Origin of the sequence: Hymenobacter guriensis (assembly GCF_015773195.1) — a bacterium.
In the GTDB taxonomy this organism is placed as follows: Bacteria; Bacteroidota; Bacteroidia; order Cytophagales; family Hymenobacteraceae; genus Hymenobacter; species Hymenobacter guriensis.
The window spans coordinates 114,426-172,096 of record NZ_JADWYK010000009.1 but is presented as its reverse complement, the minus strand read 5'-3'; the positions used below and the strand labels follow the sequence as shown (position 1 = coordinate 172,096).

The following is a 57,671-nucleotide window of genomic DNA, read 5'->3' as shown; positions in this document are numbered from 1 at the left end:
CAGCCGCGCCGCTTTTATGGTGTTGCCATCCAGATCCAGCGCCACCGCCGCCGACACCAGCGCGAAGGCGTAGCTGGCCCGCTCGCGCACTTTGTAGTAACTCACGTGCTTAGTGAAAGGCCCGTCGGGCACATCAACCGCCGTAATCAGCTCGCCTGGTTCTAGGGTCGTGTCCTTTTCGGGCGTGTCGCCGGGCAGGCGGTGCAAGTCTGCGAAAGGAATACGCCGGTCGCCTTTGGGGCCGCTCACCAGCACGGTAGCATCCAGGGCTACTAGGGCCACGCTCATATCAGAGGGGTGCACCGCGATACATTTGTCGGAGAAGCCAAAGATGGCGTGCATGCGGTTGATGCCTTCCAGAGCACCGCAGCCGGTGCCAGGCTCGCGCTTGTTGCAGGGCAGGGCCGTGTCGTAAAAATACGGGCAACGGGTGCGCTGGAGCATGTTGCCGCCGGTGGTAGCCATGTTGCGCAGCTGAGCTGAAGCACCGGCATTGATGGCCTGGGCCAGCAGCGGCTGCCGCTCGCGCACCTGCCGGTCATCGGCCACGGCCGAGTTCAGGGCCAGGGCACCAATACGCAGGCCGCCGTTTTCGTGCTCGATTTTGGCCAGCGGCAGGCGGTTGATGTCGACCAGCTTTTGCGGGGCCATCACGCCACGCTTCATTAAATCGACGAGGTTGGTGCCGCCGGCAATGAACTTGGCGTTGGCGTCCCTGGCCACGGCCTCGATGGCGGCCTGCTGCTTGCTGGGGCGGATATACTGGAACTGATTCATACTTTTTGCCCGCCGTTTTTCACTTCCTGAATGGCCGCCACAATGTTGGTGTAGGCCCCGCAGCGGCAGATATTCCCGCTCATGTACTCCCGGATTTCAGCCTCCGAACCGGCGTGGCCTTCGCGCACGCAGGCCACAGCGCTCATAATCTGGCCGGGGGTGCAGTAGCCGCACTGGAAGCCGTCGTGCTTTACAAACGCAGCCTGCATGGGGTGCAGCTTGTCGCCGTCGGCCAGCCCTTCGATAGTCGTTATTTTCTTGCCCTCGTGCATCACCGCAAAGCTCAGGCAGGAGTTCACGCGCTGGCCGTCCACGTGCACGGTGCAGGCGCCGCACTGGCCATAGTCGCAGCCTTTTTTGGTGCCGGTGAGATGCAATTGCTCACGCAGCAGGTCGAGCAGCGTGGTGCGGGGCTCCACATCCAGCTTAAACTTCTTGCCATTGATTTCAAGCTTGAGCGGGACTTTCTCAAAGGCGGAGGCTACTCGCTCATCGAGGTTTTGGGCGGCGGCTTCAACTACGGGGCCCGGCACCAATGCCAGAGCCGTGAGCAGCGACGACTGCTTCAGGAAGTTGCGGCGCGCCTCGTCGTGATTGGCCGGCAGGTCGGGTTCGGTATTCATAGTAAGCAGGAAGCTAAAGAGTCAAGCAGCTGGCGGAGGACCTGCGCTTTGGGCATACGCAGTAGCAGGCCTGCCTGTTGACCGAAAAGCAAGGATATAAAATGCATAAAATACTATTTATTGCAGCCTCGGATACGTGATACGCCCATTCTTAAAGGCACACAAGCCAACGCCCCCGGTTTCAGGTGAAACCAGGGGCGTTGGCTTGTGCGGCCGGTGCTGTTACTTAAGCAACACCGGCATTACAGTTTGTGAGCTGTCTATTCGGCCAGCGCGATGAAACGCTGCTGCAGGCCGGTAGGCGCGGTTTTCTCCCATTGCTCAAGGCGGGCCAGCTGCACAGGGGAGAGGCCGTCGTGAAACTGCTTCTGCAGGGCCGTCAGTGACTCTCCCTTAGGCGTCTCCAGGGCCCGGCGCAGGATCTGTGCCTGGTGAGGCTGCAGCTGAAGCGCATTAGACAGGCTGCGAACCAGATCTGCTGGTGTTACATCAGCGGTGGCCGATGCTGTAGTTTTAGCAGGGGCTTCCTGGGCAAAAGCGGAGTAACTAGTGCAGAAGAGAGAAAAACCCAGCAGCAAGCGGAAAACGGAAGATTTCATAGATGTGTAATGAAAGTGGAAGAGCGTGTTGGTGAAGTGTGCCTGGTGTAAATATGCTTATTGTTTGGTCAGCAGCCACATTCTATAGCTCAACTCAGCTTTTCTGGCGACCAATACCTTAACCAGCCCGATGAATATTGAGTGTGAAGTATATTTAACGCTTTAAGACTGGTGAAAGTATGCGACCCGCTGAGTACGTAAGCAAAACGCCTTTCCGGTTATGGAAAGGCGTTTTGCTTGGTGCTTAATTAGAGAAAAACTACTGCCGTTGAGGAGCTGAGGCGTTTAGCATGGCCAGATCTGTTTGTGGAGTAATGGCCACCACATTGGGCAGATCGGCGGGAATATGCACCAGGCGCTTGTTGCCGTTGGCTGTCATATGCCTGGCCGGAGCCGTAACGGCTACGCCACGCTGGCTGGCGTAGTTCATTACCTTACTGATGGCCACCAGCAGCGTCTGAATTTCCTGCGGATCATTTACCCAGGTGTCATCCGAGGAGTCGTTGGGCGTGCCGTGGTCGTCGCGGTACTTGCTGTGGCTGGGAACGGCCGTAGCCAGGTCCAGGCTCACGATGTTGGCGCGTTGGGTGGTAGCAAAGTACAGGCCCTGCAGCATCCAGCCCAACGAGCCGGTTCCTTCGTCGCCCAGCACTTTCACCATCAGCACCCGCGCCTCGGGCGAGGTAGAAGCAACCTGCCGTACGGGGGCGACCTGTGCTTCTTCACCCGGTACAAATGAGGCAGAACCTACAACACGGTTTTTGAAGGCGGGCATGAGGCGGTTGCCCCGGCCCAATACCGCTACCAGTGTGCCCTGGCCCTTAGTTACGGAAGTCTGCTCGGCAGCGGAGTTCGTGTTTTTGGTGGCCTGCGCCCAGGGCATCAGGCTATGAGCATCGGCAGAGGGCTGTACTGCCGTGTAGGCCGCCCCGGTTCGCGTAGCCTGTGGTTTAGGGGCCTGGTAGCTGAAGTCATGAATGACAGACTTGATTCCTGGCATACGGCTGGCTTTGGCCTGAAACTCCGGGTCATCGGACGTAGCAAGCGCCAATCCGACTTCTGGTAGAGTGCCGGTGATAGTGCCATTAGCCAGCCAAGCCTGTTCAAGCAAGTCAGCAGGAAGCTTGTCGGTGCTGGAAAGCAGCAGATACTGATGCTGCAATCGGGTAACGGGTTCCAGGCTTGGGGCCTGCGCGACCTGGGTGACGGAGCGACTTTGCGTCGTCGCATTAGTTAAGGAGTCTTCGGATGAGCAGCCGCCCAACAGCATCAGTCCAAAGCCCAGTATCGAAAAATTGCGAAAGCAGAAAGCAACGGTAGGCATAGCGGTGGGGGTTAAGTTCAATACTAAATAATACTAAAATATTTCAATAAAAAAGTAAAGTCCAATAAAAGATAAAATTATGTACATTATATAGTAGGCTGCTTATAAACGGATAATTTGCTGAAAATGAATATCCTGCTCTTTCCATTTTACCGGCGCCTGCTAGCTGTGCAATCGATTACGGCAATAAGCAGATAGTGCTGCAAAATGCTATTACATCCCAGACTGCGCTTGTTGGGTACTAATTCCAGGTTTATCCGGAGCATACTATCATCAAGCGAAACCCGGCAAACGAAAGGCGAGCAGGCCTGATGCCGGCTAATACCGCCTTATCGGCTGGCAGATAACATACAAACGGCCCGCTTCCAGGGTTGGAAGCGGGCCGTTTGCTTGGTAAATGACTGCTTATTGCGCCTGCGTGACAGCGCGGAAGGCATTTACACGGCCATAGCCGTAGTACGGGTCACGACCAGGTTTGCCGAGGTCGTCGGCGGAGGCCCGCAGCGTAGCGCGAACCTGAGCCGGATCCATCTGCCCGCCATTTTTTCCTACGATAAGCGCGGCCACGCCAGCCGCGTGGGGGCCTGCCATGCTGGTGCCCGCCGACCACGTATAGCGGCCCAGGCTAGTGCAGCTGAACACCATGTCAAAAGCATAGGTGTACTGCCGAACACCAGCCACCGTGCTGATATCCGAGCCAGGGTAAGCGGCGTCACCGCCGGGCGCAGCGAAGGTCACATCCGAGATGCCATAGTTGGTGTAGGAAGCTACGCCGTCGAGGTTGGTGCCGAAGGGATTCATGGCCCAGCCGGTAGGCGCAGTAGCAGAAATAGAAATAACGTTGGTAGCACCCGATGGGATGTGTACTAAATCCTGGTCGCGCTGGCCATTATTGGCGTCATTGCCGGAAGAGGCAATAACGGTGGCGCCATGCTGAGTGGCGTAGGTAGTAGCCTTGCTAATAGCGACCAGCAGCTCCTGAATTTCCTTGGTTTCGTTTACCCACTTGTCGTCCGTGGTATCGTCGGGCGTGCCGTTGTCGTCGCGGAATTTGCTGTTGCGAGGAATGGCGGCGCCCAAGCTCATGTTAATCACATCAGCCTTTTGTTCCACGGCGTAGTAAATGCCCTGAATCATCCAGGAAAACGACCCGCTGCCGGCGTCGCGCAGCACTTTCACCAGCAGCAGCTTGGCGTCGGGAGCTACTCCGATAACGCCGAGGCTGTTGTCGGCGGCGGCAATGGTGCCCGCCGTGTGCGAGCCGTGGCTAAAGGAAGTAAGGCCGAACTGAGCTGGCTCGCCGGGCACAAAGGAGCGGCTGCCCACGATGTTAGGCTGCAGGTCGGGGTGGGTGAGGTCGAAGCCACCGTCGAGCACAGCTACCAGGGCGCCGGCCCCGCGGGCCCCGGCGTTCCAGGCTTCGGGAGCCTGAATGGCGGTGTGGCCCCACTGCAAGGGAAAGTACCGCTCGTTGTCGCCGGCGCTGGCGGGGTTGGTGTTTTCAGCTTCAGCTACGGCTTCCAGATTACGGTCGGAAGCGGGGTTGAAGCCCTGAAAGCTGAAATCGTGGATGACGGAGCGCACCCCGCTGATGCGGCCGGCTTTGGCGGCAAAGTTGGGGTCGGTGGAAGTAGCCAGGGCCAGACCGGTGCCGGGCAGCTGATCGGTGAGGGTACCGTTGGCCGCCTGCGTCTGGGCAGCCAGGTCGGCAGGCAGGGCGTCAGTACTGGAGATGATGATGTACTGGTTGCCACGGCGCACCACGGAGCCGGCGTCGGCGGCAGCAGCGGCACTGCTCAGGGCCGCCGACTGCGGGGCCGCATCTTTCAACTGGATGTCTTCCTTGCTGCAGCTGGCCAGCAAGCCCAGGCTCAGGCCCAGCACAGAAAGAGAACGGGGGGTAAAAAAGGATGGGTGCATAAAGTGAAGTGGGGTGGGTGGAAAAGTAATCTGTGAGAGGAATGTCCCGGAAAGATGAAATAATTGCAGAATACTAGTCGATAAAGGCGGAAATCTTACACATAATATAAGACAAGCTGGATAAAGTAGTAAAGTTGGTAGTTGGCTGGTAGTTGCCGGAAAAGCACCATTGGAATGGTATTAGTTCAACTACCCGCTGCTTGTCCTCGTACTCCCTGGGTGGTAGCAGGGCCTTGGCATCCGTGGGCATCCGGGTTTTGCTGCCCTCCAAAACCGTCATTCAACCCGGCAGAGCCCCATTCTGCTGACATTTAGCCGGAAGGCCATTGTGCCCGGGTACGCCATAATTATGAACGAACTTCAACGCTTGCTCCTGGCCTACGATACGCACCGCGCGGCAGGGCGTGCCTGCGCGCTGGCCTCGGTGGTGGATGTGGCCGGCTCGGCCTACCGCCGCCCCGGTGCCCGCATGCTCGTCACCGACGAAGGCCAGCTGACGGGCGCCATCAGCGGGGGCTGCCTGGAGGGTGACGCCCGCCAGCGCGCCCGGCGCGTGATTCAGCAGGGCCGCCCCACGGTGGTTACGTATGATTCGACAGACCCCGACGACGACCTGCAGTTTGGGGCCGCGCTGGGCTGCCAGGGCATTGTGCAGATTCTGCTGGAGCCGCTCGGCTTTCAGGACCCCGACAACCCCGTGGCGCTGTTGCGCCGCTGGTCGGCGGAACTGAAAGAGTCGGTTGTGGTGGCTACCGTGTTCAGCACCGCCGGCTCGGGCGCCGATGTAGCCGTGGGCCAGCGCCTACTGCTGCGGCCCGACGGCACCACGCAGGGCACCTTGCCGCCGCAGGCCAGCCTGTACCCGCAGCTGCTGGCCGACGCCCGCGCCGCCCTGGCCGCCGGGCAGCCCGCCACGCATCAGTATACTACGGAGGCCGGCCCGGTGCGCGTGAGCCTGGAGATTCTGCGGCCCCCGGTACGTCTCACAGTGTATGGCGCCGGCAACGACGTGCAGCCCCTGGTGCGGCTGGCGGCCGGGCTGGGCTGGCAGGTGCAGGTGGTGGATGGTCGCCCGGCCCTGGCCCAGGCCGCCCGCTTCCCGGAGGCTGCTGCGGTGCGGGTGCTGCCCCTGGCTCAGGTAGGAGAGGAGCCGCACGACGGCAGCTTTGCCCTGCTCATGACGCACAACTACTACTACGATCTGGCCGTGCTGCGCCACCTGTTGCCTGCCGCTTCGGCCCGCTACATTGGGCTGCTGGGGCCGCGCAAGAAGTATGAGCGGCTGCTGGAAGACCTGCACAAGGAGGTGCCCAACGCGGCCGGGCTGCTGCAGGGCCGCATTCACAGCCCCATTGGCCTGAACCTGGGGGGCGAAACGCCCGAGGAAATTGCCCTGTCCATTGTGGCCGAAATTCAGGCAGTGCTTACGGGTCATCCGGCCGGGTTTCTGCGCGACTCTCCGCACCCCATCCATCCGCCGCTGCGGGCCGCTGCGCCGCTGGTGCCCGAGGGCCGGGTAGAGGCCGGGTGCCGTCTCTGAAAAGTGTATCTTGCTTTCCTCCGGTGCAAATGGCCTTTGGGTTGAACGCGCTGTGGAGGCCAGCTGCTTTTCCCTTTCTCCGCCCGCTTGTATGCCACCCATTGTTCTTCTCGCTGCCGGCGCCTCCTCGCGCCTGGGCAGGCCCAAGCAGCTGTTGCCGTACCAGGGCAAAACCTTGCTGCGCCGGGCCGCCGAAACGGCCGTGGCTGCCGCGGCCGGCGACCTGGTAGTGGTGGTGACGGGAGCACTGCATGAGGAGCTGCTGCCGGAGCTGGCGGGCCTGCCCGTGCAGGCCGTACGCTGCCCCACCTGGGCGGCCGGTATGGGGGCGTCGCTTAAGTTTGGGGTGCTGGCCCTCCAGCGGCTGCAGCCGCGGCTATCCGGCTTCACGGTGATGCTCTGCGACCAGCCCCACGTGACGCCGGGCCTGCTCTGGGAACTGGTGGAGGCCCACGCCCGCACCGACCGTGCCGTAGCCGCCGCCGAGTATGGCCGGGTGCGGGGCGTGCCGGCTTACTTTGCCAATGCCTGCCACTGGCACCTGCGCCGGCTTTCGGACCAGGCCGGGGCCGGGCAGCTCATGCGCGAGCACCCCGAGCTGGTAGTAGGCGTGCCCTTTCCCGAAGGCGCTATTGATGTGGATACGGAGGAGCAGTACGCCACCCTGCTGGCAGGGGAGTAGGAGCCGGACGGAGGGGATAATAGAAGGACTGCCTTTGGACAATATTAACCCATACATACCGGCGCTTAATGCTGCCTCGGCGGCTGAACTATGTGTGGATAAATACACCAGCCCCGGCCCTGACAGTAAGCCCGACAACGCCCCCACCGAATTCCCGTTATCTTGCCCGGCCCCTCAGCGCCAACCTTCGTCTACATGACCACAGCCTCTACTGCTCCGGCCACCGCGCCCGATGCTTCTTTCAGTGACATTCCCAAAGACGACAAGCGCATCACCCGCGGCTGGACGTTCTACGACTGGGCCAACTCGGTGTACCCGCTCGTTATTACTAGCTCCATCTTCCCCATCTACTGGGGCGCGATGGTGAAGGAAATCACCAAGACCGACAGCGGCAAAAGCCCGGTGGAGTTCCTGGGCTTCCAGGTGCCGGGCTCCTCTTTGCTGACGTACGCCATTTCGGCGGCCTTCCTGTTCATTGCCATCATCAGCCCATTCCTTACATCCCTGGCCGATTTCTCGGGGCGCAAGAAGCTGTTCATGCAGATCTTCTGCTACCTCGGGGCCTTTTCCTGCGCCGCGCTGTTCTTCTTCACCCCCGAAACCCTCACACTCAGCACCTTTGTGTTTGTGCTGGCCACCATCGGGTTTTCGGGGTCCATCGTGTTCTACAACTCCTACCTGCCGCTGATTTCCTCGGAGGAACAGTACGATTCGCTGTCGGCGCGGGGCTTCTCCATGGGCTACATCGGCTCGGTACTGCTGCTGGTTATCTGCCTGGGGCTGATTATGGGCCACGACGCGGTAGGCCTCAAAGAAAGCTTTGCTACCCGGCTGGCCTTCCTGCTCACGGGCGTGTGGTGGGCTGGCTTTGCGCAGATTGCCTTTTTTGCCCTGCCTGCCGACCCCGGCCGCCCCGCCGGCGCTACTGCCGAGGGCGGTTGGCTGCTCAACGGCTTCCGCGAGCTGGGCAAGGTATGGGACCAACTCAAGCACCTACCCAACCTCAAGCGCTTCCTGCTGGCCTACTTCACCTACAACATGGGCGTACAAACCGTGATGTACGTGGCCACCATCTTCGGTGACGAAGAACTGAAGCTCGAAAGCTCGGCCCTGATTCTGACCATTCTGCTGCTACAGCTGGTGGGTATCCTGGGGGCGTATCTGTTCTCGAAGCTCTCGGAGCGCATCGGCAATACCCGCGCCCTAAGCTGGTCGGTATTTATCTGGATGCTGATTTGCGTGGCGGGGTACTACGTGCAGGCCGGCTGGAGCTTCTATGCATTGGCTTCTGTTATCGGCCTCACCATGGGGGCCATTCAAAGCCTCTCGCGCAGCACGTACTCCAAGATTATTCCTGAAAACACGCCCAATACGGCGGCCTTCTTCAGCTTTTTCGACGTGACGGAAAAGCTCAGCATCGTAATAGGCACGGCCGTGTTCGGCGTCATTGCCCAGGTAACGGGCTCCATGCGCAACAGCATTTTGTCGCTCATCGTGTTCTTCGTATTGGGGCTGGTGTTCCTGCTCACCCTGCGCGGCAAGAAGCTGCGCGACGAGCCCACGACCGGCGCCGAGGCCATTGGCCCGCCGCCTGCTACGCCCAACGTGGCGCTGCCCACCACCTAAACAAGTCCGGCGACTTTCGCTATTTGCACGAGCATCGGGAAAGCCCGGTGCTCGTCGTTTTTAAAGCCCATTTCTTTCTTTTACCCATCGCGCAATGCACACTTCTTCCTTTCAGCAAAACATCCTGGCGGAGCTAAACCACGAGCTGGCCGGCACCCGCACTATTCTGGAACGGGTACCTTACGAGCATGCTGAGTTTCGCCCGCACCCCAAGAGCATGAGTTTGTGGCAGCTGGCCACGCACGTGGTCAACCTGCTAGCGTTCAAGAGCCTGTTCGTCACGCACGACTCCCGCGACTTCCTCGACCCCAACGCCCCCAAGCCCGGCCCCACGCCCACGAGCAAGGAGGAGTTGCTGGCCCGCTTCGACGAGTACAGCGCCCTGCTACGGGAGCAGCTGCAAGCCACCACCGACGAAAGCCTGACCCACAACTTCCGCCTGCACCGCGGCGAGCAGACCATTTTCGAGCAGTCGAAGGGCGCGGCTATCCGCCTCATGGGCCTCAACCACAGCATCCACCACCGCGGCCAGCTCACCGTGTACCTGCGTCTGCTCGACATCCCCGTGCCCGGCTTCTACGGCCCCTCTGCCGACGAGAAATAACGCTGGTTAGTGTGCTAATGAGGTTGAATGTGGGTAATGTGCTAATACTCTAGCTGTCATTGCGAGGAGGCACGACATTCCGCGCAACAAGCGGCGTCACCCCGTCCTCTGAAGTGCACTAAGACTTCATCAAGTGAAAAGCCCTTTCCGGCGTGTGCGGGAAAGGGCTTTCTGGTAAGAGAACTTGTTGGGTTCTATACAGGACGGATTGCTTCGCGTTGCTCGCGATGACACGCGGCATCAGCACATTCAACCACATTAGCACATTATCTTCCGAACACTTTCTCGCCGGCAATCCACGTCTGCTGTACTTTGGCGGTGCGCAACTCCTCCTTAGGCGCTTTCAGCAGGTCCGTGTCCAGCACTACAAAGTCGGCGGCCATACCGGGGCGGATGCTGCCTTTCTGCCTTTCCTCGAAGGCGGCGTGGGCGGCCCAGGTCGTCATTCCGCGCAGGGCATTGGGGCGGCTCAGGGCGTTTTCGGGCTGGAAGCCGGCGGCGGGGTAGTTTTTGGCATCCTGCCGGGCTACGGCCGAGTGAAAGCCGAACAGCGGGTTGATGTCTTCCACCGGGAAGTCGGAGCCCAGGGCCACCTGGCCATATTGCTTGCGCAGCTCCTCGTAGGCATAGGCCGTTTTCAGCCGCTGCGTGCCCAGCCTTTCCCCAGCCCAGTACATATCGGAGGTGGCGTGCGTAGGCTGCACCGAGGGCACAATGCCGAACTGCCCGAACTTCGACATATCGGCCGGGGTGATGACCTGTGCATGCTCGATGCGCCAGCGCCGGTCTTTCTGTCCTTTCAGCGCTTCTCCGTAAATGCTGAGGATGATGCGGTTGGCCGAGTCGCCGATGGCGTGGGTGTTCATCTGGAACTTGCTGGCCGCAATTTCCTTAGCCAGGGCGCGGTATTCCTTTTCCGTGGAAATCAGAAAACCCGTTTCCTTGGGCCGGTCGGCATACGGTTCTACTAAGCAGGCGCCGCGGGAGCCGAGGGCACCGTCGGCGTATACTTTAAAGGAAGCTACCGTCAGCCGGTCCTGAAACACGGGGCCATTCCGGAAGTAGAAGTCCCTGTTGGCCTTGGTGGGGTTGAGCATGGCGTAGAGGCGCAGCTTGAGCTTGCCCTGCTGCTGCAGGGCGGCCAGTTGGTCGATGTTGGGCTTGTCGAGGCCCGCGTCGGCGAGGCTGGTGAGGCCTACGGCCAGGCAGCGCTGCTGGGCTTCAAGCAGCAGGGTAGCGGCTTCGGCGGCCGTGGGCTCGGGAATCTTCGCCGATACCAGATCCACCGCATTATCCACGAGCAAACCGGTGAGCTGGCCGGTTGCATCTTTCGTGATTACTCCCCCGCTGATCGGCGTACGGGCCGTAATACTCGCCAGATCCAGGGCTTTCTGGTTGACGAGGGCCGCGTGCCCATCCACCCGGATGATAAACACCGGCACGTCCGGGAACAGAGCGTCCAGGGTGTCTTTGGAGGGAAACTGCTTGCCGGGCCAGTCGTTCTGGTCCCAGCCGCGCCCGGTCAGCCACGCGGCCTGCGGATACTGCCGCCGCTGCTCCTGCAGGCGCTGCACCACGGCTCCCCACGACTCCGTGCCTACCAGGTCAGCGTCGCGCAAGCCCAGGGCGTAGCGGTAGAAGTGGCAATGGGCATCGTAGAAACCGGGGTAGACGAACTGGCCCTGGGCATCGACTTCCTGCGCGGCCTGGTATTTGGCGCGCAGCTCCTCGGCGGTGCCTACAGCCAGGAACTTGCCGTCCTTCACCGCAAACGCCTGCGCCTGGCTGAACGCCGAGTCGACGGTGTACACGGTGGCATTGAACACGAGCACATCGGCAGGCAGGCGGTTGCCCGACTGGCAGGCGCTTACGAAAGCGGCCAGGGCGGCCACCATAAGCAGGCGGCGGAACAGAAGAAATAGCATGCCGCTAAAGTACGCAGCCGGCCCCGATGCGTCGTTACCGGGCGGCGCGGCAGGTGCGCAGCCAGTGCAGGGCGGCGGCTTCCTCGGTGAAGCGCTGCAGCTGGTAGGGCGTGCCATTGAGAGCAGCCAGGGGCGGAATGGCATGGTTGGTGAGCACCCCGGCCAGCTGGTGCGGGGCCATCAGAAACGCCAGGTACACGGTGCCGCCGAGCTGGGGGTGCAGCCGGGGTAGAAAGCTTTCCAGCATCCACAGCACCGTGGTAGCATCAGCCGGGGCCTGCCAGCGGGTGGTATCAATCAGCCAGAACCGGCACTGGTGCGCTACGGCGGCTTCCAGCAGCTGCGCGTAGCCGTGGTGCAGCTCAAAGGGCATCACGGACCGCTGCCACTGCCCCAGGAGCACGCGCCGCCGGCCCTGATACGTGATGGTAAGGTAAGGCAGCGAGGCAATGAGGGGCATAGCGCGGGGTAGCGGCGGGGCAATAACGCAACGGGGCGCCAGCTCCCGAAAGAACCAGCGCCCCGCAAGTAGCGTTTTTTCGGTTACTCGAACCGCATGTGCTTCACCGATTCGCCGGAATTCTTCAGCTCCAGCAGCGAGTCGATGCCGATCTGCAGGTGCGTGGTCACATAGTCGGCCGTTACTTTCTTGTCGCTCTCGGCCGTTTTCACGCCTTCGGGCGTCATGGGGTTGTCGCTCACCAGCAGCAGGGCGCCGTGTGGAATTTCATTTACGAAGCCTACAGTGAAGATGGTAGCCGTTTCCATATCCACGGCCATAGCCCGGATCTGGCGCAGGTATTCCTTGAAATTTTCGTCGTGCTCCCACACGCGGCGGTTGGTGGTGTACACCGTGCCGGTCCAGTAATCCTTCTCGTGCTTCTTGATCATGGACGAGACGGCGCGCTGCAGGCGGAAGGAGGGCAGAGCCGGAATTTCGGCGGGCAGGTAGTCGTCGGAAGTACCCTCGCCGCGGATGGCGGCAATGGGCAGAATCAGGTCGCCAAGCTTGGTTTTGTTTTTCAGGCCGCCGCACTTGCCCAGAAACAGCGCCGCCTTGGGCTTCACGGCCGAAATCAGGTCCATAACGGTGGCGGCCATCGGGGAGCCCATGCCAAAGTTGATAATGGTGATGCCGTTGGCCGTAGCCGTTTGCATGGGCTTGTCGAGGCCGCGCACTTCGACCCCAAACTGCTCGGCAAACATGTGCACGTAGTTGATGAAGTTGGTAAGCAGAATATACTGCCCAAACTCCTTTAGCGGTACGCCGGTATAGCGCGGCAGCCAGTTCTCAACAATGTCAGCTTTGGTTTTCATATGGATTGATTTAAGGGGACTTGGTCTGTGGGGACTTGAGGAGTTGAATGACGTTCCTGCAAACAATGGCTTATTGCCTTGTTGAACCGCATCCACGCTGCCAAGTCCTCAAATAAAAAAACCGTCGGAACCCAGGGAAAGGGGTACGACGGTACAGCGCGAAAAGCGGGAGAATGCCCGGGGCCGTACCTTTGGAGGTGATGCAAGCCTTGAACCTGCCGCCTTTCGAATACAAACTTACCCAATCCGGCGAAAACTTGCTAATCTGGGACGTGCTGCGCCGCCGCCACGTGGTGCTCACGCCCGAGGAGTGGGTGCGCCAGCACGTGGTGCACTACCTCATCGGGCATCGGGGCTACCCCAAGGGCCTGCTCAGCCTGGAGCGTGGACACCGCTACAACCAGCGCCAGAAGCGCACCGACCTGGTGGCGCTGGATGCTGCCGGCAAACCCCTGCTACTGGTTGAGTGTAAGGCGCCCACGGTGCCCATCACGGCGGCGGTAGCCCATCAGGCCGCCACCTACAACCAGACCATCGGGGCGCCGTTGCTGCTGCTTACCAACGGGTTGCAGCACTTCTGCTGGCGGGTCGACTTTGAACAGCGCACGAACACGCAACTGGCCGAAATACCGGAGTACACCAACCTGATGCAATAAAATGTTGCAATAAATCCATAAAAAGGTACTTTACGGCTGTTGTGCCTCCTCTGAGCCGGTGCTGCCTGAGGCCGTTCGTGCTATGTCCGTATCTGATTCCGTTCCCACCAACGCCTTTTTTGATCAGCACCCCGATGCCGTGTTCACGTTGAACACGGCCGGGGAGTTGATACGGGCCAACGCGCGCTTTGCCGAGCTGCTGGGCTATACGCCGGCGCAGTTCGTGGGCACCAGCCTGTTTCAGTACCTGCTGCCCTCCGAAACCGTACGGGCACGGCAGTGCTTTCAGCAGGCCCTGCGGGGCGAAATTCTTACCCACGATGTAAGCGTCCGAACGAAGGAACAGGGCATTCGGTCGTTGCTGTGCACGGTATTTCCGCTGGTAGAAGGCCAGGAAGTGCGGGGCGTGCATGGCATTATGAAAGACCTGGCCGCCGCCGAGCGGGCCGAAAAGCACCTGCGCCAGCGGGAGCAGCAGCTGTCGGTCATCTTCAACACCATGACGGACGTAGTATTTGTGCTGGATGTAGAGGGAGAAGGCCGCTACCGGTTTTCCTTTGCCAACAATGCCTTCGCCGTCACCACCGGCATTCCGCTGGCGCAGCTGATCGGCCGCCTTGCCCAAGACGTTATTCCGGAGCCGCTGCGCACCATGGAGCTGGCTCGCTACGCCGAGGCCGTTGCCACCCGGCAGCGCCAGACCTGGCAGGAAACCTCCGACTTCCCGTCGGGCCGAATAACGGGCGAGGTGACCCTGACGCCGGTCGTAAACGAAGATGGCACGTGCACCCAGCTGGTAGGCATCGTCCACGACCTCACTGCCCAGAAACAAATAGCCGAGGCGCTGCAGATCAGCAATGAGCGGTACGAGTACGTGTTCCGGGCCACCAACGACGCCATCTACGACTGGAATATCCCCGGCAACACGCTGTATTGGGGCCAGAGCTTTGAGGCTTTGTTTGGTCACGTGCTGGAGGAGAACGTATCGAACCTGGACTTATGGGCCGAGTTCATTCACCCCGAAGACGCGGCCCGGACGGTGAACAGCCTGCTGCAGGCCGTGGAGTCGGCGGACGTGCGCTACTGGCAGAGCGAATACCGCTTCCGGCGCGCCGATGGCTCCTGGGCGACCATTTTCGACCGGGGCTACGTGCTGCGCGATGCCGCTGGCCGGCCCCTGCGCATGATCGGGGCCATGCAGGACATATCGGAGCGCAAGGAGGCTGAGGAGCGCCAGCTGCAGATGTCGCGGGAAGTATTCAAGCAGAACGCCGATCTGCAGCAGTTTGCCTACATCGTGTCGCACAACCTGCGCGGGCCGCTGGCCAATGCCCTGGGCTTCGCCGATCTGCTGCAGCGCACGTCCAAAGACACGGAAGTGTTCGACACATCCCTGAAAAACCTGCACGCCAGCATCCGCCAGCTCGATGCCGTGCTGATGGAGGTGAATACGGTGCTGTCGATTCGTGACCAGCAGGAAGTGCCGCGCCTGGAGCTGGTGCACCTGGCCGGCGTGTGCCAGCGGGTAGCGCAAAGCCTGGAGGAACCGCTGCACGAGTGTGCGGGCACAATAGTGTGCCACATCCCCGAAGACCTGCGCGTGAGCGGCAACCGCGCCTACTTCCACAGTATCTTCTACAACCTGTTTGCCAACGCCATCAAGTACCGCGCCGAGGGCCGCCCGCTGGTGGTAGAAGTAGAGGGCAACGCCAGTCCGGAAACCGGCACGACCATCACCATTTCCGACAATGGCTCCGGCTTCGATACGGTGAAAGCGGGCCAGGAAGTGTTTCAGCTTTACAAGCGTTTTCACGCCGTCGGGCCAGGGCGCGGAATCGGGTTATTTCTGGTCAAATCACACGTGGAATCCATGGGCGGAACGGTTGCGGTAGAAAGTCAGGTAAATGTGGGAACCCGCTTTATATTGCATTTCAGCTAAGTCACCCATGAAAACCTTCCTTATCGACGACGATGATCTGGGCAATTACCTGACGGAAACCCTGTTGCGCCTGGAAGGCTTCTCGGATGATATCCGCACGTTTCAGGCGGCTGAAGAGGCGCTACAGGCCCTGTTAACGCAGCTCAATGAGAAAATTCCCCAAATTATATTCCTCGACCTGAACATGCCGGTAATGAATGGCTGGCAGTTTATGGAGGCGCTGGCCCCCTACGAAACCCGGCTGCACGGTCGCTGTCGCATCTACATTCTTACCTCGTCGTTGGCTCTCACCGACATGGAAAAAGCCAAAACCTACAGCCTGGTTGCCGGCCTCATTCACAAGCCTATCGACGTAGAAGAAATCCGGGCCATCCGCTCGCAGTTGGAGGAGGAACGAGCTCAGTAGCGTCCTTAATCAGGCTTCGGGTACAGCCGGTTCTGGACCAGCCCATTCACATAAAACTGCACGCAGGCTTTCAGCTCATTCCCGTACTGGCGCAGCTTCCTGGGGTCGGGCGCGGGAAGGGGGCGGGCCGGCAGCTGGTGCGTACGGTAGGGGTAGAGACGCACCTGGTCGTCGGCGGTCAGCTCGGTCACGTAATCGGTATGCACGAGGTAATAGGAGCCACCGCTCAGGAAGATGGCGCGGCCCGTGGTAGTGCTGTCGAATGCCGAGTAGCCGAAGGGCAACAGCTGGCGCGGGGCCGCTACGCCCAGCAAGTCCAGCACCGTGGCCGGCACATCGGCCTGCTGGGTGATGCGGTGCAGATTGGCAGCCGGTAGCGGCGCGCCGGGCCGGAACAGCAGCAGCGGGGTTTTGTAAGAACCCAGCACGTTGCGGTATCCTGGCCGGTTAGTTTGGGAGGTATGGTCGGCCAGCAATATGAACAGCGTATTCCGGTACCAGGGCTGCCGGGCAGCGGTCCGGAAAAACTGCCGCAAGGCAAAATCGGAGTAGGCCACGGCCCGATGAATGGGCAGGGTGCCCTTGGGAAAGCGGCCGGCGTATTGGGCGGGTACCGTAAACGGCTCGTGAGCCGAGAGGGTGAACAGCGTGCTGAAAAATGGCTCAGGCTGCTGGCTAAGCTGGCGGCTGAAATACTGCAGGTACGGCTCGTCGAAAATGCCCCAGTGCCCGTCGTAGTCGGGGCTGGTGCGGCCACCGGGGTATTCATTCAGGCCGTAGTAGCGCTGCATGCCCGCTACGCCCGCAAAGGTGTTGAAGCCCATCGACCCGTTTTCGGCCCCGTGAAACACGGAGGTCGTGTAGCCCTGCCGCCCCAGGATTTCGCCCAACCCGTGCAGCTCGTCGGTTTGGAAGTTGGAGGTGATGAACGGCCCTTCCAGCAACGAGGGCAGCCCCGTCAGCACGGCCGGCAGCGCCTCAATGGAGCGGCGCCCGTTGGCGTAATGCTCCCGGAACAGCAAGCCGCCGTGCGTGGCCAGCGAATCGAAGAAAGGGGTGTAGCCGCGCCCGCCGTTTTCGGCGCCGGTGTACTCCGAGGCAAAGCTTTCCAGTAACAGCACCACCACGTTGTCGCGCCGGGCCGGGCGCGGTACGGGCGGGGCCGGATGCGCTGCCAGCGCCTGGTGCAGCGCCGTATCAGAGCTGAAGTAGGTTTTTGGCTCGATAGTATCGTAGCCCAGGCTTTTGAGGAAGGTGAAGGTGCTGTTCAAAGCCAGGTGGCCCAGCACGGCAGGCTGCTGCACGAAGGCGGCCCCGGTGCGCAGGGGTTTCAGCTGAAACCCGCCCCGGATGCCCAGCACTGCCAGTCCACCTACCAATGCCGCCTCCAGTAGCCAGCGCCGCCGGGCTTTGCGGTCAGGCATGGTCCGGGCCTCCGGTTGAGGCTGAGGCAGGGGGTAGAAAAACCACAGCGCGGCCAGCAACAGCCCAAACGGCACAAACAAATACCAATAGTTGCCGATCAGCTGGCCTGCCTGCCGCTGTACATCGGCCCCAATGGTAGTTAGCTCATTGGTGGTGCGCCGCCCGATGAAGCCGAAATACTCCCAGTCGGCGAGGTTGAGCACAAGCCCCAGCGCGTTCAGCAGCAGGTAGAGCGCACGCAGAAGCAGCTGCCAGCGCCGGGCCCGGCTGGGTACCAGACTCAGCACCACCCACGGCAGGTTCAGCAGGAGCAGGGCCGACACGTCGAACCGGAAGCCGTGCCAGAAGGCCAGCAGCGTCTGCGCCCCGGAAGCCTCCTGAAAAACCGCGTAGTTGACGGCGTAAAACCCCAGGCGCAGCAGGGCATACACCCCCAGCAGCAGGGCAAAGCGGCGTAGCAGCAGGCGCAGAAATTCCGAGGGCATCAGCAAAGGCAAAGCTTATTCAGTGGGCCGGAAGCGGATTTGCTGGCCGTCGGGCAGGTCCTTGATCTGGCGGTAGAATGCCGTCAGCCACGCCAGCCGCTCGGCCGCGGGCCTGGCCATCAGCTGCGTTTTTTCGGTGGCCGTGCGGATACACACCGGCGGGCTCACGCTCAGCAGCTGCCCGGGCGCCAGCACGCCTCCGGCCCGCTGAAAGTCACGCAGCGGCTCCAGGCCCAGGGCCTCTAGCGGAAACTTCTCAGCCCCAAACAGAAAGTGCTTGAAGTCGACTTCCAGATCGGCCAGCTCGCCGGTTTCGGTGTCTAGGAACAGCACAGCATCCCCGCGCAGCAGAAACTGGTTGCCTACGCAGTCCTGGGCAAAGGGCACGTCGGTTTCCATTACGGTGTCGTAGGTGCGCCAGAAGGCATTTTCGCCCTGCCACGCTTCGGCCAGCGTGTGCCAGGCCGGCGCTACCACGCACCCACGCACATGCAGCCCCCCGAAGTAGGCTACCACGCCGTTCTGCTCGCGCAAAAACGCTTGCAGGTAGGTGGGAAGTTGCGCAAAGCTTACCAGATCCGTCAGCTCGCCGCCGGTGTAGAGAATACCCTTCATGTAAGGAATCAGGAATCAAGAACGAGGAATGAACAACCAGCGTGCCCGGCTGGGGCAGCGGGTAGCTGGTTGAAGTAAAATTGAGCGTCCCAGCGGCGCAAGGGCCGCCAGAACGCTCAATCAATTCAGCAGTCAGAATTTATGCTGCAGGATTAAACCGCTGCTTCTTCCATCACCGACTCAACCGACTCCAGGGGCAGACCCCAGGCTTCGGCTACGCCTTTGTATACCACTTTACCGTGCACCACGTTCAGGCCGAGGCGCAGGGCCTCGTCGCGGCGGCAGGCTTCCTGCCAGCCCAGGTTGGCCAGCTTCACGGCATAGGGCAGCGTGGCGTTGGTCAGCGCCAGAGTAGAGGTATAGGGCACCGCGCCGGGCATGTTGGCCACGCAGTAGTGCACGATATCGTCGATGATAAAGGTCGGGTTTTCGTGGGTAGTAGGCTTGCAGGTTTCGATGCAGCCGCCTTGGTCCACGGCCACGTCCACCAGCACAGTGCCGGGGCGCATGGTTTTGAGCATGTCGCGGGTGATAAGGTGCGGAGCCTTGGCACCCGGAATTAGCACGGCGCCTACCACGAGGTCGGTGGTTTTGATGGCTTCGCGGATGTTGTACTCATTGGAGTACTGCGTCACCACGTTCTTGGGCATGAAGTCGTCCAGCTCCCGCAGGCGGTTCAGGTTCACGTCCATGATGGTTACCTGCGCCCCCAGGCCAGCAGCCACTTTGGCGGCTTGCGTGCCTACGATACCACCGCCCAGCACCAGCACGTGGGCGGGCTTCACGCCGGGCACGCCGCCCAGCAGAATGCCGCGGCCTTTCAGGGGTTTCTCTAAATACTTGGCACCTTCCTGCGGAGCCATGCGGCCGGCCACTTCGCTCATCGGAATGAGCAGCGGCAGAGCGCGGGTGGGCAGCTCCACGGTTTCGTAAGCCAGGCACACGGCTTTGCGCTCAATCATGGCGTGGGTCAACTCTTCGCCCGAGGCAAAGTGAAAATACGTGAACAGCAGCTGGTTTTCCTTGATGAGCGGGTACTCTTCGGCAATGGGCTCCTTTACCTTCACAATCATTTCGGCCTTGCCGTACACGTCGGCAATGCCGGGCAGAATAGTGGCGCCGGCCTGCTGATACTCGGCGTCGGAAAAGCCGCTGCCTTCGCCGGCCGTAGCCTGCACGAATACCTCGTGGCCATGCTTGCGGAATTCCGCTACGCCCGCCGGGGTAAGGCCCACGCGGTTTTCATTGTTTTTGATTTCCTTCGGTACGCCGATGATCATCGCAGAAAGGTAAGAGAAAGTGGGTGGAGAAATGCGCCCCGTAGAGCACAGCAAAGATAGGGGATGATGGGTTGACACGTGACAAGTAACACGTGACAGGTAGCACGGGTCATTGCGAGCGGAGCGAAGCAATCCGTCCTGTACAACGTGACAAGCCCTGCAATGTAAAAAGCCCTTACCCGTGCGCAACGAGTAAGGGCTTTCTGGTAAAAAGATGGGGCTGATGCTGAAAGGGACGGATTGCTTCGCTCTGCTCGCAATGACCCGTGTTATCTGTCACGTATTACCTCATCCACAAGTCATCTACTTAAATGGTACGGCCGCGTCACCTTCTTTCAGCATGTTGGCGGCTTGCAGGCTTTTTACCACGTTGGCTTTCAGCGTGAGGCGGGCATCGCCGTTCAGGTCGTTGGAACTTAGCACGACTTCATCCGTCATGGCACCCAGCTTGCGCTGGGAATAAATCAGCTCTATCACCGCGCTCTGGTCGGGCTTGATAGGTGCGGGTACACTCTTGAGCCCCACGCAGTAGCACCCCGACGACAGCGCGCCCAGCACCAGGTCCGACTTGCCGGTGTTGCGCACCGTGAAGCGGGCGGTGGGCTGCTGGCCGGCTTCCATTTTGCCAAAATCATGCACAGGACGGTCCAGTACCAAACGTGGCGACTGGGCCAGCTGGGCCGGCGTCAGGTTCTTTTTTAGTTCGTCGCGCGTGAGCACCGTGCCCTTGATGGTGAGCACCTTGCTGGCCTCGGCGGCGTTGCTGGTTACGGTAATGGTTTTGTTGAACACCCCGGGCCGGCCGGCGCTGCTGTACACCGCTTTTATCACCCCCGACTTGCCGGGCAGCACGGGCGTTTTGGTCCAGTCGGGCGTGGTGCAGCCGCAGCTGGCCTGCACGTGCGCTACCACAATGGGCTGATTGCCTGTGTTTTTGAACCGAAATTCGTAGGTGGCCATGGTGCCCTCGGGCACGTTGCCAAAGTCGTGGAGGTCTTTGTCGAAGGAAAGCACGCCCTGGGCGCGGGCTCCCACGGCCAGCAGCAACGCCAGCACCAGCAGGTAAGTAGATTTCAGCATAACTCGGCAGGAAAAAGGCCGGCCGCACCAGTCGGGCCGGCCCCTGCCCAAAGATAGCCAAAATCCAGCCTTGTGCGTACAGACGCGCCGGGGACCTGCCCTGTGGCAGGCTGAGGCCAAATCCGTACTTTTGCCTCGAAATGCCGGGCGCCCACCTGCCTGCCCGGCTTGCCTTGCTGTTTACCCTTCCTGCCCGCTCCCTACCCATGCCTACCCCTGAAACTGTCGAACTCAACACCGCCGTGCTGACCAAAGAAGACCTGCTCCGCGACTACCGGCTGGGCTGGGAAAGTCGCCAGGCCTCGCTTGCGGGCCGCAAGGAAGTATTTATGGGCAAAGCCAAGTTCGGCATCTTCGGCGACGGCAAGGAGTTGCCCCAGCTGGCTATGGCCCGCGCCTTCCGCCCCGGCGACTGGCGCTCCGGCTACTACCGCGACCAGACGTTCATGTTCGCCATCGGGGAACTGACGCTGCAGCAGTACTTTGCCCAGCTCTACGCCCACCCCGACGTGGAAGCGGAGCCCTCCACCGCCGGCCGCGCCATGAACGGGCACTTCGGCTCCCGCTTGCTGGATGAGGACGGGCACTTCAAGAACCTGGCGGAAAGCAAGAACTCCTCGGCCGATATTTCGCCCACCGGGGCCCAGATGCCGCGCCTCGTAGGGCTGGCCTACGCTTCCAAGCTTTACCGCCAAAACCCCGAGCTGCACCAGTACAGCCAGTTCTCCGTGAATGGCGACGAGGTAGCCTTTGGCACCATCGGCAACGCCAGCACCTCGGAGGGCATGTTTTTCGAGGCCATCAATGCCGCCGGAGTGCTGCAGATTCCCATGCTCGTCAGCGTGTGGGACGACCATTACGGCATTTCTGTGCCCGCCGAGTACCAGACCACCAAGCAAAGCATTTCCGAAATTCTGAAAGGTTTTCAGCGCGAAGGCGAAGGCCAGCAGGGCTTCGAAATCTTTGTGGTAAAAGGCTGGGACTACCCGGCGCTGGTGGATACCTACCAGCGCGCCGCTGAGGTGTGCCGCACCCAGCACGTGCCGGTCCTTGTGCACGTGACGGAGGTAACCCAACCCCAAGGCCACAGCACCAGCGGCTCCCACGAGCGGTATAAGTCGAAAGACCGCCTGAGCTGGGAAGAAGAGCACGACTGCCTGCGCAAAATGCGGCAGTGGCTGCTAACCGAAGGCTACGCCTCGGAAGAAGAGCTCGACCAGCTCGAAACCGAGGCCAAGGAAACCGTGCGTCTGGCTCGCACGGCCGCGTGGAACGGCTTTTTCAGCCCGATCCGGCAGGAGCGCGACGAAGCCGTAGTGCTCCTCAACAAGCTGGTGGCCGAAACCGGTACCGAAAACACCCTGCACGAGCTGGTGGAGCAGCTGCAGCAGAACACTACGCCCATTCGGGCCGACATTGTGCGTACTGTGCGCCGCGCTCTGCGTCAGGTGCGCGGGCAGCGCAGCTGGGCCCGCCGCGAGCTGCAGAGCTGGCTGGAGCAGGCCCAGGCCGAAAACGCGGAACGCTACAACTCCTACCTGTTCAGCCAGAGCGAAGAAGCCGTGCTGAACATCGACGAAGTGCCAGTGGAGTTTGCCGCCAATGCTCCGCAGGTAGACGGGCGCGAAGTGCTACAGGCTTGCTTTGAAGCCAACTTCCGCCGGGACCCGCGCATTTTTGCCATCGGCGAGGACGTGGGCCGCATCGGCGACGTGAACCAGGCTTTTGCCGGATTGCAGGAAAAGTTTGGCGAACTGCGCGTGACGGATACCGGCATCCGGGAATGCACCATTGTGGGGCAGGGCATCGGCGCGGCCCTGCGCGGCCTGCGGCCCATCACCGAAATTCAGTACCTCGATTACCTGCTCTATGCCATCCAGATTCTGAGCGACGACGTGGCCTGCCTTCAGTACCGCACCAAAGGCGGGCAGAAAGCACCGCTTATCGTCCGCACCCGCGGCCACCGCTTGGAGGGTATCTGGCACAGTGGCTCACCTATTCAGATGATTCTGGGCGCTATCAGGGGCATGCATTTGTGCGTGCCGCGCAACATGACCCAGGCTGCCGGTTTCTACAATACGCTCCTGCGCTCCGACGAGCCGGCTATTGTAATTGAGTGCCTGAACGGTTACCGCCTCAAGGAGCGCATGCCGCAGAACGTGGGCGAGTTTACCCTGCCCCTGGGCCAGCCCGAAATCCTGCGCGAAGGCGAAGACGTGACCATTGTAACCTACGGCTCCATGTGCCGCATTGTGCAGGACGCCGCCAAGCAGTTGGCCGACGTGGGCATTTCCGTCGAAGTCATCGACGTGCAAACGCTGCTGCCCTTTGATGTAGACCATACCATTGCCGACAGCCTGCGCAAAACCAGCCGGGTTCTTTTCGCCGATGAGGACGTGCCCGGCGGGGCCACGGCCTACATGCTCCAGCAGGTGCTAGATGAGCAACAGGCGTACCGCTTCCTGGATGCCCAGCCGCGCTGCTTAGCCGCTCAGGCGCATCGCCCACCCTACGGCTCCGACGGCGACTACTTCTCCAAACCCAACGTGGAGGATGTGTTCGATGCCGTATATGAGCTCATGCAGGAAGCCGACGCCAAGCGCTTTCCGGCTATCTATTAAGTTGATTCCGCATCAAAAAGGGCCGCAACTCTCGTAGTTGCGGCCCTTTTTATCTTCCTTTCCTGATTTCAGGGGATGATAATGGAATCAGTGGTGATGGTGTTGCTTTCCCGGAGGCCACGGTCGGCAATGGCTATTTCGAATCGAATTTCATCTCCCTTGCGGAAGGTAAATCCGTACTGCAGATTGAGGGTGAAACGCAGGTCCCCCTTAATTGGGGCGGCTTTATCAGACGGGGCCAAGTGGTCGAAGCGGCTGTCGTACTGCGGCTCAACATTAAGTGACCGAAAAACGCCTGTAGCCTTATCCTTACGAAAAATCTTGACGAAGTAATTATTGAAGTACCTGTTGGGCGTGCCATCCGCGTTTTTTGGTAAAAAAGGTGCGGCCTTGATATCCAAGGAATCCAAACCCAAGTCACCCGTGCCATCCTTGAAGGCCAAGGTGATAGTTACCACATCCCGCGTTCCATCACCATCCACCACCCGCACAGAATTGATATTCTTGAATTCAATGCTGGGCGTATCGGGGTATTCGGGGGGCGAAATGCAGGAAGCCACGAACAGGCTGATGCTTAGAACCAGCCCCAGCTGGCCCGCGGTTTGCCAAAACGTACGCGTAGAAAACATATGCAGAAAAAGGCCTGAAGTGAGCGGCAAAAGGTACGGATTCTCAACGAAGCCAGCAGACCTTTGTTGTGCCATTACGTAAACCTTACCAAGGCCCAATGAGTTTCCGCGACGAGCACCTGCGCCAGCTTTCTGCCCTTACCGCCACCACCGCCTCACAGGCTGCGTTGCAACTGTTCCGGTACCAGGCGCGCCACTGCCCGCCGTACGCGGCCTACCTGCAGGCGCTGGGCTGCAGGCCGGACCAGATAGCGCACCTGGAGGAAATTCCGTTTCTGCCCATTGAGTTTTTCAAGACCCAAGAGGTGCGCACCGACCCTAATGATTGGCAGCCGCAGGAGGTGTTTTTGAGCAGCGGCACCACCCGGCAGCAGCGCAGCCGCCACCACGTGCGCGACTCACAGTTGTACCGCCGACACGCAGCCGAAATCTTCGAGCGTTACTACGGCCCGCTGACCGGGTGGACGATTCTGGCTCTGCTGCCGTCTTACCTGGAGCAGGGAGAGTCCTCTTTGGTAGCCATGGTAGAGCATTTTGCGCAGGTTTCGGGCCAGCAGCAAAGCGCCTTTTTCCTGCACGACCACGCCGCCCTGCTTTCGGCCATTGAGCAAGCCCGGCAAACCAGCAACCGGCGTATCCTGCTAATCGGTGTCAGCTATGCGCTCCTGGATTTTGCCGCCACCTACGCCTGCAACCCCGCGCTGCAGGGCCTTACGGTGCTCGAAACCGGTGGCATGAAGGGCCGCCGCCGCGAAATGATCCGGGAGGAGCTGCATCAGGAATTGCAAGCCGCTTTTGGCCCCGCTAGCATTCACTCCGAATATGGTATGACGGAACTGCTCAGCCAAGCTTATAGCTTTGGCGATGGGCGCTTCCATGCTCCGCCTCAGCTGCAAGTGTTGCTGCGCGACCCCAGCGACCCGTTCGCCGTGTCAGCCAGCTTAACCACCGGAGCCATAAACGTCATCGACCTGGCCAATGTAGACAGCTGCGCCTTCATTGAAACGAAGGACTTGGCCCGCATGCACCCGGATGGCTCGTTTGAGGTACTAGGCCGACTTGATAACTCTGATATCCGCGGCTGCAACCAACTGGCCGGCTAGGAAAAAAAAATAATCGGCTTCCCATAGTGGGAAGCCGATTTTCTAAAAAGCAATTCTAGTAACAAATAAAGCTTACAGGTGAGCAATGCGGTCGGCAGTGCCGTCGGGGTCCAGCTTCACGTTGCCGCTGCGGGTAAAGGCTTTGCCGCGCATTAGGAGCACGCCGGCCATATGCGGAGCGGCCATGGAAGTGCCACTCATGGCCGCGTAGCCACCGGCTTTGTAGGTTGATTTGATAGCTACGCCAGGCATGCAGTAGTCAACGGTGGGGCTGCCGAAGCAGGAGAAGGAAGCCCAGGAATCAAGGTTGTTCATAGCCGTGACGGTGAATACATTAGCGTGATTCACCCGGGCCGGCGAGTGCATCGTTACGTTTTTGGCATCGTTGCCGGCTGCAATGGCGAACAGCACCCCCTTGTTGGCTACCCGAATAACAGCATCATCAAGGGACTGTGAAATTCCACCACCTAGGCTCATATTCACTACATCCCCGGCTTTGGCGTTAGCGGCTACATAGTCGAGGCCGGCAATAACCACTGAGGAAGAGCTACTGCCCGTGGCATTCATTACTTTCACGGCTACCACATTGGCCCCGGCAGCTACTCCCATAACACCCACCGTATTGTTCTTGGCGGCAATGATACCAGCAACGTGCGTGCCGTGGCCATTCAGGTCATTAGCCGACAGCGCATCATCGCCAATGGGGTAGAACGTGCGGCTTCGGGTTTTATCGACGGTCAGGTCGGGGTGCGTGAGGTCAACACCGGTGTCCAGAATCCACACCGTTTTGCCTACGCCGCTGCCATAGCCTACCCGCTTCACGCCATACTGAATCACCTGGGTTGAAGCGGTAGTGGTGGTAGCCGTAGTCTGCTCAATCGACATAGGCTGATCGAACTCTACGTAGGCTACGCGGGAATCCTGGGCCAGATCGGCGGCTTCAGCCTTGGTCAGGTCAGCGGAGAAGCCTTTCAGGGCACGGTTATATGTGCGACCTACCTGCTCGGAGCGCAGGCCACGCTGCCGAAGTACGCCCTGGGCAACGTCGCGTACTTTTGCACTGCGGGCAGCAAAGCGCGCTTCCGTACGCTCATCGTTGCTATCCTCAGTGCCAGCATCGCTCAGATTTACACTTTCGTCTTTCAGTACTACGATATACTTACCGGCAGCCTGACCAGAAACGCTGGAAGAGGAATTAAGGCCGGTAGCAGGGGTGGGGTCGTTGGCGGTAATAGAGTCTTTGGCGCAGCTGGCCAACAAAGAAGAACCTACAACGGCAGCACACAGAGCACTGAAGCGAAAATTCTGAACGAGATTCATCATGCGTAATGGGTTACGTGGATAAAAGACAACTCAGCAGCAGTCTGGGCCGGCGGCAGCTTTATCCGTTTGATAAAGTTGACTACCGGTTGCTTGCCTTATAGACAATAGTAACTTCTCTATGGTTCACATTTTTTCAAAAAAGGCGTAACCAAATAAAAAAGCCGCCCGTATAGGGCGGCTTTCGTTGCCAGAATAACAAGTCTTTACTTGCCCGCAAACGCGCGGGCATCGGCCTCGGAAATGGTGTCGTCGCTCATAATCACGAGACGCTCCACCACGTTGCGCAGCTCCCGGATGTTGCCGCGCCAGTCGAGGCCCTGCAGGTAAGCCAGCGCCGCGTCGTCAATCTTCTTGGGCTTGTTGCCGTAGTCCTGGGCAATGTCCTTCAGAAATTTCTCGATAAGCGCCGGAATGTCCTCGCGCCGGTCGTTGAGCGCGGGCACCTGAATCAGGATAACGGACAGGCGGTGGTAGAGGTCTTCGCGGAAGTTGCGTTCGGCTATTTCCTGAAGCAGGTCCTTGTTGGTGGCCGCCAGCACGCGCACGTTCACCGAAATTTCCTTTTCGCCACCCACGCGGGTAATCTTGTTTTCCTGCAGGGCGCGCAGCACCTTGGCCTGGGCCGAGAGGCTCATATCACCGATTTCGTCGAGGAAAAGCGTGCCGCCGTCGGCCTGCTCAAACTTGCCGATGCGCTGTTTCACGGCCGAGGTAAACGAGCCTTTCTCGTGCCCGAACAGCTCCGACTCAATCAGCTCTGAGGGAATGGCGGCACAGTTTACTTCCACCATGGGGCCGCCGGCGCGGTTGCTGAGTTCGTGGAGTTGGCGGGCTACCATTTCTTTGCCCGCGCCGTTGGGCCCGGTGATGAGCACGCGGGCATCGGTGGGGGCTACTTTCTCAATGGCTTTGCGCACGGCCCCCAGCGCGGCCGAGTCGCCCACCATTTCCGAGTTCTTGGCCAGCTTTTTCTTGAGCGTCTTGTTCTCGGAAGCCAGCTTGGTGGTTTCGGAAGCCAGCTTAGTACGGTCGAGGGCATTGCGCACCGTCACAAGCAGGCGGTTCAGGTCCGGCGGCTTCTGCAGGAAATCGTAGGCGCCTTTCTTGGTGGCATCCACGGCCATTTCCACGTTGCCGTGCGCCGATACCATGATGAAAGCCGCATCGGGAGCTACAATGCGGGCGCGCTCCAACACCTCAATACCATCCATCTTGGGCATTTTCACGTCGCAGAGCACCACGTCGTATTTATCCTTGATGAGCATATCGAGGCCGGTGGGGCCATCCTCGGCCTGGTCTACCTGGTAGCTTTCGTACTCCAGAATCTCCTTGAGGGTATTGCGGATGGCACGTTCGTCGTCAATAATCAGAATGCGGGGCATAGGCTGGTACAAGGCAAGGGAAGAAAGTCAAAGAAACGAAAAGCCCGCCGCAAATGGACGACCGGCATGCCGAAAACCGCGCCGTCGAGATAAAGTAGGCCCGGCTCAGCAGCTCAGCGCAGGTACACGGATTCAATATCAACGGATGGCCGGTCGGAGCTGGCGGGAGCTGCGGCGGGTTCCAGCAACACCTGCAACACCTCCAGATGCGCAACCGGCAAAGCCGCCGCACCGGATGTCTGGAACGTCAGCGGCAAAAAGCTGGGGTAGGGACGTGGCAACAGCATCTGCGGCCCCGGTCGGAAAGCGGTGAGTGGCACGCGCACGTCCTGCAGCCCGGTTCCGAGCTCCACCTCGGCCACGTAGGCCGCCGCATCCCGCGACGTCAGCACCAGGCGCACCCGGCCTGCTCCGGCGCCGCGCTGGCCTCGCACGACCACTTCGGTGAATTTACCGGCTTCATTGGCGCGGGCTGCCAGCCGATCGCCGAAGTAGGCGCGCAGAAACGCCACCGGGGCCTTGGCATCGGCAAACGGAATGGGCGCGGCCGCTGGCGGGGCCTGCAGCAGCCGAAGGGCCAGTTGGCCTGTGCTGGTGCTCACGTAATCGGACCAGCCGGCGCCATTCACGCCGCCAGTTTCTACCTGCTGCCGGTCCTGGGCGGCCCGGAAAAGAGGTAGTGCCGTGCCAGGCGCCACGATGAGCGTTTCCCAGCGGTCCTGTGGGGCGTAGTCCCAGGCCAGTGCGCTACCCGCGAAGCCGCCGGGAAAAGTGGTTGACTTTCCATCTGGGCGTTTCAATACAATAGCGTACCGTAATAGACCTGGGTAGAGCAACTCCGCCGGAACGGTAGCTTCAGCCGAGGTAAGTGTGTTGCGGCGCATAGGGATGGAGCGCGTGCGGCCATAGAAGTGCTGTGCCACCAGAAATAGCGAATCAGTTTCCCCGGCCCCGGCTACGGTGGCGCGCAGCAGAGCCGGCTGGCCAGCAACCAGCTGCGTAGGTGCCGTGTGCAGCACCTGAGCCGGTAGGGTAGAAGCTGCGGGTGCCACGAACTCACCCAGCTGAATAGCACCCAGCGTGGTTCGGGCGGTGATTGTAGTCGTGTTTTTGCCGCGCGCCGCAATCAGGTACACGCCCGGCTGCAGGCGCACGGTGCCATCTGTAGCCTGCCCTTGGAAGTTATTGCCTGCGTTCAGGCCGCGCACCGTAAAATCAGCCCCTAAACCGGGCAGAGTAAGGCGCAGGGGTTGGGTGTTCCAGGCAATGCGCGTAACAGACTGACGAAGGGACGTAGTTGCAAATGGGTCCCGCACCTCAAGGGCATCTGGCATTAGCTCCAGCCGCCATACCCCGCTGGTCAGCTGGTCGAGGAAGTAGGCACCGGTGCCTTCGTAGTGCACGATGGGCGAGGAGCCGGTGCCGGCCACGCGGCGCAGGGCGGCGGGCTTGTGCGGCTGGGTGGTGGTAGAGCTGGTGTAGTAAAACTCCTCGGGCGTATTCAGCTCGCTCACGCCGGCTCGATAGCTCACGCGGAAGTTGCCGAACGTGGAATCCTGGGGGAAAGCACCAAACGACTGACCGCGCTTCAGCTGCCGGAAAACCTTGCCGGCAATGAGCAGGCTGAGGGCTTTGGCGGGCGTGTAGGCCAGGTTAAGGTAGTGCGTCTGGTACTCGGTGTTGGCGTAGGCTATGGCCAGCGGGTCGTAGGCAAACTGGGTAGCCCACTGGAAGCCTGCCGAGCGGAAGCTGCGGGCCATCATCGGGTACATAATGGGCTGCAGGATATCGGCCGACTCGAACTCGTACACTAGGCGCGGCTTGCCGCTGAAGCGCGGGTCTTGAGCGTACGGAATCGGGTATTGATTTACGAGCGGGAGCAGGTTGCCCCACTGGGCATGGCCGCCCACCAGCGCCGAGGGGTACCACTGAAACGTAAAGCCCTGGACCGGGCTGCTCAAAATGGCATTGGCAACGGCCGGACTTTCGGCAATGTTGTAGAAGATGGGCTTGCGGTAGCCGGTGGAGCGCATGGCCGCCACCATCCGCTCCACAAACTGGCTTACCTCCGCCTCGGGCTGACGGTAGTGCGGCTCGTTGCACACCTCGTAGGCAATGATGTCGGGGTCTTCGCGGTTGAGCTGGCCGGTGTACTGGTTGCGGTGATTCAGAAATTGCTTGAGGTAGTTTTCCTGGGCTTGCACCGCGCGCGGGTTGTTGTAGGCGCGGCCCTTGGGGTAGATGGCCGAAAAGCCCGTCTGGGCCGTGTCGGGCTCGGGGTAGCCATTGCCCCAGTAAGCAATGGGCGTGAGAATGATTTTGATGCGCCGCTGCTTGAGGCGCTGCACCAAGTAGTCGAGCAGGCGCAGGTGCTCATTAGCCAGCAGGTTGCCCACAGTATCGGTAATTTCCACGTCCCACACGTGCACCCGAAAGGCGTCGATGCCCAGGCGCGAAAGGTGGTACACATCCTGGTCGATGGCCTGCTCCAGCGGCACGCCCAGCCGCTGGTGGGCGCGGTAGGAATAAGCAAACGGTGCGGTATAGTTCACCCCGAAAAGTGCCACTTCCTCGCGGCTGCCCTGCCAGCGCAGCACCCCGCCTTTATCGATGTACACGTCGGTTTTGGGCAGCGGCTTCTGGGCCTGGGCCGGCCCGATGCCCGCCAAAAAAAGCAGCCCGAGCAGCATGGCCCGGCCCCGGAGGAGGAAAGAAAAGACACCAGACATATACTGTAGAAGTAAGGGAACCGCGAAGTAACACTACGCAAACACAAAAGCGGCCGCCGCACCCGAAGATGCGGCGGCCGCCCGAAGCCGGTGATGAGTCTGTAAGCCGGGTTTTGTCCGCTGCCGAAGCTGCGGCCCCACCATTTATCTAGGCCAGTCCTCGCGGAAAGGCTCCATCAACCTACCCGCTGGCGCCGGACGAGCCGCCCGGTGCCCGCCCCCTAAAGGGCCGGCGTGCCAGCTTATTTGGTCTTTCAACCCCTGAGGTTTACCCAGCCGGACTGGTCACCCAGCCGCTGGTGCGCTCTTACCGCACCTTTTCACCCTTACCAAAGGTGAGTTAGCGACTTAGTGATTTGGTGAGTTTTTCAGAACGACAACTCACTAATTCGCTAAATCACCGTCCGGCGGTACTTTTCTGTGGCACTGGCTGTCCCGGGAAGCTTTACGCCGCCCGGTCCTTCCCGTTAGGAAGCAGGGTGCTCTGCGTTGCCCGGACTTTCCTCGTCACCATTCTTGCGTTTGGCGCCGCGGTGGGGCGACCCATCACTGCGGGCAAAGATAGGCAAAGCATAAGACTACTTATGCGTTAGTGACGCGGGCTAATGATAAGTTTTGATGCGCAATAAGTTAGGGACGCTGAATTTCTCAGGCGCCAGAAAAAAGTAGCCGCACACCACGGGAAGTACAATGGCTACTGCCAGATGAAGTGCTTGCGCTGCTGCCAGTACAAAGCCGTGTGGGCTGATTACGGATAGCAGTTGCCCCAGACAATAGGGAAGAATAACGGAAAAAATCAGGTAAACGAAGGGCGGACTCAGCGCATATAGTTGGCCTTTGATTTTCCACCTGAGCAAAGGCCCGACCAGCCCCAGAACAGCTAAGCTTATACCCCCAAGAACTTCCCCGGAACCAAGCGGCAAATTCCCGATGGTGGCATAAACTGCCAGAACCCAAACCACCAGGCTTGGTAGAAACACAAGCAGAACTAGTATGCCCAAGGTACAGTGCTTCTGGTTTTGGCCTTATGAATTGTTGCTCAAGGATGCTTTTGCAAAGGACGAGGCTTTACAAAGTACTTGTCCAACTTCTTAATTTCAGCCTGGAGATTCTGGCTAATAATGCGGTGACAATTAGTTAGCTCTGTGCCTGGATTTATGTAGAGGACATAAGTGCTGCCCGCCTGTAGGCGAATGTTACAATTACTGCCTGTCTGCAGCATTAGAGTATCGGCTGACTCACCTCGCCAGGTTTTTAAAGGAACGAACTTGTAAGTAGCGCTGAAAAAGATTGGTGAATCGTAAACCTGGCTTATTTCGACCAGCTTTCCGAGGAAAACCAACGAGCTAGCCTTAACCGCATGGTTGAATTCACGGGCCTTAATGCTGCATTTGCAGGCCATTGCTTCTCCTGCTGCCAGCGTCAACAGCATAAACACAAGTAAAAGATTAATCGAGAAGCGCATACTCAAGGAATAGGTCGGATAGAGTTGAAAAGGTACTGATTTACTTCCCTTCCCATACGTTATCCTTCGGGTAGCTGTCGGGCACTAAGGTGGCACCGAGCTTCACCTGCTTCACGGCTTTGGTGGTGGGCACGGGCACCGTTACGGTGCGGGCGCCGGTTTCCCAGACTTCGATGGTGCGGTGCAGTTGCTGGGTGGAATTGTCCTGGTAGGTGATGGTGAGGTACACGGGCACGGGCTTGGTGCCTTTGGCTTCCACGGTCACGTCGTAGCCGGTGGCGGTTTTGGCCACGTTCTGAATGGCCAGGTCGGGGTAGCCGTCGTCGAAAAACCAGCGCTGCCAGAACCAGTTGAGGTTGCGGCCCGCCCCGGCGTTCATCGAGTTGAAGAAGTCGTAGGGCATGGGGTGCTTGCCGTTCCAGTTGCGGATGTAGGTGTGCAGAGCCTTCGTGAACAGCTCGTCCCCCAACAAATCCTTCACGTAGAGGTAGCCGAAAGCCGGCTTGGGGTAGGAGTTCAGGAAGAAGGGTAACCCGTTCTGCTGGGTCGTCAAGGTCATGATGGGCAGGTCCGACTCGGTGGCGGCGTTCTGAGCGTAGGGGGCCACGCCGTAGTCATCATCCAGCGTCGGGTCAATCTGCTTGGAAATCAGCCACTCGCCAATGGTGGCCCAGCCCTCATCCATCCAGGCGTACTTGGTTTCGTTGATGCCCATATAGAACGGGAACATCGTGTGGAAAATCTCGTGGTCGGTGAGCGTAATGGCATCCTGGCGGCTTTCCACCGGGTTGTCGTTCACCATCATTGGGTACTCCATCTGGTCGAGGCCGTCGAAGATGGTTTCGTGCGAGTAGGGGAAGGGCCACTTGGGGAAGTTGTAGCTCATAGCCTCCACCGTTTTGCGGGCGAAATGAATTACCTCCTCATAGTCCTTGTGCCTGGTATTGTACACGGCATCCACGCGGGTGCGGCGCTTGGTGGCAGGGTCCACCACCAGGCTGCTCGACTGCCACACGTAATGGTCGGCGGTGGCAAACACGAAATCCGTCACGTTTTTGGCCTCAAAGTGCCAGGTGTTCTGCGCGTTCGGGGCCGTTATGTCCTGCTTCTTGAGGTCGGCTTCGGTGATGATGCTGGTAATGGCGTCCTTCTTTTCCGCGTCGCGGAGGCGCTTCACGTACTTTTTGGTCAGTACCGCGTCGGCGTTGGTCAGGTCGCCGGTGGCCCACACGACAAAGTTGCGGGGCACGGTAATGTCGGCCGAGAAGTTGGCCAAGTCGTTGTAGAACTCCTGGGAGCCGATGTAGGGGTGGCGGTTCCAGCCGTCGATGTCGTCGTACACGGCCACGCGCGGAAAGAAATAGGCCACGAAGTCGGCGCCGGGCTCAATCTCCCCGGTGCGCATGTGGGAGCCTTTGTTGAGCGTGTAGCTGTAGGTCACGCTGATCTGGACCGTCTGCTTCGCGCCCAGGGTGCGCGGCATGGGCACGAACATGTTGGTAGCATCGGGACGCAGCTTGGCCACGTCCACTGCCTGTCCGTTGATGCTCAGGGCCTCAATCTTCATCCCCTCCGTAAGGTCTTCGGGGCTGATGCGGCCGGCCCGGGGCGCGCCCTGCTGGTAGTAGTTGGGGTAGATTTTGAACAGGAGCTGCCGTAGCGAATCGGGGCTTTGGTTGTGATAGGAAATCTGGGCGGTGCCCGCCACGCGCCGGCTGGTCGGGTCGAAGCTGACTTTGAGCGTGTAGTCGGCGGAGTTTTGCCAGTAGTTGGGACCGGGCTGGCCGTTTTCGGCGCGGGTGCCTTTGGCGTAGGTGGCCTGCAGGTTGCGCGGCACCGGCAGCGGCTGCTGGGCCAGGGCCGAGAAGGAGAGAAGAGAAGCGGCGAGCAGTAGGGGGAGTTTCATGCGGCGGAATGAGTTGCTGCCGCAAAGTACCCGTACGGCCCGGAATGGTTGCGCTGGGGCTTGGCTGGAAATCAGTAATGGATGAAAACTTTGCCGGTGGAAAGTACGCCAGGGTAATTTTTCAGGCTGTCGAATAAGGCTTGGCTCCGTAGTGATTTGACTAGCCGGTGATTTTGGATACTGTCCTTGGTGAAAAAAGTAAGTGAACTGCCCCGCACAACGAACACATCATGATCGAACACAGGATTGCCGCGCCACTTGGCCTGAAGGATGCGAAGGTTATAGAAATAGTATAGGCCCGAACACGGGCTCAGTTGAACCAGTGCCTTCACCCCTAAAACGGAGGCAAACGGCTTATGCAACGGTGGGCCAGGATGCGCAGCCCGAAATTGCGCGGCAAACTGCGAGAACAGGTTGCGCTGACAGACGCAGGAGTCATTAATGAACACATACTCCTGGCGGGGCTTGTTGCGAAAATGCTTGCTGCCCGCTTCATCAGGCACCACAGAAGCCTTTTTGACGGCATAAAGTGAATTGTTGGAACAAGCCGTTCCGAAGCTACAAATCAGGCCGCCTAGTAGGGTAAGTAAGTAGTTTTTAGTGTTTGATACCGCCATAGCAACTGAAAAACACCTAATATCCTGGGTGGTGCAAAGTACCAGTATGGCCTGGAATGGTTGCGCTAGGGCTAGTTTTTGCTGAGTTCGAAGTAGTGGCGGATGCGCTGTTGCAGGCTGTCACTGAATTCGCCCGAATGCCGCCTGAAGGCTTTGTCGAAAACCGTACTCGTTCTCTTTTGTAGGATCAAACTGTTCGCGAAGTCTTCATCTTCCAGACCTACCCAGATCTTGCTAATGGATAGCGGCGTAATTTTCTGTTGCCCTTTGATGAAATATGTTTCTCCCTCATGGGCAGATACTCCTCGGTGGATGCTGTAAAGGCCACAGCCCTGCTTGTTCACCACTAGTGGTAGATAGCAAAAATTGCGCGGGTTATAGCCCTTAAGACGTCTTATTTTGTAGCTAATCCGCCTTCTAAAATTCCGCTTTTTACTAATGGCAGATTCATGCCGTTTATCCTGATTCTCAACTGCAACAAAGCGTTTAATCCGTCGAAGCTGAATAGTGTTTAGATGTAATTTGTCAGGCGTTAGACAGTCAATGCCCAAAGGGCGTGAGAGGCTATGAGCACAACTGCTCAGCCAGAATGGGCACGATAGAACTAAAAGTAGCCTGAAATGCGCCAATGTGCACGTATTAAGAATGGACTATAAGTAATCGAATTAACAGCATAAAGGACCTTGTTACGCTTAGACGAAATCGTTCTAACGACATCAGCCAAACGTGACAAGGTCCTTCACACTGCTCAGCAGGACAGCCGGTTTGTACGTTTTACTTTAGCCGTACCAGCGTGGCGCCGTAGCCGAACTTCTCCTTCTTGGAGTCCTCGAAAAACTTGATGTCGCGGTTGCGGCTCAGGAGCTTGTGCAGTTCTTTGCGCAGGGTGCCGTTGCCGGAGCCGTGGATGAACACGATTTCGTGCATGTTAGTGGCCAGGGCGCGGCTCAAGGTGTCCTCGAAGGCATCGAGTTGGAGCTTGAGAATGGCCGTGTTGCTGAGGCCCTCGGCGCCTTCGGGGCGCAAAGCTTCCAGGTGCAGATCCACTTCGTGGGGTGGGGCCGTAATGGCTTTGGCGGGCTCCGGCGCGGGCGCAATGGCGGCGGGCTTGGCCGGGGCATTGCCGGTGAGCTGGGCCTTCAGGGTTTCGGCCAGCTTCTCGGGGGCAATAACGGCGGGCGGCGCCGGCTTTTCATCGAGCTGAAACAGGTAGGCCTCGCGCTGAAGCACCGGCACATTAGGCTGGCGGCTGGTGTAGAAGCTGGCCGCCTTGAACTGCAGGCGCTTGGTGAGCAGCTCGTAGGCCGTGTTGCCGTTGAGCTTGTAGGGCAGCAGCTGCGCTACCAAGGCCGGCCACTGGTCGAAATCCTTGAGGTGCCAGTAGCCTAGGGGCACGCTGGCCGCCTTGGCCGCCAGCTTATCGGCGCCCAGGGCGCGGTACTGGCCGTTGCGCTCCTCCCCGAAGGTATAGAGCACTTCCTGGTCGGTGTGGTTCACGAGCTGCACCGCCAGCAGCTCCGGCGACTGGTGGGTGAGGGCCAGATATACACCCTTTTGTACCACCGGTGCGGCATTTTTGGCGGCCGGCAGCGGGGCAGGACTGTTGGCTTTTTGAGCAGCGGCGGGCGAGGCAGACACTCCGGCAGCTTTAGCCGCTTGGGCGGCCCCGCTGGCGGCGGCTTTTTTCTCGGCCGCGACTGAGGCGGCGCTTTGGCCAAAAGCTTTGGTTTCTTCGGCGGCTACTACCACTACCTCGCGGCGCAACACCGGAATGGTGAAGTCGTTATCAATGGCTACTTCTACCAGGTCGTTGTCGAGCAGGCGGGTGATGATGCCTTCCTCGCGCCCGGTGAGCAGGCGTACTCGGTCTCCTACGTTCATATACTGGGGGATTAGCGCTGTTTTTCCTGAGTACGTAGTTTTGACGTTCAGTATCCCAGGCGCAGGCAGCAAAGGTCGCCAATGAAAAGGGAAAAACGGCAGCTAAGACTGCCCGCTCCCCTGGCCGCCAACCATCTTCTACCAGGGCCGCTGCAGTTGATGGTTGTGAATTTATAGTTGTTCCTGCTTCAGGCAACAAACCAACTATCAACTGGCAACTTAATAATAAAGCCCGCGCACAACCACGCCGCGCTGGCGGTTGAACTCCAGGGCCGGGGCGGGCAGGTGGAAGATGCTGGCTACGTAGAACACGCGCTTAAGCAGCTTGCTGCGGGTGGGAATGCGCCGCAGGTCCACGTCGAGGCTGAGATAGTACTGCCGGTAGGGGTGCAGACCGAGGGCGGCGTTGGCCTTCGGGTCGTTGTACACCATCTGCTGGGCCCCGTAGCCCAGGGCCGGCTGCAGCCAGCGGGGCCAGCGCGAGGAAGCCGGCAGCCAGGCACCCACGTCCACGCACAGCCAGTAGGTCTGGCCATTGTAGTCCTTCAGGTGCTGCTCGCCCAGACTTTTGCCCAGCACGTTGGGGCGCAGCGCTGCGTAGCGGGTGGTGTGAAACGAATATTTGGGCATGATGCGCACCTCGCCCCAGGCCAGCTGCTGCCCGATAAGGCCCGCCGAGCCCAGGAAGTTGGCCGCCAGGTCGGGGGCCGAAGCGCCGTAGGCCGGGTCGCGCCCGTCGAGCAGTTCAATGGGGCTTTGCAGCAGAAACCCCACGAAGCCCCCGTACCACAAGGCCCGCCGCTCGGGCACGCCGGCCCAGCGCAGCATGTCCACGGCACCCCGGCTTTCGTGGAACGCGCCCCAGAAGTGGCCGGCTTTATCCAGCTGTTTCCACTCGCGGGCGTCATCAAACCAATGCAGCGGCACCCGCGCGCCGGTGTACCAGCTTTTGCTCAGCAAGTAAAGCGTGCCGGTGTAAGAAACGGCCAGGCCACTGGCCAGTATGGGCAGGCGGCGGCTGAGGAGGCTGGAGTCGGAGGGAGGCGGGAACTGTGGCGGTGTGGCGGCGGTTGCCCTTAGCGTGAGTGTGTCGGGCTGGGCGCGGGGCACCTGCGCAAAGGCAGGCCGCCCGCCCACAAGCAGCAGCCCCAACCAGAAAACGCGGATAACCCACAGCATAGCAGCGCGACAACCAGACACCGGGAAAAGTGCCTCAACAAAACTACGACAAAAGCATCCTGTGGCTTGGTTATGCGGCTGGTGCGGATGTAACTTTAAGAGAATTTCCCCGGCTAAATCAACGAATTTTCGCTGTTTTCGGTATCTACGCCGGTTAGCATCTTGCATTTTTTTCACCCCTTACCAATTCCCATGAAAGCACTTCGACTTCTACTGCTCTGGGCAGTAGCGCTGGCTGGTATGCCGGCTGCCTACGCCCAGGTAGTTACTGCCGACCCGGTATTCTTCACCGAAACCACGCCGGTTACGCTCACCTTCGACGCCACCAAAGGCGACGCCGGCCTGAAAGATTTCACCGGCGACGTGTACATCTGGACGGGCGTTATCACCGACAAGAGCACGAGTGACTCCGACTGGAAAGCCGTGGTAGGCACCTCCTGGACGCCGCCCATTGCCAAGGAGAAGATGACGCGCAGCGCCTCCAATCCCAACCTGTACACCATCACCTTCACCCCGCGCACCTACTACGACAAGGTAGCCGCCGGCGAGAAAATCATGAAGCTGGCCATGCTGTTCCGCAGTGCCGACGGCACCAAGTCGGGCCGCAACACGGGGGGCAAGGATATTTTTGTCGATGTAGCGCAAACGTCAGCGCTGTCGGTGCGCATTACCGGGCCTACTACTACGGGCGTTACGCAGTTCGTCAACCAGAATACGAAGGTAACGGTGACGGGTACGGCTTCGGCCGCCTCTTCGCTTACACTTACGCTCAACGGCGCGCAGGTTGATTATCAGACCAATGCCACCACGCTCAGCAAAGAAGTGACCCTGACGCAGGCCGGCAACAACGTGCTCAAGCTCACGGCTACCAGCGGTACCACCACGGCTACTGATGAAATTACCATCTTCGCCAGCCCGGCCGCTACTGTGGCTGCCCTTCCGGCTGGCGCCAAGAAAGACGGGGTAACCTACCTGAACGACGGCAAATCGGCTATTCTCACGCTCACGGCCCCGGGCAAAACGGCCGTGTACGTCGTTGGCGAGTTCAACAACTGGCAGCCTGGCCTGCAGTACCAGCTCAAGAAAACCAGCGCCACCGACGACGTGAATACCCGCTGGTGGGTGCAGATTGATGGCCTCACGCCCGGCCAGGAATACGCCTACCAGTTCCAGGTAGACGGCCTGCGCGTGGCTGACCCCTACACCGAAAAAGTGCTGGACCCCAACAACGACCAGTACATTACGGCTGCTACCTACCCCAACCTGAAGGCCTACCCCACCGGTAAAACCACGGGCATTGTATCGGTGCTGCAGTCGAACGAGCCCGCCTACAACTGGCAGGTCACCAACTTCGAGCGTCCCAGCAAGCTGGATATGGTCGTGTACGAGCTGCTGATCCGCGACTTCGTGGTGAAGCATGACTACAAAACCGTAACCGACTCCTTGGACTACCTCAAGCGCCTCGGCATCAACGTGCTGGAGCTGATGCCCGTGAACGAGTTTGAAGGCAACGAAAGCTGGGGCTACAACCCCTCGTTCTACTTCGCCCCCGACAAGTACTACGGCACCAAGAACGACCTGAAAAAGCTCGTTGATGAGGCTCACAAACGCGGCATTGCCGTGGTGCTTGATATGGTGCTCAACCACTCTTTCGGCCAGAGCCCCATGGTGCAGCTGTACAGCAGCAACAGCCCCTGGTTTAACGCCGTGGCTACGCACCCCTACAACGTAGGTACTGACTTCAACCACGAAAGCGAGTACACCCGCTACTTCAGCAAGCAGGTTATCAAGCACTGGTTTGATGAATACCACATCGACGGCTACCGCTACGATCTGGCTGGTGGTTTCAGCCAGGTGCAGAAGACAGAGCAGACCTACGAGTCAGTGTTCGACCAGTCGCGCGTGAACATCTGGAAGGACTACTACGCCGCCCAGCAGGCCGCCAGCCCAGGCTCTTACGCCATTCTGGAAACTTTTGTAGCCAACGACGAAGCCAAGGCCCTGGCAGCAGCCGGCCTGATGCTGTGGGGAAAGATGACCAGCAACTACAACGAGGCCACCATGGGCTACAACGACGGCAACAAGTCGGATGTAAGCTGGGGGTACTACAAGCAGCGTGGCTTTACGGAGCCAAACCTGGTGACCTACATGGAAAGCCACGACGAAGACCGGCTCATGTATAAGAACCTGCGCTTCGGCAACGCCTCGGGCACCTACTCGGTGAAAAACCTGAACACGGCCCTGAGCCGCATGGAAACGGCCGGCGCCTTCTTCTTCCTGGTGCCCGGCCCCCGCATGATCTGGCAGTTTGGCGAAGTAGGTTATGATAAAGGCATCTTTATGTGCCCCGGCGGTAACTATCCAGGTGACGATGGCACTGATCCAAAAAAATACGGTGTGGATCAAAGCTGCAAGCTGAGCAACAAGCCCGTGCTGGATGAGTACTACGACAACCCTAACCGCCGCCACCTCTACGATGTGTACCGCAGCCTGATTACGCTGCGCACCAGCCAGCCCGTATTCGAAAATACCAGCGCCACCTTCGCGCAGAACGCTTCCGGCGCGGTGAAAACCATTCACCTCAGCGACGCCAGCCTGAGCATGACGGTGCTGGGCAACTTCGACGTGATAGCCAAAACCGTGAGCCCTGAGTTCCAAGCGGCCGGAACCTGGTACAACTACCTCGACGGCACTTCCCTCACCGTAGCCGCCGCCGACGTGAACAAGCAGCTCACCCTGCAGCCCGGCGAGTACCGCGTGTATTTGTCGAAGAAAATAGCTGTGCCAAGCGGCACCGTGCTGCCCACGACCACGGAGCGCGCAGCCCTGGCGTTGAGCTTCACGGCGGCTCCCAACCCGGCCGGCTCGGCCGTACGCCTGAAGTACACGCTGCCTCAGGCCACTCCGGTTTCGGTGAGCGTAGTGAACGTGCTGGGCGCTACGGTGCGCACCGTGCCCGCTGCTACCAAGCAGGCCACCGGCGCCCATGAGTTGACCATTCCGGTACAGGACTTGGCCAACGGCGTCTACATCGTGCGCCTGCAGGCGGCCGGTAAAGTAGCCACCACCCGCCTCATGGTTCAGCACTAAGTCGGGCAATTGCTCCACTAAAAAGGCCTCTTCACGCAAGTGAAGAGGCCTTTTTCTTTATAGACCGTCAGCAGAACAAGCAAGGTGCCCGCTGGAAGCCACTTACCGCGTCAGTACGGTGTGGTAGTGTACCAGGTCGTCGATGGGGGAGCGGATGATCTTGCCTACTTCCATGCCGTAGCTCTTGGCTACCTGCTCCAGCGCGTCGCGGAAGTTGTAGCCCACCGAGCCCACGCAGTTGAAGGAGTAGTTCTGGTAGCTGGGGTAATGGGCCACCAGGTTGCGGAAAAATGCCTCGAAGCCGTCCAGCACAATCTCGCGGCAGTAGCTGATGTTGTTGTGGTCGTAGGCAAACTTGCTGAACGAAGCCAGAAAGCGGTTGGGCAGCGGCTGGTTGTAAAGCCGGTCGAAGATTTCCTCGTTGGTCAGCTCATACTGCGCGCGGAAAGCTTCCTGCAGGCCATCGGGCAGGTAGCCGCGCATATAGTCGCGGAGCAGGCGCTTGCCGATATAGGAGCCACTGCCTTCGTCGCCGAGGAAATAGCCCAGCGAGTCGATGTTCAGCTCCACATCCTGCCCGTTGTAGATGCAGGAGTTGGTGCCCGTGCCCAGGATGGCGGCAAAGCCCATGTCGCGACCCAGCAGGGCGCGGGCGGCGGCCAGCAGATCGTGGCCCACGTACACGCGCGAGCCGTTGAACACCTGGCGCATGGCCTTGGCCACCGTTTCCACCTTCTCCGGAACCGAGCAGCCGGCGCCGTAGTAGTACAGCTCGCTTACTTCCTGCCGGGGCAACGTATCGGGCAGGCTCTTCTCCAGCGAGGCCACAATACCGGCCGTGTCGATAAAGTACGGGTTGTAGCCTTCCGTGTTGAAGTAGATTTTGTTACCCTCGTTGTCAAGCAGGCACCAGTTGGTTTTCGTCGAGCCGCCGTCGGCAATGATGATCATAGAAGAAGAGTTGGAAGATGTGCAGATGTTAGGGGGAGGTAAAGATAGTAGCCTAATCCAATACAGCACGCACAAGGCTGTTGAGGGAAGTAAGCCACCACCACCGGAATCCTTTTTTTTGATTATTTGAACTCAACCCACTAACCTAAAGAGCGTATGGCTGTATATTAAACGAACAAAACAGGCTGCTACGGCAGTTTGGGGCGCTTACATCCACCATATTCCCCTTTTCCTTACCCACTTCACATTTTCTCATGAAAAAAATCCTTACCCTCGCAACCCTGGGGTTGCTTTCCGCGGCTTCCTTCTCTGCTCAGGCGCAAACGCTGGATGGACAAGTGCTTCCGGCTGAAGGCTATACCAAGATTGGGGAAAATACCAGCACCGTCCATGGCTTTGGTGATCATGGCATTGGCGCACTGTACGTGAAAACCACGGCCACCAAGCTGTACATTGCCCTGACGGCTGCCCTGGAAACCAATGGCAACTCCCTGCAGATCTACCTGAATCTGCCCGGCAAAACCGGTATTGCGGCCGGGCAGGCGCTGGCAGCCAGCAATACTACCGGTACCTCCTTTGAGAAGAACATGGCCAAGATGGACATGGAGGTAGATTACGCCTTTGGCGTAAAAGGTGGCGCTACGTCTTCCGCCGGCAGCATCATCGACTACACCAAGCTGGCAGATGGAAAAGCCACCGACCAGAAGACCGGTGACCTGCTGAATGTCGGTACGGCCGCTACCGTGGCTGATGGCACCACGGGCGGTTTTGGTAAAACCCGCATGGCTTTCACCAACCTCAATACCCTCACGGCGCATACCGCCGCTGGTGGCACGGCCGCCTGGGAAATCGAGCTGGATAAAGCCGATCTGGGTATTGCCGACAATGACGTTATTCAACTGTTTGCTGCCCAGAACAACGGCGACGGGGGCTATTTCTCTTCCGATGTGCTGCCTGCTGTACCTGGCAATACCGCGCCGCAGACCGCGCCCATCGGGACCAACAACGAAGGAAACTTTGCTACGAATCCTGATTTCTCAACCCTGCCCGGTACGCAGTCTATTAGCTACACGGTGATGGTGGCTACCGCAAACCGGGGTGCCGTGGCCCGGGAGCTTGATTTCCAGGTATATCCCAATCCCGCCTACAAAGCCAATATCCGTTACAAGGTAACCGGCCAGAACGACGTGGTGCTGGAAGTATACAACCTGATGGGGCAGCGGATGCGCACCCTGGCAGCAGCTAAGCAGTCGGGCACGCAGTCCGTGGCCCTCACCGATCTGAAAGCTGGAACCTACCTCGTAAAGCTGCGGGTTGGTGACCAGTTGACCAGCCAGAAAGTGGTTATTCTGTAGCGCACCGGAATCCATTTCGCCGCAAAAAGGGAGGGCTAATCGGCCTTCCCTTTTTTGTTTTCTGAGTAATGTATTCGGGGTATTAAGTCAGCAGCACAAACAGGCGGGGAAACCGGAAAAGAACCAAGCAATATGTCCCTGGCGGAAGCCGGCTTTACCCGGCGTAATGAAAAGCTGCCTGTGAGTTGGCAGATCAAGCTGGCGTAAAAACAAAAAGCGCCACCCAATCGGGTAGCGCTTTTTGCTTGGAAAAGTCAGCTCAGAAACTAGTTCTGACGAATCTTGTAGGTGTAGTTGCCGGCGCCATTTTTCAGGTTCAGCGTAACGGTGTAGTTACCATCATCTTTCACCACGATATCCTTACCTCCATATTCGAGGATTTTATCGGGCTCATTGTCGCCAAAGTTGATGTCCCAGTTGCCATTGGCGCGGAACTTCATGGCCTGACCACCCTTCAGGTCGGTCGTTACCGTCCAGACCTTGTTGGCCTCGTCGTAGGTCATGGGCGTGTCACCGTCCCAGCCTTTGGCAGTTGCCGAGCCAATGATGCCCCACTCTGTGCGGGTTGCGCTCCAGGTCTGCGTGTTCAGGTCAGCCTTCAGCAGGTAATAGCCGGCAGCAGGAACCTTCAGGTTAGGACCACCAGGAGTGGTGGAAAGCTTGCCCGTAGTGGTGCCACCCGTGGTAGCGGCCGAGCCGTCGTCGCCGTACGCGAGGTCCCAGTTGGGAGCAGCCGTGAATTTGAACTCGTTGTTGGCCGTGGGGAAGTTTACATATCCCTCGTATACCTTGTTATCCGCAACCGAAGCAGCTTTCGGAGCGGAAGCGGGGTCCCAGCCCTGGTGTGCGCCCGGGATGTAAACCGAAGGATAAGGAATAACAACTTCACCCGCGCTGTAAGGAGTGCCGCTTACCGTCGACACCGCCGAATAGCGCGTCATGGACGTGGCGGAGCCCGTTGTGCCCAGGGACGTCTTAATGCGGGCTTCGATTTCCGCAGTCGCGTCGGCCGGCAAGCCCAGCTCCAGCATAAGCGTGTTCAGCTCAGCTACCGTAAAGGTCTTTTTCATGGCCGAGCCAACGGCATACAGCTGGGGCTTGGCGAATTTGTTGCCCTTCTTGTCAAGCTGCAGCTCGTAGGTCACCACCTGGCCTTCGTAGCCGTAGTTCACCGGCGTCCAGGAAAAGGTGACGGCACTTTCGGCTGCCTTGTTTTCAGCCAGGTCAACGGTGGCCGTTGAAGCCGTAAGCGCGGCGGCAGTGCCGGGTTGAGCAACTACGCGCACTTCATCTTTCTCGCAGGAGGAAAGAAGCAGTACACCTGCGCACAGCCCGAGTATTTGGGTAAGCCAGAGTTTCATATTGTTTTTTGAAAGAGGTGAGAAACAGGTAAGCCAAGTTAGCTGGCAAATGCTACGGGCAGCTTAAGAGTTCATCTTAGCCCCGGCATCTGCCAGCTAATTTTTAGGCTTAGTATCCCGTGTTTTGCTTCAGGTTAGGATTCGCCACCAGATCGGTCGTCGGAATCGGGAAGAGTACGCGGAAGTCTTCTACTCCACGGCCTTCTTTCACGCCCCCTTTGAAGGGCCATACGTAGCTGGCGGTGGTGTACTTGCCAAAGCGGATAAGGTCGGTGCGGCGGTGTCCTTCCCAATACAGCTCGCGGCCCCGCTCGTCGAGGATATCGTCCAAGTCAACGGATGCCAGCGCCTCAGCATTAGCCCGGGTACGTACGGCATTCACCGCTGCCAGGGGCGTGCGGCCGGCTACCGGAGCCCCGCCACGCAGCACTGCCTCGGCGTACATCAGGTACGTGTCGGCCAAGCGGAACATGGGGAAGTCGGTGTCGGGGAAGTTGCCTTCCGTGTCGGAGCCTGGTACGCCGTTGGAGGTAACGTTCTTGAACTTAGTGACGGCGAAGCCATCCGTGAAAGTAAAGATGTCGTTAATCTCCAGGTTCTGGCCAGCCGTGTAAAACAGGGCCCGGTCATCGGTGCTGGTAGCACCACCAGGGAATAGCTCCACCAGGTTTTTCTTGGCCCGGTTGCCGCCCCAGCCACCGTTTAGACCAAAGCTGGCGGGTGACATGCTGCCACCCACGGCCGCATGTACAATGAACGTCATGCCCCCAAACGTGCGGGTGCGCTGCCCATCAAACGTTACGGGGAAGATTACCTCGTTGCGCGCAGCCGTTTTATCGTTGTCGGCCAGAAAGAGGCTCTGGTAATCGGGTGCCAGAGCAAATGCATTGGCATCTAATACTTTGGCCGCATAGATGGCGGCGTCGTTGTTGCGCTCCTGGCCGGTGTACACCTGAGCATTCAGATACAGCTTGGAAAGCAGCATCCAGGCCGCTGCTTTATCAGCGCGGGCATACACGGCTTTGGGCGCCAGCAACTCACCGTCAATAGCTTTCAGCTCCGACTCGATATAATCGAATACGAACTTGCGCGACTGTTGCGGCGGAGGCGTGCTGCCAACAGTTGATTCTTCGGTAGCGAAAGGAACATTACCGAACATATCAATGGCATGCCAGTAGCTCAGAGCACGCAGGAAGCGCGCTTCAGCCCGGTACGTGCGGATGGTGGCCTGATTTTCTTCGGAAATACCCCGCTCGTTCAGCCTGGCCGTCGTAGTTTGCCGGATAAACTCATTGCAGAGCGAGACCTGATAGAAGATACGGTCATACATTGCCCGCACGAATTCGTTATCGGCGTTCCAGGCCAAGCGGTTGTAGTCGGGCAGGTTGCCATCATTCCAGGCAATAATGGCTTCATCGGTGGTCAGCTCCTGCGCACCCCAGTACTGACGCAGGTAGTTGGAAAAACCTTCATCGATACCGGAAATATCCGGTTGACCAGAAGGACCTGACTGGCCGCTTACTGCGAGCGTGGCATACAGACGAGCCAATACCTGCTGGATCTGGGCGGGGTCGCGGTATACCGTTTCGGTGTTGGCCTGGTAAGAAGGAGACTGATCCAGCTCATTCACGCACGAAGAAAGCGGTGAAAGAGCAACAGTCAGCAGCGCGGCTGCTACACTGCGTATGAATTTATTTTTCATGAAGGGGAATTTTTAGAAGCCGATGTTCAGACCAAGCGTGAACGTGCGCGGGCGCGGGTAGATGGAGTTATCGATGCCGTTGAACACCTCTGGGTCAAGCCCGGTGTAATCGGTGATAACGAACGCATTCTGAACAGACAGCGAGAGGTTTACGTTCGCCTTGTCCTGGGCAATTTTACCCACATTGTACCCCAGCGTAATGTTCTCCATGCGCAGGTACGAAGCATTCTCCATGTAGTAATCGGAGAAGTACTGGGCCGTGCTGAACTGCGAGTTCAGAACCTCGTGCGTGGCGTTGCTCAGGAAGCCGGTAGAGTTGGCCGAGAAGGTAGAGCCCGAGCGGAGGTTGTTGTACATGTAGTTGTCGAGGCTGGAGCGCATCGTGAAAGCCAGGCTGGCTTTGCCGTAGCTCAGGTTGGAGCCAAAGCCCAGGATGTACTTCGGCCGCGACGACTTGTAGCGGTAGCGGTCCGAGCCGTTTACCACGCCATCCTTGTTGCGGTCCACGTACACGCCTTCCAGCGGCTTGCCATCCGTGCCGTATACCTGCTGATACACGTAGAAGGAGTTTGCCGGGTAGCCTACCGAGTTGATCTGGATGTTGTTGCCAACCCCGCCACCAATACCGCCGGTAGGAACGCCAATGTAGTTTGGCGACTCCACCAGCGTAAGGCGCGTAATTTCGTTCTGGTTGTAGTTGCCGTTCAGGTTCAGCGACCAGTTGAGCTTTTCGCCACGCAGAACGTCTACGTTTACAATGGCTTCCACACCTTTGTTGGTCATGCTGCCCACGTTGAAGTTGCCAGCGTTAGACAGGTTGGCCAGCGCAGCTACTTCGATGAAGTTCAGCAGGTCTTTCGTATCGCGCTGGTACACGTCTACCGAGCCGGAAATGCGGTTGTCGATAAAGCCGTAGTCCAGACCTACGTTGTAGGTTGTCGTGGTTTCCCACTTGCGCTGCAGGTTGTAGAAGCTAGGACGGCTGGTGGTGTAGAATCGGTCACCCAGCTGGTAAGAAGCGGTGTTCTGGCTGGGCGTATACAGCGCCAGGTAGCCATACAAGCCTTCAACACTGGTGCCCAGGTCCTGCTGGCCCGTCTGGCCGTAGCCGAAGCGGAGTTTCAGGTCAGACACCACCGAATTGTTGGCCAGGAAGTCTTCTCCTTTAATACGCCAGGCAAAAGCACCGGACGGGAAGTAGCCCCAGCGGTTGTTGTCCGGGAAGCGGGAAGAGCCGTCGGCCCGGAAAGTACCGGTGAACAGGTACTTATCCTTGATGTTGTAGTTGGCGCGGCCATAGAACGACAGCAGGCGGTAACCCGGGTCGGTGTAGTCTTTGCCGTTGATGGGCATCGTAGCCGGGATGAATACCTCGCCCGCGGCCGTGAAGTCATCAAAGACAAATGTTTTGTAGTCGAAGGCTTGGTAGGAATGACCCGCCAGCAGTTCCAGGCGGCCAATTCCGATTTCCTTGTCATACTTAAGGTAGGCTTCCAGCAGCTTGTTGTCGTTGTTGGCGGCGTAGGGGTTGTTCTGGCCTTTGCCCAGACGGTCACCCACGAACGTAGCGGAGTTGGGTGCTACGTATACCGAGCCACGGCCGCGCTGAATGTCGTAGCCCACGTTCAGGTTGGCACTCAGGCCATCAACGAAAGGCAGGCGGTAGTCGAGCTGGATGTTGCCGATGCTGCGCTTTACGGTGCTCCGGTCGCGGCGCTGGTTGATCAGACCCACCGGATTGCGGCCCGAGAGGGTGTTGATGTTGCCATTCACATCCAGGTTCTGGTAGTATCCGCCATACTTAGCCAGCAAAGGGTTGCTGGAGTACACCGGCTGCGTAGGATCGTAGAACACGGCAGCGGCTACTGCGCCACCATCCGAGAAGTTGTTGTCGATCCAGGAGCCTTTCAGGTTTAGGGTTACGCGCAGCTTGCTGTCCAGCAGCACGGGCGTGAGGCTGATCGAGCCGGTGTAGCGCTTCAGGTCGTTGTTGATCAACAGGCCTTCCTGGTCGAGGTAGCCGCCGGACACCCGGAAGGGAACCGGGCCAGCCGAGCCGGCAATGCTTACGTTGTTATCGGTGGTTTGGGCCGTGCGGAAAATCTCCTTCTGCCAGTCGGTGTTGGCCGTGCCTACCTGGGCTTTCTGCTGGGCATTGCCGCGGGAATTAACCAGTGCCCGGTACTCGGCGCCATTCAGCACATCAATGTACTTAACGGCTTCCGAAATAGAGTTCTGCGAGCTTACGTTCACCGTTAGCTTTTCGCCCTGCAGGCCGCGCTTGGTGGTTACCAGAATTACGCCGTTCGAAGCGCGGGAACCGTAGATGGCCGTAGAGGATGCATCCTTCAGCACCGTAATACTTTCGATGTCGTTGGGGTTGATCAGCGACAAGGGATTGGCAGCACCAGAAATACCCTGGTTGTCAACGGGCACACCATCGATTACGATCAGCGGGTCGTTGCTGGCGCTCAGCGAAGAGCCGCCGCGAATACGGATAGATGAGCCCGTGCCAGGCGCACCACCGCCGGTGGTTACCTGCAGACCGGCTACTTTGCCCTGAATCAGCTGCTCGGGGTTGGTTACCTGGCCTTTCACGAACTGCTTTTCGGAAATCTGCTCCACGGCGCCCGTCAGGTCCTGCCGGCGCTGGGTACCGTAGCCGATAACCACTGCCTCGTTGAGCAGCGTAGTGTTTTCGGACAAGCTTACGTCCAGAGTTGCGTTCTGCCCGGCGCTTATCGTGACAGGACGACGGGTAGTGGTGAACCCAACAAACGATGCGACAATCGTTTGCGGACCGGCGGGCACGTTCTGGATGGAGAACTGACCGTCGGAGTTGGTGGAAGTGCCCAGGGAGGTGCCTTCAATTAGCACGGTCACACCGGGGATGCCCTGGCTTTTTTCGTCCACAATCCGGCCACTTATGGAGCCGGTTTGCGCTAGCGCACTGGTAAAACCAGCACACACAAACAAAAGCAGAAACAGCAGTTTCGGCAGATAAGGGTGTTTCATTAAGAAGGTTGGTTGAAGGTAAGGGGAAAAACTTGTGGGAAGTTGCACTGAGTTGAGAGAGGCAGGGATGCCGTAGAAAAAGTACATTTCAAGGCAAAAGCGGCTCTGGTTCATCTGCTCATACCGCCGTCCAGGAATGCCGGATTGGGGATATTCTCTGCAAGTTAAACGTTTGAAAACAAGAAAAACAATGCTGAGTGGCCCGTAAGTCGGTATTGTAATAAGTCTATTTTGCGGGCGAAATTTCGCTCTTTTTACACCGGGGTTCACGCGTCCGGCTCCGGAAATGCCTTATAGTTAGTAACTACTTACCCACAGGCATTTTATCGGTAGAAAGCGCGTAGCGAAAGAATTTCGTTTGGGGAGCTCAAAAGCGTTAATACGCTTACATAACATCCGTTTTTAGATAGAGTTTTTTTCGTGTCCGAAAACCTAAACCGGACAAATACTACACCCGGGGCCCGGCAGAGGTTCCCCGGTTATGGGTTCCGGTTTACTTTCTCTAGCTTTACCTTCTATGAGACGCCTGCTGCTTACCTCTGCTTTCGGAATTGGACTGCTGCTGGGGCCAGTGCAGGCCGGTCCCCGCCCGGCACCCCGGCTGCGGGTCATCGAGATACCAGACCCCGTACTGGTATTCTACCGGGAAAAGCCGCCGGGTACCGCCGCTCAGCAGCTTATTATGAACAGCAGTGAGCTGCCGTTGCTGGCCAAGCTGGCCTTTCTGGATCTGGTAAAGCGGCCCGACGTGTATTTCGACGGAAGCGGCAACCGGGATATGCCCGGCGCCGGCAAGGAAAGCGCCCGGCTGCGGCTGGTAGGCACCTATGCCCTGGCCACCGGCAAGCGGCAACTCGCCCCGGATGGCCGCAGCTACTACGTGCCGCTGCGCCAACCCAGGCAGCGGAAGTTTTACGTGTGCTGGGACAATGCCAACCAGTTCCGGACACTGACGGCCAGCACGGGTATCACCCCCAAAGTCGATTTCCAGGCCAATGTGCTGCCGGAAATCGACTCCGTGCGGGCTTTGTACGTGCTGCGCGTAGTGCCACCCGCGCAACAAGGCACGGCTATCCGGTGACCTTAACGGACCAGTTTGATTTTTACCCCTCCCCACCCATGCGAATTCCCCTTACGGCGGCAGCCTGCCTGCTGACGCTGGCTGCCTACGCCCAAACCACCATCCGGCTTACCAGCGTACCAGCCACCACGCCCACGGATGCCACCCTGTACATAGCCGGGTCCTTTAATGACTGGGACCCGGGCAGCGCGGCGTACAGTCTTGCTAAGAATACCGATGGGACGTATCAGATTACTCTTCCGGCCAGCATTACGGGCAAGCTGGAATTCAAATTCACGCGGGGCTCCTGGGATAAGGTGGAAACCAGCGCCCAGCAGGCCGACGTCAGTAACCGCACCTACACCGCTACCGGCGCTCCGGCTACGGTGGAGCTGCAGGTAGCCAACTGGAAAGACCTGGGCGGCGGCTCCGGCGGCTGCGCCAGCACCGCGCTACAGCCCAACGTGCAGGTCGTAAACGCCAGCTTTTCCATACCGCAGCTGGGCGGCCGCACGCGCCGCATCTGGATTTATCTGCCCGTAGACTATGCGACCAGCGCCCGGCGCTATCCGGTGCTGTATATGCACGACGGGCAGAACGTGTTCGACAAGTGCACGAGCTTTTCGGGTGAGTGGGGCGTAGATGAGGCTCTGCGCCAGCTGCAGCAAAGCGGCCAGGATCCAACGGGCACCATTGTGGTGGCAGTGGACAACGGCGGCAACTCCCGCCTGAATGAGTATTCGCCGTGGCCTAATGCGGAGTATAAGAGCGGGGGAGAAGGAGACAAGTACGTGGACTTTCTGGTAGAAACTCTGAAGCCCTACATCGACCAGCAGTACCGTACGCTCACGGGCCGTGAGTACACCGGTATAGCGGGCAGTAGCATGGGCGGCCTGATTTCGGTGTACGCCGCCCTGAAATATCAGAACGTATTCAGCAAAGTGGGCGTGTTTTCGCCGGCGTTCTGGTTTGCCCGGCAGCCACTGTTCGACTACGTGAAAACGGCCGGCCACCAGCAGCCCATCAAATTCTACTTTCTGGCCGGCGCCAAGGAAAGCGAAACGATGGTGCCGCTGATGGCCGAGATGCGCGATGCTCTGCAGCAACAGGGCTTTGCCGCCGCCGACATGAGCTACCACGTGCTGGAAGACGGGCAACACGCCGAGTGGTTCTGGCAGCGCGAGTTTCCGGCGGCGTTTCAGTGGCTGTACGCCGGTACGCCTACCGCTGGCAAGCCGCAGCGGCCAGCTCTGGCTTTCAGCGCCTACCCCAGCCCCGCCCGCGAGCAGCTGACGGTGCAGCTGCCGGCCCCGGAAAAAGACGCGAAAGTGGAAATCCTGGACACAACGGGCCGGCTGGTGCTGAAAGGCAAAGTGCGTAACGGCGCCACGCTCGATGTGAGCCGTCTGGCCAAAGGCCGCTACCTGCTGCGCGTGCAGGCCGGCAAGGCTTCCGGTACGCAGTCCTTCATCAAAGAATAAAAGCCGGGGTGGCGCCCTCGTAGATTTTACACGGAAATGCCGCCCGCATTTGCACAAGTCAATCGGGCTGCTACCTTTGCAGCTCAACCCGCATTCAACAATGACTTTCTCTTCGACGCAGCAAGCCTGGTGGTGGCCCCTCGGAAATTCCGGACGGGACTCCCTGTGCGTGCGTTAGAGCCACCTTCTACGTATCGACTCGACAGAAAGCCCGGCCGCCCGCCGGGCTTTTTTTGTGCCCTGTCACCTCCCTTGTCCTCCTTTCATTACCCCGTTTCCTTTATGCAAACTTTTCAGCTCCATACGCGCTACCTCCGGGTGCTGGCCGATACGGTAACGCCCGTGGGCTTGTATCTGCGCCTGCGCGACCGGTACCCCAACTGCCTGCTGCTGGAAAGCTCCGACTACCACGGTCAGCAGAACGCTTTCAGCTACCTGGCCTTCGATCCGCTGGCCCGCTTTGAGTTGCAGGGGGGAGAACTGACGCTGACCTTGCCGAACAACACTACGCACACCGAAACCCTGGCTGAGCCCCGACAGGCCTTGGCGCGGCTGCAGGAGTTTGCCAACGCCTTCCAGACCGAAGACACGGGCCACGACTTTATTACGGGCGGACTGTTTGGCTACCTGGGCTATGAGGCGGTGCAGTACTTCGAGGAGCTGGAGCTGAACGCGGCCAAAGAGCCGGCCGGCGCGGTGCCGGAAATCCTGTACAGCACCTACCGCTACGTTATTGCCGTCAACCACTTCCGCAACGAGCTGTACGTGTTTGAGCATACGCTGGCCGGCGAAACGATGGACGAGGACGGGCTGACGCGGCTGGTGAATCTGATTCGCAACCCGTCGTTGCCGGACTTCAAGTTCCAGACTGTGGGTGAAGAGCAGACCAACCAGACCGACGAGGAATTTCTGCGGGTACTGGCGCAGGGTCAGCACCACTGCCGCCGAGGCGACGTGTTTCAGATTGTGCTGTCGCGCCGGTTTCAGCAGGGCTTTACGGGTGACGAGTTCAACGTGTACCGGGCGCTGCGCTCCATCAACCCCTCGCCCTACTTGTTTTACTTCGATTACGGATCCTTCAAGATTTTTGGCTCTTCACCCGAAACCCAACTGCTGGTGAAGGGGCGCCAGGCCAGCCTGTATCCCATTGCCGGCACTTTCCGGCGCACCGGCCACGACGCCGAAGACGCCGCCCTGGCCCAGAAGCTGGCCGCCGACCCCAAGGAAAATGCCGAGCACGTGATGCTGGTAGACCTGGCCCGCAACGACCTGGCCCGCCACGGCGACGAGGTAAAGGTGAAAGTGTTCCGCGAAATCCAGTTTTACTCCCACGTCATTCACCTGGTCAGCGAAGTGACAGCTAAGCTGGCGCCCAAAGCCAGTTCCCTGCAGGTGGTGGCCGATACGTTCCCGGCCGGCACACTCTCCGGGGCCCCCAAGCACCGCGCCATGCAGCTCATTGATGGGCTGGAACCCACGGCCCGCGGCTACTACGGCGGCGCCATCGGCCACTTGGGCTTCAACGGCGACTTCAACCACGCCATCATGATTCGCTCCTTCCTGAGTGCCGCCGACCAGCTGTACTTCCAGGCGGGTGCGGGCGTGGTAGCCGCTTCCGATATCAACTCCGAGCTGCAGGAAGTGCACCACAAGCTGGCCGCCCTGCGCAAAGCCCTGCGGGAAGCAGCATCAGTGTAAAAACGGACAACCAATACGCCATGAAAATTCTCGTTCTTGATAACTACGACTCCTTCACCTACAACCTCGTGCAGGTGTTGCGGGAGTTGGGCCATACCGATAACGTCACCGTTATCCGCAACGACAAGCTGGCCGTGGCCGACGTGGCCGGCTACGATGCCGTGCTGCTTTCCCCCGGGCCGGGCGTGCCTTCGGAGGCAGGGCTGATGCCGGAAATCATCCGCCAGTACGCGCCCACCAAGCGTATTCTGGGCGTGTGCTTGGGCCACCAAGGACTGGCCGAAAGCTTCGGCGGGGAGCTGTACAACCTGCCGCAGGTACTACACGGGCTGGCTACGGAGGCTGAAGTAGTGGCCGAGGATAAGCTGTTTGCGGGCTTGCCCTCGCGCTTTCAGGTGGGGCGCTACCACTCCTGGAGCGTGCGGCCCGAGTCCATGCCCGAAGAACTGGAGGTGACGGTGCAGGATGCCGACGGACAAGTACTGGCGTTCCGCCACCGCCAGTATGATGTGCGGGGCGTGCAGTTTCACCCCGAGTCCATCCTCACGGAGCACGGCCACGATATGCTGCGCAACTGGCTGGCTTAAGCAAAAGCAGCAGACTCAGCATGACAACCAACCCAAACAGCCTTACAAATCCTTCGTGAAACACCTTCTCAACCAGTTATTCGAGCAACAGCTGCTCACGCACGCCGAAGCACGTGAGGCCATGCTACGCATCGGGCAGGGTGAAGCCAACGCCTCGGAAATGGCGGCCTTTATGACGGTGTACCGGATGCGCCCCATTTCGGTGCCCGAGCTGGCCGGTTTCCGCGAGGCCCTGCTAAGCCTGAGCCGCGACCCGGAGCTGGGCACCCGCGACACCGTGGATATTGTAGGCACCGGCGGCGACGGTAAAGACACGCTCAACATCAGCACGCTGGCCTGCTTTGTGGTGGCCGGAGCCGGGTATAAGGTCACCAAGCACGGCAACATCGGCGTATCGTCGGTGTGTGGTTCTTCGGATGTGCTGGCGCAGCTGGGCGTGGAGTTTACCGTGGGCAACGACGTGCTGAAGCGTCAACTGGAGCAGGCCAACATCTGCTTTCTGCACGCGCCCTCGTTCCATCCGGCCATGCGCCACGCCGGCCCCATCCGGCGGGAGCTGGGCGTGCGCACTTTTTTCAACATCCTCGGGCCCCTCGTAAACCCGGCCCGGCCGCGCTACCAGGTGGCCGGCACCTTTAGCCTGGAGCTGCTGCGCCTCTACCATTATCTGCTGCAGCAAACCGATGTGCGCTACGCCGTGGTGCACGCCCTGGATGGCTACGACGAGCTTTCCCTGACAGCCACTGCCAAGCTGGCTACCCCCGCCGGCGAGCAGCTCGTCACGGCGGCCGACTTTGGCCTGACCACAACCCTGCCCGCCGAACTGGCCGGAGGAAGTACGGCCGCCGAATCGGCGCGGCTGTTTTTGCAGGTGCTGGAAGGTCAGGGCACCCGTGCCCAGCGCGACGTAGTAACGGCTAACGCGGCCCTGGCCATTGGCTGCCTGGAACCCCAGCTCAGCTTCACCGAAGCCGTAGCTAAAGCCCGGGAGTCCCTGGATTCGGGACGGGCGCGGCAGGCACTGAAGAAGCTGCTGGAAGCTGCCAGACCGCGTGTTGCGGCCGTGGTCGGCTAACACAGAAGAAATAAATTTTCACACGGGCGCGTAGTGCGTTCCAACCACCCAAGCATGACCATTCTCGATAAAATCATTGAGCACAAGCGCCGGGAAGTGGCCGACCGCCAAAGCCTGGTGCCGGTGAAGCTGCTCGAAAAAAGCCTCTACATGCAGGCTCAGCCGCTGAGCCTGCGCCGCTACCTGCAGCGCGACGACCTGAGCGGCATCATCGCCGAGTTCAAGCGCAAGTCGCCGAGCAAAGGCTTTATCAACCCGCACGCGCCGGTGGAGCGCACCACGCTGGGCTACATGCAGGCTGGCGCTTCGGCCCTGTCGGTGCTGACGGATACGGAGTTTTTCGGCGGTAAAAACGAAGACCTGACCACGGCCCGCCGCTACAATTTCTGCCCGATTCTGCGCAAGGATTTCGTAGTGGATGAGTACCAGATCCTGGAAGCCAAAAGCATCGGGGCCGATGCCGTGCTGCTGATTGCGGCCGTGCTGACGGGCGAAGAAGTACTGCGCCTGGGCCGGCTGGCCAAAAGCCTGGGTCTGGAAGTGCTGCTCGAAATCCACAACGCCGAAGAGCTCGACAAAACCCTGCACCCCGATGCGGTAAGTCTGGTGGGTGTAAATAACCGTAACCTGCACGACTTCTCCGTGAGCCTCGACACTTCCGGGGAGCTGGCCCGGCGCATTCCCGCTGAATTCGTGAAAGTGACGGAAAGCGGGTTGTCGTCGGCCGCTGAGATTGAAGCTTTGCGCGCCGTGGGCTACCAGGGGTTTCTCATCGGTGAAACCTTTATGCGCCACTCACGCCCCGAAAAAGCCTGCGCCGCGCTGGTGCAGCAGCTCCGCCAAACCGAAGCCATAACGCTCCTGTAAGATGCAGCCAGCCCTGAAAGTGTGCGGTATGGCCCGGCCCGACAACCTGCGGGCCGTGGCTGCCCTGCGCCCCGACTTTCTGGGCCTCATCTTCTACCCAGGCTCCAAGCGGTACGCCGCGCCCACGCTTGCCCCCGCCGAGGTAGCCACGCTGCCCGCCGGAATTCAGAAAGTAGGTGTGTTCGTGGACGAAGAAGTGGCTGTGATACTGGCGCGAGTACGCGAATACGGCCTGCATCTGGTGCAGCTGCACGGCGCCGAGCCGCCCGAAGTCTGTGCCGCGCTGCAACGGGCAGGCGTCGCGGTTATCAAGGCATTTGCGGTGGGCGAGGCGTTTGATTTCGCCAGCCTGCTGCCTTACGTGGGCAGCGTGGATTACTTTCTCTTTGATGCGGCCGGCTCGCAGCCCGGCGGCAACGGTACCACCTTCAACTGGGAGCAACTGCAGCGCTACAACCTCCCGGTGCCCTACTTTTTGGCCGGGGGCATCGGGCCGGAACACGCAGCCGAACTGCGAAACCTACGCCTGCCCGGCCTGTTTGCGCTGGACCTGAACAGCAAATTCGAAACCGCGCCAGGCGTGAAGGATGCTGAGCAGCTGCGGCAGTTTTTTGCTAATGTCCGAATCAGATGATTTTTTACGCAGCGCCTCGCAGGGGAAAACCGCAGTGTTTCGCGGTGGTCGTTCACTGCGAAACCCTGCGAATCCCACCCCGAAACCCTGCGTGCAACCGATATGACACCAACCTACCAACAACCCACGGAACGCGGCTACTACGGCCAGTTTGGGGGCGCTTTCATCCCCGAAATGCTCTACCCGAACGTGGAGGAGCTGCGCCAGCAATACCTCGATATTTTGGCCGACCCTGGCTTTCAGCAGGAGTACCAGCTGCTACTGCGTGACTACGTAGGCCGGCCCACGCCGCTTTTTGAAGCCAAAAGGCTGTCAGAGAAGTACAACACACGGGTATTCCTCAAGCGCGAAGACCTCTGCCACACCGGGGCCCACAAGGTAAACAACACCGTGGGGCAGATTCTGCTGGCCCGGCGCCTGGGCAAAACGCGCATCATTGCCGAAACCGGCGCCGGCCAGCACGGTGTGGCCACGGCCACGGTTTGCGCCCTCATGGGCATGCAGTGCATCGTGTACATGGGCGAAATCGACATGGAACGGCAAAAGCCCAACGTGTACCGCATGCGCCTGCTGGGAGCCGAGGTGCGGGCGGCCATGAGCGGCAGCCGCACCCTCAAAGATGCCACCAACGAAGCCATCCGCGACTGGATCAGCAACCCCGTCGATACGCACTACATCATCGGCTCGGTGGTAGGGCCGCACCCGTACCCCGACCTAGTAGCGCGGCTGCAGTCCGTCATCAGCGAGGAAATGCGTAAGCAACTGCTCGAAAAAACCGGCTCTGAGCTGCCCCAGTACGTGGTGGCCTGCGTGGGCGGCGGCTCCAACGCGGCCGGTGCGTTTTATCATTTCCTGGAAGAGCCCACGGTGCAACTGGTAGCCGTAGAAGCAGCCGGGCACGGCATTCACTCGGGGCACTCGGCAGCCACGTCGGTGCTGGGCAAGCCGGGTATCATCCACGGCTCCCGCACCCTGCTCATGCAGGATGAAGACGGCCAGATTACCGAGCCGTATTCCTTGTCAGCCGGGCTGGATTATCCCGGCATCGGCCCGTTGCACGCGTTCCTGGCCGACTCCGGCCGGGCGCACTTTATCAGCATTGAAGACGAAGAAGCCCTGCGCGCGGTGGCCGAGCTG

47 protein-coding genes and 1 other RNA gene (2 of these 48 cut by a window edge) are annotated in these 57,671 nt (G+C 59.5%); 19 read left to right on the top strand and 29 right to left on the bottom strand.

Translation table 11 applies throughout. The features are described from left to right. The 6 genes from I5L79_RS15410 to I5L79_RS15385 form a co-directional block, all read right to left on the bottom strand. On the bottom strand, positions 1–777 hold the 5' portion of the coding sequence (locus I5L79_RS15410; protein ID WP_196955956.1) for an FAD binding domain-containing protein. Its footprint begins 204 nt before the window's first position; only the first 777 of its 981 coding nucleotides appear in the window; it begins with the start codon at positions 775–777; its stop codon lies beyond the left edge, outside the window. Next, a complete protein-coding gene (locus I5L79_RS15405; protein ID WP_196955955.1) occupies positions 774–1,400 on the bottom strand; it encodes a (2Fe-2S)-binding protein in 627 nt (208 codons plus the stop codon). Before I5L79_RS15405 ends, I5L79_RS15410 begins: the two co-directional genes overlap by 4 nt. A 260-nt stretch (positions 1,401–1,660) precedes the next feature. Beyond that, entirely contained in the window at positions 1,661–1,999 is a 339-nt protein-coding gene (locus tag I5L79_RS15400) for a hypothetical protein (RefSeq protein ID WP_196955954.1), read from the bottom strand. Positions 2,000–2,258: 259 nt separating this feature from the next. After that, complete coding sequence (locus I5L79_RS15395; RefSeq protein WP_196955953.1) at positions 2,259–3,323, bottom strand: S8/S53 family peptidase; 1,065 nt, start codon at positions 3,321–3,323, stop codon at positions 2,259–2,261. 405 nt (positions 3,324–3,728) lie between these two features. Beyond that, entirely contained in the window at positions 3,729–5,243 is a 1,515-nt protein-coding gene (locus I5L79_RS15390) for a S8 family peptidase (RefSeq protein WP_196955952.1), read from the bottom strand. A 73-nt stretch (positions 5,244–5,316) separates the two neighbouring features. After that, positions 5,317–5,523, bottom strand: a complete 207-nt coding sequence (locus tag I5L79_RS15385) for a hypothetical protein (RefSeq protein ID WP_196955951.1) — start codon at positions 5,521–5,523, stop codon at positions 5,317–5,319. A 69-nt stretch (positions 5,524–5,592) separates the two neighbouring features. On the opposite strand from I5L79_RS15385, the gene I5L79_RS15380 reads away from it, so the two are divergent. From I5L79_RS15380 to I5L79_RS15365, 4 genes are all read left to right on the top strand, one after another. Next, complete coding sequence (locus tag I5L79_RS15380) at positions 5,593–6,783, top strand: XdhC family protein (RefSeq protein WP_196955950.1); 1,191 nt, start codon at positions 5,593–5,595, stop codon at positions 6,781–6,783. Positions 6,784–6,874: 91 nt separating this feature from the next. Next, a complete protein-coding gene (locus I5L79_RS15375) occupies positions 6,875–7,465 on the top strand; it encodes a nucleotidyltransferase family protein (protein ID WP_196955949.1) in 591 nt (196 codons plus the stop codon). Between the two features lie 195 nt (positions 7,466–7,660). Further along, positions 7,661–9,091, top strand: coding sequence for an MFS transporter (locus I5L79_RS15370; protein ID WP_196955948.1), 1,431 nt, complete (start codon positions 7,661–7,663; stop codon positions 9,089–9,091). A gap of 94 nt (positions 9,092–9,185) precedes the next feature. Then, on the top strand, positions 9,186–9,695 hold the full coding sequence (locus I5L79_RS15365) for a DinB family protein (RefSeq protein ID WP_196955947.1): 510 nt from the start codon (positions 9,186–9,188) through the stop codon (positions 9,693–9,695). Between the two features lie 266 nt (positions 9,696–9,961). Here the strand turns inward: I5L79_RS15365 and I5L79_RS15360 are convergent, their stop codons facing one another. The 3 genes from I5L79_RS15360 to I5L79_RS15350 form a co-directional block, all read right to left on the bottom strand. Beyond that, positions 9,962–11,620, bottom strand: coding sequence for an amidohydrolase (locus I5L79_RS15360; protein WP_196955946.1), 1,659 nt, complete (start codon positions 11,618–11,620; stop codon positions 9,962–9,964). Positions 11,621–11,654: 34 nt separating this feature from the next. Further along, the gene (locus tag I5L79_RS15355; protein ID WP_196955945.1) at positions 11,655–12,080 is read right to left on the bottom strand and encodes a hypothetical protein; all 426 of its coding nucleotides are present in this window, start codon (positions 12,078–12,080) and stop codon (positions 11,655–11,657) included. Positions 12,081–12,163: 83 nt separating this feature from the next. After that, positions 12,164–12,937: an AMP nucleosidase gene (locus I5L79_RS15350; protein ID WP_196955944.1), complete on the bottom strand. Its 774-nt coding sequence runs from the start codon at positions 12,935–12,937 to the stop codon at positions 12,164–12,166. Positions 12,938–13,137: 200 nt separating this feature from the next. Between I5L79_RS15350 and I5L79_RS15345 the strand changes: the two genes are divergently transcribed. From I5L79_RS15345 to I5L79_RS15335, 3 genes are all read left to right on the top strand, one after another. Further along, a complete protein-coding gene (locus tag I5L79_RS15345) occupies positions 13,138–13,593 on the top strand; it encodes a type I restriction enzyme HsdR N-terminal domain-containing protein (protein ID WP_196955980.1) in 456 nt (151 codons plus the stop codon). An 82-nt stretch (positions 13,594–13,675) separates the two neighbouring features. After that, complete coding sequence (locus I5L79_RS15340; protein WP_196955943.1) at positions 13,676–15,532, top strand: PAS domain S-box protein; 1,857 nt, start codon at positions 13,676–13,678, stop codon at positions 15,530–15,532. A gap of 7 nt (positions 15,533–15,539) precedes the next feature. Continuing rightward, a complete protein-coding gene (locus tag I5L79_RS15335) occupies positions 15,540–15,938 on the top strand; it encodes a response regulator (RefSeq protein ID WP_196955942.1) in 399 nt (132 codons plus the stop codon). A gap of 5 nt (positions 15,939–15,943) precedes the next feature. Here I5L79_RS15335 and I5L79_RS15330 read toward each other — a convergent pair whose 3' ends face one another. From I5L79_RS15330 to I5L79_RS15315, 4 genes are all read right to left on the bottom strand, one after another. Further along, entirely contained in the window at positions 15,944–17,848 is a 1,905-nt protein-coding gene (locus I5L79_RS15330; protein ID WP_196955941.1) for an LTA synthase family protein, read from the bottom strand. Positions 17,849–17,863: 15 nt separating this feature from the next. Continuing rightward, complete coding sequence (locus I5L79_RS15325; protein ID WP_196955940.1) at positions 17,864–18,463, bottom strand: SMI1/KNR4 family protein; 600 nt, start codon at positions 18,461–18,463, stop codon at positions 17,864–17,866. Between the two features lie 152 nt (positions 18,464–18,615). Further along, positions 18,616–19,743, bottom strand: a complete 1,128-nt coding sequence (gene ald / locus I5L79_RS15320; RefSeq protein ID WP_196955939.1) for an alanine dehydrogenase — start codon at positions 19,741–19,743, stop codon at positions 18,616–18,618. 303 nt (positions 19,744–20,046) lie between these two features. Then, complete coding sequence (locus tag I5L79_RS15315) at positions 20,047–20,823, bottom strand: DUF1573 domain-containing protein (RefSeq protein WP_196955938.1); 777 nt, start codon at positions 20,821–20,823, stop codon at positions 20,047–20,049. 206 nt (positions 20,824–21,029) lie between these two features. Between I5L79_RS15315 and I5L79_RS15310 the strand changes: the two genes are divergently transcribed. After that, positions 21,030–23,444 carry a thiamine pyrophosphate-dependent enzyme gene (locus tag I5L79_RS15310; RefSeq protein WP_196955937.1) on the top strand — a complete coding sequence of 805 codons (2,415 nt, stop codon included), beginning with the start codon at positions 21,030–21,032 and terminating at the stop codon, positions 23,442–23,444. 68 nt (positions 23,445–23,512) lie between these two features. Here the strand turns inward: I5L79_RS15310 and I5L79_RS15305 are convergent, their stop codons facing one another. Further along, complete coding sequence (locus I5L79_RS15305) at positions 23,513–24,073, bottom strand: hypothetical protein (RefSeq protein WP_196955936.1); 561 nt, start codon at positions 24,071–24,073, stop codon at positions 23,513–23,515. 98 nt (positions 24,074–24,171) lie between these two features. On the opposite strand from I5L79_RS15305, the gene I5L79_RS15300 reads away from it, so the two are divergent. After that, positions 24,172–25,176: an acyl transferase gene (locus I5L79_RS15300; RefSeq protein WP_196955935.1), complete on the top strand. Its 1,005-nt coding sequence runs from the start codon at positions 24,172–24,174 to the stop codon at positions 25,174–25,176. 72 nt (positions 25,177–25,248) lie between these two features. Here I5L79_RS15300 and I5L79_RS15295 read toward each other — a convergent pair whose 3' ends face one another. From I5L79_RS15295 to I5L79_RS15245, 11 genes are all read right to left on the bottom strand, one after another. Continuing rightward, on the bottom strand, positions 25,249–26,499 hold the full coding sequence (locus tag I5L79_RS15295) for a S8 family serine peptidase (RefSeq protein WP_196955934.1): 1,251 nt from the start codon (positions 26,497–26,499) through the stop codon (positions 25,249–25,251). Positions 26,500–26,702: 203 nt separating this feature from the next. After that, complete coding sequence (locus tag I5L79_RS15290) at positions 26,703–27,881, bottom strand: sigma-54-dependent transcriptional regulator (RefSeq protein ID WP_196955933.1); 1,179 nt, start codon at positions 27,879–27,881, stop codon at positions 26,703–26,705. Between the two features lie 113 nt (positions 27,882–27,994). Further along, entirely contained in the window at positions 27,995–30,610 is a 2,616-nt protein-coding gene (locus tag I5L79_RS15285) for a cellulase family glycosylhydrolase (protein WP_196955932.1), read from the bottom strand. A gap of 86 nt (positions 30,611–30,696) precedes the next feature. Then, an RNA gene (gene rnpB, locus I5L79_RS15280) (RNase P RNA component class A) lies at positions 30,697–31,160 on the bottom strand. A gap of 52 nt (positions 31,161–31,212) precedes the next feature. Next, positions 31,213–31,611: a hypothetical protein gene (locus I5L79_RS15275; RefSeq protein ID WP_231403129.1), complete on the bottom strand. Its 399-nt coding sequence runs from the start codon at positions 31,609–31,611 to the stop codon at positions 31,213–31,215. Positions 31,612–31,649: 38 nt separating this feature from the next. Next, positions 31,650–32,075 carry a hypothetical protein gene (locus I5L79_RS15270; RefSeq protein WP_196955930.1) on the bottom strand — a complete coding sequence of 142 codons (426 nt, stop codon included), beginning with the start codon at positions 32,073–32,075 and terminating at the stop codon, positions 31,650–31,652. A 40-nt stretch (positions 32,076–32,115) separates the two neighbouring features. Beyond that, the gene (locus I5L79_RS15265; protein WP_196955929.1) at positions 32,116–33,981 is read right to left on the bottom strand and encodes a M1 family metallopeptidase; all 1,866 of its coding nucleotides are present in this window, start codon (positions 33,979–33,981) and stop codon (positions 32,116–32,118) included. Positions 33,982–34,052: 71 nt separating this feature from the next. Further along, a complete protein-coding gene (locus tag I5L79_RS15260) occupies positions 34,053–34,598 on the bottom strand; it encodes a hypothetical protein (protein WP_196955928.1) in 546 nt (181 codons plus the stop codon). Positions 34,599–34,669: 71 nt separating this feature from the next. Then, the gene (locus I5L79_RS15255; RefSeq protein ID WP_196955927.1) at positions 34,670–34,942 is read right to left on the bottom strand and encodes a hypothetical protein; all 273 of its coding nucleotides are present in this window, start codon (positions 34,940–34,942) and stop codon (positions 34,670–34,672) included. Between the two features lie 430 nt (positions 34,943–35,372). Beyond that, positions 35,373–36,479 carry a Smr/MutS family protein gene (locus I5L79_RS15250; RefSeq protein WP_196955926.1) on the bottom strand — a complete coding sequence of 369 codons (1,107 nt, stop codon included), beginning with the start codon at positions 36,477–36,479 and terminating at the stop codon, positions 35,373–35,375. A gap of 219 nt (positions 36,480–36,698) precedes the next feature. Next, entirely contained in the window at positions 36,699–37,658 is a 960-nt protein-coding gene (locus tag I5L79_RS15245) for a DUF2279 domain-containing protein (protein ID WP_196955925.1), read from the bottom strand. A 192-nt stretch (positions 37,659–37,850) separates the two neighbouring features. Here I5L79_RS15245 and I5L79_RS15240 point away from each other — a divergent pair, with 192 nt between their 5' ends. After that, positions 37,851–40,748, top strand: a complete 2,898-nt coding sequence (locus I5L79_RS15240) for an alpha-amylase family glycosyl hydrolase (protein ID WP_231403128.1) — start codon at positions 37,851–37,853, stop codon at positions 40,746–40,748. 102 nt (positions 40,749–40,850) lie between these two features. Here I5L79_RS15240 and I5L79_RS15235 read toward each other — a convergent pair whose 3' ends face one another. Next, complete coding sequence (locus tag I5L79_RS15235; protein WP_196955924.1) at positions 40,851–41,699, bottom strand: N-acetylglucosamine kinase; 849 nt, start codon at positions 41,697–41,699, stop codon at positions 40,851–40,853. A gap of 254 nt (positions 41,700–41,953) precedes the next feature. Between I5L79_RS15235 and I5L79_RS15230 the strand changes: the two genes are divergently transcribed. Next, positions 41,954–43,054 carry a T9SS type A sorting domain-containing protein gene (locus tag I5L79_RS15230; protein ID WP_196955923.1) on the top strand — a complete coding sequence of 367 codons (1,101 nt, stop codon included), beginning with the start codon at positions 41,954–41,956 and terminating at the stop codon, positions 43,052–43,054. Positions 43,055–43,320: 266 nt separating this feature from the next. On the opposite strand, the gene I5L79_RS15225 is transcribed toward I5L79_RS15230, so the two are convergent. The 3 genes from I5L79_RS15225 to I5L79_RS15215 all read right to left on the bottom strand — a co-directional run bounded on the left by I5L79_RS15225 (position 43,321) and on the right by I5L79_RS15215 (position 49,132). Next, entirely contained in the window at positions 43,321–44,415 is a 1,095-nt protein-coding gene (locus I5L79_RS15225) for a SusE domain-containing protein (RefSeq protein WP_196955922.1), read from the bottom strand. A 109-nt stretch (positions 44,416–44,524) separates the two neighbouring features. After that, the gene (locus tag I5L79_RS15220) at positions 44,525–46,117 is read right to left on the bottom strand and encodes a RagB/SusD family nutrient uptake outer membrane protein (protein ID WP_196955921.1); all 1,593 of its coding nucleotides are present in this window, start codon (positions 46,115–46,117) and stop codon (positions 44,525–44,527) included. A 12-nt stretch (positions 46,118–46,129) separates the two neighbouring features. Further along, positions 46,130–49,132: a SusC/RagA family TonB-linked outer membrane protein gene (locus I5L79_RS15215; protein WP_196955920.1), complete on the bottom strand. Its 3,003-nt coding sequence runs from the start codon at positions 49,130–49,132 to the stop codon at positions 46,130–46,132. A 517-nt stretch (positions 49,133–49,649) separates the two neighbouring features. On the opposite strand from I5L79_RS15215, the gene I5L79_RS15210 reads away from it, so the two are divergent. From I5L79_RS15210 to trpB, 8 genes are all read left to right on the top strand, one after another. Then, positions 49,650–50,213 (top strand): hypothetical protein, encoded by a 564-nt coding sequence (locus I5L79_RS15210; protein WP_196955919.1) that lies wholly within the window; start codon positions 49,650–49,652, stop codon positions 50,211–50,213. Positions 50,214–50,251: 38 nt separating this feature from the next. Next, positions 50,252–51,673, top strand: a complete 1,422-nt coding sequence (locus I5L79_RS15205; protein WP_196955918.1) for an alpha/beta hydrolase-fold protein — start codon at positions 50,252–50,254, stop codon at positions 51,671–51,673. Positions 51,674–51,955: 282 nt separating this feature from the next. Then, entirely contained in the window at positions 51,956–53,371 is a 1,416-nt protein-coding gene (locus I5L79_RS15200) for an anthranilate synthase component I family protein (protein WP_196955917.1), read from the top strand. A 20-nt stretch (positions 53,372–53,391) separates the two neighbouring features. Next, the gene (locus I5L79_RS15195; protein WP_196955916.1) at positions 53,392–53,958 is read left to right on the top strand and encodes an anthranilate synthase component II; all 567 of its coding nucleotides are present in this window, start codon (positions 53,392–53,394) and stop codon (positions 53,956–53,958) included. Positions 53,959–54,013: 55 nt separating this feature from the next. After that, positions 54,014–55,033: an anthranilate phosphoribosyltransferase gene (gene trpD, locus I5L79_RS15190; protein WP_196955915.1), complete on the top strand. Its 1,020-nt coding sequence runs from the start codon at positions 54,014–54,016 to the stop codon at positions 55,031–55,033. A 54-nt stretch (positions 55,034–55,087) separates the two neighbouring features. Then, complete coding sequence (gene trpC, locus I5L79_RS15185) at positions 55,088–55,900, top strand: indole-3-glycerol phosphate synthase TrpC (protein ID WP_196955914.1); 813 nt, start codon at positions 55,088–55,090, stop codon at positions 55,898–55,900. A gap of 1 nt (position 55,901) precedes the next feature. Beyond that, a complete protein-coding gene (locus tag I5L79_RS15180; protein ID WP_196955913.1) occupies positions 55,902–56,534 on the top strand; it encodes a phosphoribosylanthranilate isomerase in 633 nt (210 codons plus the stop codon). 102 nt (positions 56,535–56,636) lie between these two features. Continuing rightward, positions 56,637–57,671, top strand: the 5' portion of a protein-coding gene (trpB, locus tag I5L79_RS15175) for a tryptophan synthase subunit beta (protein ID WP_196955912.1). It continues 162 nt past the right edge of the window; 1,035 of the gene's 1,197 nt are visible here — the first part of the coding sequence; it begins with the start codon at positions 56,637–56,639; the stop codon falls past the right edge of the window.

What these genes read in the sequence shown, in the direction of transcription:
- I5L79_RS15390 (WP_196955952.1), bottom strand. Translation starts at nt 5,243, where the DNA reads ATGCACCCATCCTTTTTTACCCCCCGTTCTCTTTCTGTGCTGGGCCTG.
- I5L79_RS15385 (WP_196955951.1), bottom strand. Translation starts at nt 5,523, where the DNA reads ATGACGGTTTTGGAGGGCAGCAAAACCCGGATGCCCACGGATGCCAAG.
- I5L79_RS15260 (WP_196955928.1), bottom strand. Translation starts at nt 34,598, where the DNA reads ATGGCGGTATCAAACACTAAAAACTACTTACTTACCCTACTAGGCGGC.
- I5L79_RS15180 (WP_196955913.1), top strand. Translation starts at nt 55,902, where the DNA reads ATGCAGCCAGCCCTGAAAGTGTGCGGTATGGCCCGGCCCGACAACCTG.
- I5L79_RS15380 (WP_196955950.1), top strand. Translation starts at nt 5,593, where the DNA reads ATGAACGAACTTCAACGCTTGCTCCTGGCCTACGATACGCACCGCGCG.
- trpC (WP_196955914.1), top strand. Translation starts at nt 55,088, where the DNA reads ATGACCATTCTCGATAAAATCATTGAGCACAAGCGCCGGGAAGTGGCC.
- I5L79_RS15265 (WP_196955929.1), bottom strand. Translation starts at nt 33,981, where the DNA reads ATGAAACTCCCCCTACTGCTCGCCGCTTCTCTTCTCTCCTTCTCGGCC.
- I5L79_RS15250 (WP_196955926.1), bottom strand. Translation starts at nt 36,479, where the DNA reads ATGAACGTAGGAGACCGAGTACGCCTGCTCACCGGGCGCGAGGAAGGC.
- I5L79_RS15235 (WP_196955924.1), bottom strand. Translation starts at nt 41,699, where the DNA reads ATGATCATCATTGCCGACGGCGGCTCGACGAAAACCAACTGGTGCCTG.
- I5L79_RS15300 (WP_196955935.1), top strand. Translation starts at nt 24,172, where the DNA reads ATGAGTTTCCGCGACGAGCACCTGCGCCAGCTTTCTGCCCTTACCGCC.
- I5L79_RS15285 (WP_196955932.1), bottom strand. Translation starts at nt 30,610, where the DNA reads ATGTCTGGTGTCTTTTCTTTCCTCCTCCGGGGCCGGGCCATGCTGCTC.
- I5L79_RS15210 (WP_196955919.1), top strand. Translation starts at nt 49,650, where the DNA reads ATGAGACGCCTGCTGCTTACCTCTGCTTTCGGAATTGGACTGCTGCTG.
- I5L79_RS15225 (WP_196955922.1), bottom strand. Translation starts at nt 44,415, where the DNA reads ATGAAACTCTGGCTTACCCAAATACTCGGGCTGTGCGCAGGTGTACTG.
- ald (WP_196955939.1), bottom strand. Translation starts at nt 19,743, where the DNA reads ATGATCATCGGCGTACCGAAGGAAATCAAAAACAATGAAAACCGCGTG.
- I5L79_RS15195 (WP_196955916.1), top strand. Translation starts at nt 53,392, where the DNA reads ATGAAAATTCTCGTTCTTGATAACTACGACTCCTTCACCTACAACCTC.
- I5L79_RS15270 (WP_196955930.1), bottom strand. Translation starts at nt 32,075, where the DNA reads ATGCGCTTCTCGATTAATCTTTTACTTGTGTTTATGCTGTTGACGCTG.
- I5L79_RS15335 (WP_196955942.1), top strand. Translation starts at nt 15,540, where the DNA reads ATGAAAACCTTCCTTATCGACGACGATGATCTGGGCAATTACCTGACG.
- I5L79_RS15200 (WP_196955917.1), top strand. Translation starts at nt 51,956, where the DNA reads ATGCAAACTTTTCAGCTCCATACGCGCTACCTCCGGGTGCTGGCCGAT.
- I5L79_RS15290 (WP_196955933.1), bottom strand. Translation starts at nt 27,881, where the DNA reads ATGCCCCGCATTCTGATTATTGACGACGAACGTGCCATCCGCAATACC.
- I5L79_RS15305 (WP_196955936.1), bottom strand. Translation starts at nt 24,073, where the DNA reads ATGTTTTCTACGCGTACGTTTTGGCAAACCGCGGGCCAGCTGGGGCTG.
- I5L79_RS15365 (WP_196955947.1), top strand. Translation starts at nt 9,186, where the DNA reads ATGCACACTTCTTCCTTTCAGCAAAACATCCTGGCGGAGCTAAACCAC.
- I5L79_RS15205 (WP_196955918.1), top strand. Translation starts at nt 50,252, where the DNA reads ATGCGAATTCCCCTTACGGCGGCAGCCTGCCTGCTGACGCTGGCTGCC.
- I5L79_RS15360 (WP_196955946.1), bottom strand. Translation starts at nt 11,620, where the DNA reads ATGCTATTTCTTCTGTTCCGCCGCCTGCTTATGGTGGCCGCCCTGGCC.
- I5L79_RS15345 (WP_196955980.1), top strand. Translation starts at nt 13,138, where the DNA reads ATGCAAGCCTTGAACCTGCCGCCTTTCGAATACAAACTTACCCAATCC.
- I5L79_RS15400 (WP_196955954.1), bottom strand. Translation starts at nt 1,999, where the DNA reads ATGAAATCTTCCGTTTTCCGCTTGCTGCTGGGTTTTTCTCTCTTCTGC.
- I5L79_RS15310 (WP_196955937.1), top strand. Translation starts at nt 21,030, where the DNA reads ATGCCTACCCCTGAAACTGTCGAACTCAACACCGCCGTGCTGACCAAA.
- I5L79_RS15330 (WP_196955941.1), bottom strand. Translation starts at nt 17,848, where the DNA reads ATGCCCTCGGAATTTCTGCGCCTGCTGCTACGCCGCTTTGCCCTGCTG.
- I5L79_RS15370 (WP_196955948.1), top strand. Translation starts at nt 7,661, where the DNA reads ATGACCACAGCCTCTACTGCTCCGGCCACCGCGCCCGATGCTTCTTTC.
- I5L79_RS15325 (WP_196955940.1), bottom strand. Translation starts at nt 18,463, where the DNA reads ATGAAGGGTATTCTCTACACCGGCGGCGAGCTGACGGATCTGGTAAGC.
- I5L79_RS15315 (WP_196955938.1), bottom strand. Translation starts at nt 20,823, where the DNA reads ATGCTGAAATCTACTTACCTGCTGGTGCTGGCGTTGCTGCTGGCCGTG.
- I5L79_RS15340 (WP_196955943.1), top strand. Translation starts at nt 13,676, where the DNA reads ATGTCCGTATCTGATTCCGTTCCCACCAACGCCTTTTTTGATCAGCAC.
- I5L79_RS15245 (WP_196955925.1), bottom strand. Translation starts at nt 37,658, where the DNA reads ATGCTGTGGGTTATCCGCGTTTTCTGGTTGGGGCTGCTGCTTGTGGGC.
- I5L79_RS15405 (WP_196955955.1), bottom strand. Translation starts at nt 1,400, where the DNA reads ATGAATACCGAACCCGACCTGCCGGCCAATCACGACGAGGCGCGCCGC.
- I5L79_RS15215 (WP_196955920.1), bottom strand. Translation starts at nt 49,132, where the DNA reads ATGAAACACCCTTATCTGCCGAAACTGCTGTTTCTGCTTTTGTTTGTG.
- I5L79_RS15220 (WP_196955921.1), bottom strand. Translation starts at nt 46,117, where the DNA reads ATGAAAAATAAATTCATACGCAGTGTAGCAGCCGCGCTGCTGACTGTT.
- I5L79_RS15240 (WP_231403128.1), top strand. Translation starts at nt 37,851, where the DNA reads ATGAAAGCACTTCGACTTCTACTGCTCTGGGCAGTAGCGCTGGCTGGT.
- I5L79_RS15375 (WP_196955949.1), top strand. Translation starts at nt 6,875, where the DNA reads ATGCCACCCATTGTTCTTCTCGCTGCCGGCGCCTCCTCGCGCCTGGGC.
- I5L79_RS15350 (WP_196955944.1), bottom strand. Translation starts at nt 12,937, where the DNA reads ATGAAAACCAAAGCTGACATTGTTGAGAACTGGCTGCCGCGCTATACC.
- I5L79_RS15395 (WP_196955953.1), bottom strand. Translation starts at nt 3,323, where the DNA reads ATGCCTACCGTTGCTTTCTGCTTTCGCAATTTTTCGATACTGGGCTTT.
- I5L79_RS15295 (WP_196955934.1), bottom strand. Translation starts at nt 26,499, where the DNA reads ATGATGAATCTCGTTCAGAATTTTCGCTTCAGTGCTCTGTGTGCTGCC.
- I5L79_RS15355 (WP_196955945.1), bottom strand. Translation starts at nt 12,080, where the DNA reads ATGCCCCTCATTGCCTCGCTGCCTTACCTTACCATCACGTATCAGGGC.
- I5L79_RS15230 (WP_196955923.1), top strand. Translation starts at nt 41,954, where the DNA reads ATGAAAAAAATCCTTACCCTCGCAACCCTGGGGTTGCTTTCCGCGGCT.